This window comes from Pseudomonas boreofloridensis (assembly GCF_030580795.1).
Lineage (GTDB): Bacteria > Pseudomonadota > Gammaproteobacteria > Pseudomonadales > Pseudomonadaceae > Aquipseudomonas > Aquipseudomonas boreofloridensis.
Map to the genome: position 1 here is coordinate 171,905 of NZ_JAUQOQ010000008.1, position 46,771 is coordinate 218,675.

At 63.7% G+C, this 46,771-nt stretch carries 39 protein-coding genes, 2 tRNA genes and 2 pseudogenes (1 of these 43 only partly in view); 31 read left to right on the forward strand and 12 right to left on the reverse strand.

What is annotated here, in order from left to right; genetic code table 11:
• Positions 1-976: the 5' portion of a small ribosomal subunit biogenesis GTPase RsgA gene (gene rsgA / locus Q6A47_RS12400; protein WP_029612783.1), read on the reverse strand. The gene continues 56 nt to the left of window position 1, outside the view; only the first 976 of its 1,032 coding nucleotides appear in the window; its start codon is at positions 974-976; its stop codon lies beyond the left edge, outside the window.
• Positions 977-1,069: 93 nt separating this feature from the next.
• On the opposite strand from rsgA, the gene orn reads away from it, so the two are divergent.
• Both orn and Q6A47_RS12410 read left to right on the forward strand, forming a co-directional pair.
• The gene (orn, locus tag Q6A47_RS12405) at positions 1,070-1,612 is read left to right on the forward strand and encodes an oligoribonuclease (protein WP_029612782.1); all 543 of its coding nucleotides are present in this window, start codon (positions 1,070-1,072) and stop codon (positions 1,610-1,612) included.
• A 117-nt stretch (positions 1,613-1,729) separates the two neighbouring features.
• A complete protein-coding gene (locus Q6A47_RS12410; protein WP_205419316.1) occupies positions 1,730-2,344 on the forward strand; it encodes a trimeric intracellular cation channel family protein in 615 nt (204 codons plus the stop codon).
• A 13-nt stretch (positions 2,345-2,357) separates the two neighbouring features.
• Here Q6A47_RS12410 and queG read toward each other — a convergent pair whose 3' ends face one another.
• Positions 2,358-3,428: a tRNA epoxyqueuosine(34) reductase QueG gene (gene queG, locus Q6A47_RS12415; RefSeq protein WP_029612780.1), complete on the reverse strand. Its 1,071-nt coding sequence runs from the start codon at positions 3,426-3,428 to the stop codon at positions 2,358-2,360.
• A gap of 64 nt (positions 3,429-3,492) precedes the next feature.
• On the opposite strand from queG, the gene Q6A47_RS12420 reads away from it, so the two are divergent.
• The 13 genes and pseudogenes from Q6A47_RS12420 to Q6A47_RS23010 form a co-directional block, all read left to right on the forward strand.
• Entirely contained in the window at positions 3,493-4,353 is an 861-nt protein-coding gene (locus Q6A47_RS12420; RefSeq protein WP_304484452.1) for an NAD(P)H-hydrate dehydratase, read from the forward strand.
• On the forward strand, positions 4,350-4,814 hold the full coding sequence (gene tsaE, locus Q6A47_RS12425) for a tRNA (adenosine(37)-N6)-threonylcarbamoyltransferase complex ATPase subunit type 1 TsaE (RefSeq protein WP_369811489.1): 465 nt from the start codon (positions 4,350-4,352) through the stop codon (positions 4,812-4,814). The genes Q6A47_RS12420 and tsaE overlap by 4 nt, the downstream gene beginning before the upstream one ends.
• Complete coding sequence (locus Q6A47_RS12430; RefSeq protein WP_205419300.1) at positions 4,815-6,260, forward strand: N-acetylmuramoyl-L-alanine amidase; 1,446 nt, start codon at positions 4,815-4,817, stop codon at positions 6,258-6,260.
• Positions 6,257-8,158 (forward strand): DNA mismatch repair endonuclease MutL, encoded by a 1,902-nt coding sequence (gene mutL, locus Q6A47_RS12435; RefSeq protein WP_304484453.1) that lies wholly within the window; start codon positions 6,257-6,259, stop codon positions 8,156-8,158. Before Q6A47_RS12430 ends, mutL begins: the two co-directional genes overlap by 4 nt.
• On the forward strand, positions 8,159-9,130 hold the full coding sequence (miaA, locus tag Q6A47_RS12440) for a tRNA (adenosine(37)-N6)-dimethylallyltransferase MiaA (RefSeq protein ID WP_304484454.1): 972 nt from the start codon (positions 8,159-8,161) through the stop codon (positions 9,128-9,130).
• A gap of 92 nt (positions 9,131-9,222) precedes the next feature.
• Entirely contained in the window at positions 9,223-9,483 is a 261-nt protein-coding gene (gene hfq, locus Q6A47_RS12445) for an RNA chaperone Hfq (RefSeq protein ID WP_029612777.1), read from the forward strand.
• Between the two features lie 12 nt (positions 9,484-9,495).
• Positions 9,496-10,797, forward strand: coding sequence for a ribosome rescue GTPase HflX (hflX, locus tag Q6A47_RS12450; RefSeq protein WP_304484455.1), 1,302 nt, complete (start codon positions 9,496-9,498; stop codon positions 10,795-10,797).
• A gap of 96 nt (positions 10,798-10,893) precedes the next feature.
• Entirely contained in the window at positions 10,894-12,078 is a 1,185-nt protein-coding gene (gene hflK, locus Q6A47_RS12455) for an FtsH protease activity modulator HflK (RefSeq protein ID WP_295486833.1), read from the forward strand.
• A complete protein-coding gene (hflC, locus tag Q6A47_RS12460; RefSeq protein ID WP_039582862.1) occupies positions 12,078-12,947 on the forward strand; it encodes a protease modulator HflC in 870 nt (289 codons plus the stop codon). Before hflK ends, hflC begins: the two co-directional genes overlap by 1 nt.
• A 279-nt stretch (positions 12,948-13,226) precedes the next feature.
• The gene (locus Q6A47_RS12465; RefSeq protein ID WP_116887461.1) at positions 13,227-14,414 is read left to right on the forward strand and encodes an ATP phosphoribosyltransferase regulatory subunit; all 1,188 of its coding nucleotides are present in this window, start codon (positions 13,227-13,229) and stop codon (positions 14,412-14,414) included.
• A 56-nt stretch (positions 14,415-14,470) separates the two neighbouring features.
• Positions 14,471-15,763, forward strand: coding sequence for an adenylosuccinate synthase (locus Q6A47_RS12470; RefSeq protein ID WP_039582866.1), 1,293 nt, complete (start codon positions 14,471-14,473; stop codon positions 15,761-15,763).
• Between the two features lie 1,004 nt (positions 15,764-16,767).
• Positions 16,768-16,980: pseudogene (locus Q6A47_RS23005) on the forward strand (methyl-accepting chemotaxis protein); the annotation flags it as partial.
• A 390-nt stretch (positions 16,981-17,370) separates the two neighbouring features.
• Positions 17,371-17,886, forward strand: a pseudogene (locus tag Q6A47_RS23010) (methyl-accepting chemotaxis protein); the annotation flags it as partial.
• A gap of 3 nt (positions 17,887-17,889) precedes the next feature.
• Here the strand turns inward: Q6A47_RS23010 and Q6A47_RS12480 are convergent.
• The 4 genes from Q6A47_RS12480 to Q6A47_RS12495 all read right to left on the reverse strand — a co-directional run bounded on the left by Q6A47_RS12480 (position 17,890) and on the right by Q6A47_RS12495 (position 20,891).
• Positions 17,890-19,455: an ABC transporter permease gene (locus Q6A47_RS12480; RefSeq protein ID WP_304484456.1), complete on the reverse strand. Its 1,566-nt coding sequence runs from the start codon at positions 19,453-19,455 to the stop codon at positions 17,890-17,892.
• On the reverse strand, positions 19,455-20,468 hold the full coding sequence (locus tag Q6A47_RS12485; protein WP_304484457.1) for an extracellular solute-binding protein: 1,014 nt from the start codon (positions 20,466-20,468) through the stop codon (positions 19,455-19,457). The genes Q6A47_RS12480 and Q6A47_RS12485 overlap by 1 nt, the downstream gene beginning before the upstream one ends.
• A gap of 167 nt (positions 20,469-20,635) precedes the next feature.
• Positions 20,636-20,722 (reverse strand) — tRNA-Leu (locus Q6A47_RS12490).
• A gap of 82 nt (positions 20,723-20,804) precedes the next feature.
• A tRNA-Leu gene (locus tag Q6A47_RS12495) sits at positions 20,805-20,891 on the reverse strand.
• Between the two features lie 273 nt (positions 20,892-21,164).
• Between Q6A47_RS12495 and rnr the strand changes: the two genes are divergently transcribed.
• The 9 genes from rnr (at position 21,165) to azu (ending at position 31,654) form a co-directional block, all read left to right on the forward strand.
• Complete coding sequence (rnr, locus tag Q6A47_RS12500; RefSeq protein ID WP_039582872.1) at positions 21,165-23,798, forward strand: ribonuclease R; 2,634 nt, start codon at positions 21,165-21,167, stop codon at positions 23,796-23,798.
• Complete coding sequence (gene rlmB / locus Q6A47_RS12505) at positions 23,795-24,541, forward strand: 23S rRNA (guanosine(2251)-2'-O)-methyltransferase RlmB (protein WP_116887465.1); 747 nt, start codon at positions 23,795-23,797, stop codon at positions 24,539-24,541. The genes rnr and rlmB overlap by 4 nt, the downstream gene beginning before the upstream one ends.
• Before the next feature lie 308 nt (positions 24,542-24,849).
• Positions 24,850-25,275 carry a 30S ribosomal protein S6 gene (gene rpsF, locus Q6A47_RS12510; protein WP_029612766.1) on the forward strand — a complete coding sequence of 142 codons (426 nt, stop codon included), beginning with the start codon at positions 24,850-24,852 and terminating at the stop codon, positions 25,273-25,275.
• 28 nt (positions 25,276-25,303) lie between these two features.
• The gene (gene rpsR / locus Q6A47_RS12515) at positions 25,304-25,534 is read left to right on the forward strand and encodes a 30S ribosomal protein S18 (RefSeq protein ID WP_003249563.1); all 231 of its coding nucleotides are present in this window, start codon (positions 25,304-25,306) and stop codon (positions 25,532-25,534) included.
• A gap of 33 nt (positions 25,535-25,567) precedes the next feature.
• A complete protein-coding gene (locus tag Q6A47_RS12520) occupies positions 25,568-26,458 on the forward strand; it encodes a YybS family protein (RefSeq protein ID WP_029612765.1) in 891 nt (296 codons plus the stop codon).
• Between the two features lie 20 nt (positions 26,459-26,478).
• Positions 26,479-26,925 carry a 50S ribosomal protein L9 gene (gene rplI, locus Q6A47_RS12525; protein WP_029612764.1) on the forward strand — a complete coding sequence of 149 codons (447 nt, stop codon included), beginning with the start codon at positions 26,479-26,481 and terminating at the stop codon, positions 26,923-26,925.
• Positions 26,926-27,037: 112 nt separating this feature from the next.
• The gene (gene dnaB, locus Q6A47_RS12530) at positions 27,038-28,435 is read left to right on the forward strand and encodes a replicative DNA helicase (protein ID WP_029612763.1); all 1,398 of its coding nucleotides are present in this window, start codon (positions 27,038-27,040) and stop codon (positions 28,433-28,435) included.
• Positions 28,436-28,557: 122 nt separating this feature from the next.
• Positions 28,558-30,864, forward strand: coding sequence for a YgiQ family radical SAM protein (locus Q6A47_RS12535; protein WP_304484458.1), 2,307 nt, complete (start codon positions 28,558-28,560; stop codon positions 30,862-30,864).
• Positions 30,865-31,204: 340 nt separating this feature from the next.
• Complete coding sequence (azu, locus tag Q6A47_RS12540) at positions 31,205-31,654, forward strand: azurin (RefSeq protein WP_029612761.1); 450 nt, start codon at positions 31,205-31,207, stop codon at positions 31,652-31,654.
• A 140-nt stretch (positions 31,655-31,794) separates the two neighbouring features.
• Here the strand turns inward: azu and nadE are convergent, their stop codons facing one another.
• The gene (nadE, locus tag Q6A47_RS12545) at positions 31,795-32,622 is read right to left on the reverse strand and encodes an NAD(+) synthase (protein ID WP_029612756.1); all 828 of its coding nucleotides are present in this window, start codon (positions 32,620-32,622) and stop codon (positions 31,795-31,797) included.
• A gap of 3 nt (positions 32,623-32,625) precedes the next feature.
• Positions 32,626-33,831, reverse strand: a complete 1,206-nt coding sequence (pncB, locus tag Q6A47_RS12550) for a nicotinate phosphoribosyltransferase (RefSeq protein WP_304484459.1) — start codon at positions 33,829-33,831, stop codon at positions 32,626-32,628.
• A 415-nt stretch (positions 33,832-34,246) separates the two neighbouring features.
• Between pncB and Q6A47_RS12555 the strand changes: the two genes are divergently transcribed.
• From Q6A47_RS12555 to Q6A47_RS12580, 6 genes are all read left to right on the forward strand, one after another.
• Positions 34,247-35,383, forward strand: a complete 1,137-nt coding sequence (locus Q6A47_RS12555; protein WP_039582890.1) for a branched-chain amino acid ABC transporter substrate-binding protein — start codon at positions 34,247-34,249, stop codon at positions 35,381-35,383.
• 157 nt (positions 35,384-35,540) lie between these two features.
• Complete coding sequence (locus Q6A47_RS12560; RefSeq protein ID WP_029612753.1) at positions 35,541-36,455, forward strand: ABC transporter permease subunit; 915 nt, start codon at positions 35,541-35,543, stop codon at positions 36,453-36,455.
• Between the two features lie 2 nt (positions 36,456-36,457).
• A complete protein-coding gene (gene livM, locus Q6A47_RS12565; protein ID WP_039582891.1) occupies positions 36,458-37,759 on the forward strand; it encodes a high-affinity branched-chain amino acid ABC transporter permease LivM in 1,302 nt (433 codons plus the stop codon).
• Entirely contained in the window at positions 37,756-38,631 is an 876-nt protein-coding gene (locus Q6A47_RS12570) for an ATP-binding cassette domain-containing protein (RefSeq protein ID WP_116887470.1), read from the forward strand. Before livM ends, Q6A47_RS12570 begins: the two co-directional genes overlap by 4 nt.
• Complete coding sequence (locus Q6A47_RS12575) at positions 38,628-39,344, forward strand: ABC transporter ATP-binding protein (protein ID WP_039582895.1); 717 nt, start codon at positions 38,628-38,630, stop codon at positions 39,342-39,344. The genes Q6A47_RS12570 and Q6A47_RS12575 overlap by 4 nt, the downstream gene beginning before the upstream one ends.
• A gap of 592 nt (positions 39,345-39,936) precedes the next feature.
• On the forward strand, positions 39,937-40,704 hold the full coding sequence (locus Q6A47_RS12580) for an SDR family oxidoreductase (RefSeq protein WP_080754788.1): 768 nt from the start codon (positions 39,937-39,939) through the stop codon (positions 40,702-40,704).
• Between the two features lie 52 nt (positions 40,705-40,756).
• Here Q6A47_RS12580 and Q6A47_RS12585 read toward each other — a convergent pair whose 3' ends face one another.
• The 4 genes from Q6A47_RS12585 to Q6A47_RS12600 all read right to left on the reverse strand — a co-directional run bounded on the left by Q6A47_RS12585 (position 40,757) and on the right by Q6A47_RS12600 (position 43,564).
• Positions 40,757-41,014, reverse strand: coding sequence for a hypothetical protein (locus tag Q6A47_RS12585; protein WP_304484460.1), 258 nt, complete (start codon positions 41,012-41,014; stop codon positions 40,757-40,759).
• Positions 41,015-41,121: 107 nt separating this feature from the next.
• Positions 41,122-42,231, reverse strand: a complete 1,110-nt coding sequence (locus Q6A47_RS12590) for an AGE family epimerase/isomerase (RefSeq protein ID WP_304484461.1) — start codon at positions 42,229-42,231, stop codon at positions 41,122-41,124.
• 107 nt (positions 42,232-42,338) lie between these two features.
• The gene (locus Q6A47_RS12595; RefSeq protein WP_029612748.1) at positions 42,339-42,971 is read right to left on the reverse strand and encodes a TetR family transcriptional regulator; all 633 of its coding nucleotides are present in this window, start codon (positions 42,969-42,971) and stop codon (positions 42,339-42,341) included.
• Between the two features lie 182 nt (positions 42,972-43,153).
• Complete coding sequence (locus Q6A47_RS12600; RefSeq protein ID WP_304484462.1) at positions 43,154-43,564, reverse strand: phage infection protein; 411 nt, start codon at positions 43,562-43,564, stop codon at positions 43,154-43,156.
• A gap of 329 nt (positions 43,565-43,893) precedes the next feature.
• Here Q6A47_RS12600 and Q6A47_RS12605 point away from each other — a divergent pair, with 329 nt between their 5' ends.
• The gene (locus tag Q6A47_RS12605) at positions 43,894-45,957 is read left to right on the forward strand and encodes an AsmA family protein (RefSeq protein WP_295481533.1); all 2,064 of its coding nucleotides are present in this window, start codon (positions 43,894-43,896) and stop codon (positions 45,955-45,957) included.
• Positions 45,958-46,771: the final 814 nt, after the last annotated feature.

Consider the following 46,771-nt stretch of genomic DNA (forward strand, 5'->3'; position numbering starts at 1 on the left):
GCGCTGAAACACGACCTTCTTCCAGCGCCTTGAGCAACGCGCAGCCCGGCTCGCGGTCATGCTTGCAGTCGCGGAAGCGGCAGTTGCCCAGCAGGTCGCGAAACTCGATGAAGCCCGCTTCCACATCGTCGCGGCTGACGTGCGCCAGGCCGAATTCGCGGATGCCCGGCGAGTCGATCAAGTCGCCGCCATTGGGGAAGTGATAGAGCCGCGCCGTGGTGGTGGTGTGGGTGCCCTGGCCGGACCACTCGGACAAATCGCCCACCCGCGTCTGCGCCTGCGGCAGCAGGCTGTTGACCAGCGACGACTTGCCCACCCCCGATTGCCCGACGAACACACTGATGTGCGCGTCCAGCGTCTGTTGCAGGCGCTGCATGCCATCGCCGTGGTGGGCCGACACTTCCAGCAACGGATAGCCCAGGTCGCGGTACACCGCCAGCAGCGCGTTGAGCGTGGGGGCATTGTGCGCGTCGATCAGGTCGGCTTTGTTCAGCAGCAGCAGCGGGCGGATACCGGCGTGTTCGGCAGCGACCAGGTAGCGGTCGATGAGGTTGGCCTGGGGCTCGGGCGCCGGGGCGAAGACGATCACGATCAGGTCGACGTTGGCCGCCACCGGTTTGAGTTGGCCGTGGTTGTTGGGCCGGCACAGCTCGGTGCCGCGCGCAAGCTGCGCCACGATCACGCCGTTGCCCTGGTTGCCGGCACGCCAGACCACCTTGTCACCGGTGACCAGCGCCGGCAGGTTGGCGCGCAGGTTGCAACGGAACACCTGGCCGGCGGCCTCGCCGTCCTGGGCTTCGACCTCGACCGTGACACCGAAGTGGGCGATCACCAGGCCCAACTGCTCGGGGCCCAGGTCGCCACCTTCGAGCTCCTGCAGCGCGTGCTGCTCGCGTTTGGCAGCGCGGGCGGCGCGTTCACCCTGGATCTTTTCGATGCGCCAGTTCTGGCGGCGATTGAGCTGGCGTTTGGCCATGAAGGTTCCGTGTCGGCGGGGCAGAAAGAAAACGGCAAGCAGTTTAGCACGCTCCACTAGGCTAATATGGCGGCCTATTCGAGGAGCTCATGCATGCACAACCCACAGAACCTGATCTGGATCGATCTGGAGATGACCGGCCTGGACCCGGACACCGATGTCATCATCGAAATGGCCACCATTGTCACCGACAGCGAGCTGAACACCTTGGCCGAAGGCCCGGTGATCGCCATCCACCACAGCGATGAGGTGCTGGCGCGCATGGACGAGTGGAACACCCGCACCCACGGCGCCTCGGGCCTGACCCAGCGCGTGCGCGAGAGCCGTATCGACATGGCCCAAGCCCAGGCGCAGACCCTGGCGTTCCTCGAGCAGTGGGTGCCCAAGGGCAAGTCGCCGATCTGCGGCAACAGCATCTGCCAGGACCGGCGCTTTCTCTATCGCCACATGCCTGAGCTCGAAAGCTACTTCCACTACCGCAACCTGGATGTCTCCACGCTCAAGGAACTGGCCGCGCGTTGGGCGCCGCACGTGCGCGACAGCTTCCAGAAGGGCGGAACGCACCTGGCCCTGGACGACATCCGCGAGTCGATCGCCGAGTTGCGCCACTACCGCCAACATTTCATCAAGGTCTGACCAGCGGCGGCTTGTCGCCGCCGCTGCACGTCATTAGCGGCAAGCCACCCGTGAGAAGCCGTGCACCACACAGGCTTGTCGCTTGCCGCTTGCCATTCGAAACTGCCTATCAGGTGCATCATGCTGTTGTTGCTCTATCTGATCGCGATCACGGCCGAGGCCATGACCGGTGCGCTGTCCGCTGGGCGGCGTGGTATGGACTGGTTTGGCGTGGTGCTGATCGCCTGCATCACCGCCCTGGGCGGCGGGTCGGTGCGTGATGTGCTGCTCGGGCACTACCCGCTGACCTGGGTGAAACATCCCGAGTACCTGGTGCTCACCAGCTTCGCCGCCTTGCTGACCATTTTCATCGCGCCGTTGATGCGCCATCTGCGCACGCTGTTTCTGGTGCTCGATGCGCTGGGGTTGGTGGCGTTCACCCTGATCGGCTGCATGACGGCACTGGAAATGGGCCAGGGCATGCTGGTGGCGTCGATCAGCGGGGTGATTACCGGGGTGTTCGGTGGGATCTTGCGCGACATCTTCTGCAACGACATCCCACTGGTGTTTCGCCGTGAGTTGTACGCCAGCGTGTCGTTCGCGGCGGCCTGGTTCTATTTGGGCTGCGTGTACTTTCAGGTGCCGGCCGAGCAGGCGATGCTGTTGACGCTGTTCGGCGGTTTTCTGTTGCGGCTACTGGCGATCCGCTTTCACTGGGAAATGCCCAAGTTTCATTACAACGATGAGCGATGACGCCTGCGGGACGCTACTCCAGCGCGACCTGATGCCGCGCCAGCGCCCACTGCACATGCTCTCTGACTAATGCCGACGGGTGCTCGCGCCGTGCTTTCAAGGCTTCGATCACGGCGATCGTCGAAGGCGCATTGCCCAAGCCCACCGCTAGGTTGCGCAGCCAGCGCTCATAACCGGCGCGGCGCAGCGGCGAGCCTTCGGTGCGGCTGAGGAAGGTCTTCTCGTCCCACAGGAACAGCGCCGCCAGTTCGGCGTTGTCCAAACCGTGGCGGGGTTTGAAGTCGTCTTCACCGGTGGACTTGGCGAAGCGGTTCCAGGGGCAGACGATCTGGCAATCGTCGCAGCCGAAGACCCGGTTGCCGATCAATGGCCTGAGCTCCACCGGAATGGCGTCTCGCAGTTCGATGGTCAAGTACGAGATGCAGCGCCGGGCATCGAGTTGGTAGGGACCGACGAAGGCGGAGGTCGGGCACAGGTCCAGGCAGGCCTGGCAGCGTCCGCAGTGTTCGCTGGTCTGGGCCTCGTCCGCCGGCAGTGGCAGGTCGACGAACAGTTCGGCGAGGAAGAAATAGCTGCCGGCCTTGCGGTTGAGCAGCAGGGTGTTCTTGCCGATCCAGCCGAGCCCGGCCTGCTGGGCGATGGCCTTTTCCAGCACCGGGGCACTGTCGACGAAAGCGCGGTAGCCGAACGGGCCGATGGCTTCCTGGATGCGGTCGGCCAGGTGCTGCACGCGCTTGCGCACCAGCTTGTGGTAGTCGCGGCCCAGGGCGTAACGCGAGACATAGGCTTTTTCAGGCTGGGCAAGGCGCTGGGCCATGCGGGTGTCGCCGGGCAGATAGTCCATGCGCAGCGACACCACGCGCAAGGTGCCGGGAATCAGTTCGGCCGGGCGCGAACGTTTCGTGCCATGCGCTGCCATATAGTCCATCTCACCGTGGTGCCCGGCGTCCAGCCAGCGCTGCAGATGCTGTTCGTGTTCGCCAAGCTCGACATCGGCGATGCCCACATGGGCAAAACCGAGTGCGTGGCCCCAATCCTTGATGGACTGGGCCAATAGAGGCAGGTCTGGAAGAGAGGCGGACATGGATGGACAGGCATTACAGGCTCAGGTGCGTATAATTCTGCCAGACATCGGAGCCTTTGACCCCATGCCTCAGACCAAACACCCCGGCAACGCCCCGCTCGCGCTCAGCAGCCTGACCGTCGCGCACCTGCCCGCGCGTCCCGCCGACGCCCACAAAGGCGACTTCGGTCATGTGCTGGTGGTCGGCGGCGACCTGGGTACTGGCGGTGCGGTGCTGCTCAGTGCCGAAGCGGCACTGCGCTGTGGCGCCGGGCTGGTCAGCGTGGCGACGCGGCCCGAGCACGTGGCCGCCAGCCTGGCCCGTCTGCCGGAAACCATGTGCCTGGGCGTGAGTTCGGCCAATCAACTGATGGCGGTACTCGAGCGCGCCTCGGTGCTGGTGGTCGGGCCCGGCCTTGGCCAGGCCGCCTGGGGGCGTAGCCTGCTGTCGGCCGTGGCCAACGCGCGGTTGCCGCAAGTGTGGGACGCCGACGCACTCAACTTGCTGGCGCGTGCGCCGTTGGCGCTGCCGGCCGGTAGCATCCTCACCCCGCATCCAGGCGAGGCGGCGCGGCTTTTGGGGCTGTCGACCGAGGCGGTGCAGGCCGACCGTGCGGGGGCGGCGCGCAAGCTGGCGCGCCGTCATGGCAGCGTGTGCGTGCTCAAGGGCGCCGGCACGTTGATCGCCGATCCGCACGGCCAGTTGCGCGTATGCGAGCGCGGTCATCCGGCGATGGCTGGCGCGGGCCTGGGCGATGTGCTCAGCGGCGTGCTTGCCGCGCTGCTGGCCCAAGGCCTGGACGCTTGGCAGGCGGCGGGGCTGGGCGTGTGGCTGCACGCCTGTGCCGGCGAGCGCCTGGGCGTCCGGGGTAGAGGCTTGGCCGCCAGCGATCTGGCGCCGGTCATTCGAGAATTGTTGGAGGAGCATTCAGCGTGTCAGGCATAACCCTGTTTCTGGCCGACGAACCGGCCACCGTCGCCTTCGGTGCGACCCTGGCCCAGGTCACCGGCGGCCATGGCGTGATCTTTCTGGAGGGCGACCTGGGCGCTGGCAAGACCACCTTGTCACGCGGTCTGATCCGTGGGTTAGGCCACACCGGCGCGGTGAAAAGTCCGACCTTCACTGTGGTCGAACCCTACGAGATCGGCGATATACGCGCTTTTCATTTCGACCTGTATCGCCTGGTCGATCCAGAGGAGCTGGAGTTCATGGGCATTCGCGACTATTTCGAAGGCGATCCCCTGTGTCTTTTCGAATGGCCGCAGAAGGGCGCGGGCGTTTTGCCAAAGCCTGACCTGACCATTACCATAAGCCCCCAGGCGGGCGGCCGCTCGCTGAACCTGTCGCCGCAGGGGGCTCGCGGCGAAGCCTGGTGTGCCACTCTGGCTGCCGAATTCAAACAGTAAGTGGGGAAAGGTATGCCGCGCATCCGCGCACTGGTCGCCATCGTTGGGCTGCTGTTGACCGCAGTGACCCTCGACGCTCTGGCCGTCACGCAAGTCAAGAGCATGCGCCTGTGGCGCGCGCCGGACAACACACGGCTGGTCTTCGACCTGTCCGGACCGGTGCAGCACAGCGTCTTCACGCTCAGCGCGCCCGATCGTCTGGTCATCGACATCAATGGTGCGACGCTGGCCTCGCCGCTGAACGTCTCCACCTCGAACACGCCCATCACCAGCGTGCGTTCGGCTCAGCGCACCCCCACCGACCTGCGCGTGGTGGTCGACCTGAAGAAGGCCGTCACGCCGAAGAGCTTCACCCTCGCGCCGAACGCCCAGTATGGCAACCGTCTGGTGGTGGATCTGTACGACCAGGAGGCTGACGCCATCGCCGCCAGCAACCCGACCCCTGCGCCGGTCGCTACCGCGCCGGCGACCACGCCTGCGGTGCCGGTCACTCCGACGCAACCGGCGATCAAGCTGCCGCCGGTGCCCAACGGCAAGCGCGACATCGTGGTTGCCATCGATGCCGGTCACGGCGGCGAAGACCCCGGGGCCTCCGGCTCGCGGGGGCAGCACGAAAAAGACATCGTGTTGCAGATCGCCCGCGAACTGCAGCGCCAGATCAACACCGAAAAGGGCTATCGCGCCGAACTGACCCGCACGGGCGACTACTTCATTCCGCTGCGCAAGCGCACCGAGATCGCCCGCAAGAAGGGCGCCGACCTGTTCATCTCCATCCACGCCGACGCAGCGCCCTCCAAGGCCGCCTTCGGCGCCTCGGTGTTCGCCCTGTCCGACCGGGGCGCCACGTCCGAAACCGCGCGCTGGCTGGCCGACAGCGAAAACCGTTCCGACCTGATCGGCGGTGCTGGCAACGTCAGCCTCGACGACAAGGACCGCATGCTGGCGGGCGTACTGCTGGACCTGTCGATGACCGCCACGCTCAGCTCCAGCCTCAATGTCGGGCAGAAAGTGCTGGGCAACATGGGCCGCATCACGCCGCTGCACAAGCAGCGTGTGGAACAGGCCGGATTCATGGTGTTGAAATCGCCTGATATCCCGTCGATTCTGGTCGAGACCGGGTTCATCTCCAATGCCAACGAGGCCAACAAACTGGCCACCCGCAGCCATCAGCAGGCACTGGCACGTTCCATCCACAGCGGCGTGCGACAGTTCTTCCAGCAGAACCCACCGCCCGGCACCTACATCGCCTGGCTGCGCGACTCCGGCAAGATTGCCCAGGGGCCGCGTGAGCACAGTGTGAGGCCCGGTGAGACGCTGGCGATGATCGCCGTGCGTTATCAGGTCAGCGTGGCCAGCCTGCGCAGTGCCAACAACCTCAAGAGCGAGGAGCTCAAGGTCGGTCAGCACCTCGATATCCCGGCTACCACCCTGGCTTCGCAGCAATGAGCGACGGCGTCCGTATCCAGCTGCTCAGCCCGCGGCTGGCCAACCAGATCGCCGCAGGCGAGGTGGTCGAGCGTCCTGCTTCGGTGGTCAAGGAACTGCTGGAAAACAGCCTTGACTCCGGTGCCCGGCGCATCGATATCGAGGTGGAGCAGGGCGGGGTCAAACTGCTGCGGGTGCGTGATGACGGACGCGGCATCGCCTCGGACGACCTGCCGCTGGCCCTGGCCCGTCACGCCACCAGCAAGATCCGTGAACTGGAAGACCTCGAAGGTGTGCTGAGCCTGGGTTTTCGCGGCGAGGCGTTGGCTTCGATCAGCTCGGTGGCGCGCCTCACCCTGACCTCGCGCACCGCTGATGCCGGCGAGGCCTGGCAGGTGGAGACCGAGGGCCGCGACATGCTTCCACGGGTGCAGCCAGCGGCGCATCCGGTCGGCACGTCGGTCGAGGTGCGCGACCTGTTCTTCAACACACCGGCCCGACGTAAATTCCTCAAGGCCGAGAAGACCGAGTTCGACCACCTGCAGGAAGTGATCCGGCGCCTGGCGCTGGCGCGATTCGACGTGGGCTTTCATCTGCGCCATAACGGCAAGAGCATCCTCAGCCTGCACGAAGCGCCAGACGATGTCGCGCGGGCGCGGCGTGTCGGCGCCATCTGCGGTCCTGGCTTCCTTGAGCAGGCGTTGCCGATCGAGGTCGAGCGCAATGGCCTGCGCCTGTGGGGCTGGGTCGGGCTGCCGACCTTCTCGCGCAGTCAGGCCGACCTGCAGTACTTCTTCGTCAATGGCCGGGCGGTGCGCGACAAACTGGTCGCCCACGCGGTACGCCAGGCCTACCGTGACGTGCTGTTCAACGGTCGCCACCCCACCTTCGTGCTGTTCCTCGAACTCGACCCCACCGGCGTCGATGTCAACGTCCATCCCACCAAGCATGAAGTGCGCTTCCGTGAGGGGCGCATGGTGCACGACTTCCTGTACGGCACCTTGCACCGGGCACTGGCCGATGTGCGCCCTGAAGACCAATTGGCAGCGCCGGCCGCCAGCAGCGAGATCGTCCGTCCCACCGGTCAGCAGGCCGGCGAGTTCGGCCCGCAGGGTGAAATGCGCCTGGCTGCCTCGGTGCTCGAGCAGCCAGCGGCCGAGTCGCGCCCGACGTTCTCCAATGGCGGCGCCGGGGCGGGCTACCAGTATCAGTATTCGCCGCGCCCGGCGGCGCCCGTGCCGGCCAGCGAGGCCCAGGCGGTGTATCGAGAGTTCTTCGCCCCGCTCGACGGCGTGGCGCCTGCTCCAGCGGCATTGCCGGACAGTCAGGGCGATATTCCGCCGCTGGGCTATGCACTGGCCCAGCTCAAAGGCATCTACATCCTGGCCGAGAACGCCGTCGGCCTGGTGCTGGTGGACATGCACGCCGCCCACGAGCGAATCATGTACGAGCGCCTCAAGCTGGCGATGGCCAGCGAAGGCCTGAGCGGCCAGCCGTTGCTGGTGCCTGAGTCTCTGGCGGTGAGTCAGCGTGAGGCCGACTGCGCCGAAGAGCATGCGCAGACTTTCCAGCGCCTGGGCTTCGAACTGCAGCGCCTGGGTCCGGAAACCCTGGCGATCCGGCAGATTCCGGCGCTGCTCAAGCAGGCCGAGGCCAACCGTCTGGTTCAGGACGTGCTGTCCGACCTCATGGAGTACGGCACCAGCGACCGGGTCCAGGCGCACATCAACGAGTTGCTCGGCACCATGGCCTGCCACGGCGCCGTGCGTGCCAACCGGCGTCTGGCGATTGCCGAGATGAATGCGCTGCTGCGCGACATGGAAAACACCGAACGCAGCGGCCAGTGCAACCACGGCCGACCGACCTGGACCCAAATGGGCCTGGACGATCTGGACAAACTTTTCCTGCGCGGTCGATGAATGAGTCTTCACCCTCCTGCCATTTTTCTCATGGGCCCGACGGCCGCCGGCAAGACCGACCTGGCCATCGCGCTCACCCAGGCCTTGCCGTGCGAGCTGGTCAGCGTCGATTCGGCCATGGTCTACCGCGGCATGGACATCGGCACCGCCAAACCCTCGCCCGAGGTGCTGGCGGCGCATCCTCATCGGCTGGTGGACATTCTCGATCCCGCACAGAGCTATTCGGCGGCGCAGTTTTGCACCGATGCGCTGGCGGCCATGGCCGAGATCACCGCGCGCGGCAAGATCCCGCTGCTGGTCGGCGGCACCATGCTCTATTACAAAGCACTGGTCGACGGCCTGGCCGACATGCCGCCGGCCGATGCCGCGGTGCGCGCCGAGCTCGAGGCACAGGCCCGCGAACACGGCCTGGCCGAGCTCCATCGGCAGCTTGCCGAGGTGGATCCGGTCTCGGCCGCGCGCATTCACCCCAACGACCCGCAGCGATTGATTCGCGCGCTGGAGGTGTTCCGCGTCAGCGGCCAGAGCATGACCGTGCATCGGGCCCGTCAATCCTCCGAAAGCAGCGGTGTAGAGGCGGGCGCGGGCGGTCATTTGCCCTATACTGTGGCCCGTCTGGCGATCGCGCCGGCGGATCGTCACGTGCTGCATGAACGAATTGCATTACGATTTTCGCAGATGCTGGAACAGGGCTTCGTCGACGAGGTCCGAGAGTTGCGGGCCAGAAGTGACTTGCACGTGGGGCTGCCGTCTATACGGGCAGTGGGGTACAGGCAGGTCTGGGAATATCTGGACAGCCAACTGACAGCCGAACAGATGCGCGAACGCGGTATCATCGCCACCCGTCAGTTGGCCAAGCGGCAATTCACTTGGCTGCGCAGCTGGTCCAATGTGCACTGGCTGGACAGCCTGGCCTGCGACAATCTGTCCCGCACCTTGAAATACCTGGGATCGGCCTCCATATTGAGCTGAGTCCCTGCAATTGCCGTCTATTCTTGCAACAGACGGCGTTAATGAAAGAATTCTTCAGCTTTTTACTATTGATCCTTACAGGAGTGCGGCATATGTCAAAAGGGCATTCGCTACAAGACCCTTACTTGAACACCTTGAGAAAAGAAAAAGTCCCGGTTTCGATCTATCTGGTCAACGGGATCAAGCTGCAGGGCCAGATCGAGTCCTTCGACCAGTTCGTCGTGCTGCTGAAGAACACCGTCAGCCAGATGGTCTACAAGCACGCCATCTCCACTGTCGTACCTGCCCGCCCGGTTCGCCTGCCAAGCCCGTCCGATTCCGAACACGGCGACAGCGAGCCAGGCAACGCCTGATAGGAGCCTGCATTGTTCTTTGAGCGCCACGGTGGTGGTGAACGGGCCTTGCTCGTTCACTTGGAAGGTCAGAACCCTGAGGCGCGCGAAGACCCGCAGGAGTTTCAGGAGCTGGCACTGTCGGCCGGGGCGGACATCGTCCACCTAGCCACGGTTGCGCGGCACCAGCCCACAGCGAAGTTCCTGATCGGCAGCGGCAAGGTCGAGGAGCTGCGCGACCTGGTCAAGGCCGAAGAAGCCGACCTGGTCATCTTCAATCACACCCTCACGCCCAGTCAGGAACGCAACCTCGAGCGCGTCTTCGAGTGTCGCGTGCTCGACCGTACCGGCCTGATTCTCGACATCTTCGCCCAGCGCGCACGTACCCACGAAGGCAAGCTGCAGGTCGAACTGGCCCAGCTCGAGCACATGAGCACGCGCCTGGTGCGCGGCTGGACTCACCTGGAGCGGCAGAAAGGCGGTATCGGCCTGCGCGGTCCGGGTGAAACCCAGTTGGAAACCGACCGCCGCCTGCTGCGGGTACGCCTGCGGCAGATCAAGGCGCGCCTGGAAAAGGTCCGCAGCCAGCGCGAGCAAGCCCGGCGCGGGCGTCGTCGTGCGGATATTCCGTCGGTGTCGCTGGTGGGCTACACCAACGCCGGCAAGTCCACGCTGTTCAACGCCCTGACACGCTCCGACGTGTACGCCGCCGACCAGCTGTTCGCCACCCTCGACCCCACCTTGCGCCGGCTGGAGCTGGATGACCTGGGGCCGATCGTGCTGGCCGACACCGTGGGCTTCATCCGGCATTTGCCTCACAAGCTGGTCGAGGCGTTTCGCGCCACGCTCGAGGAATCGAGCAACTCCGACCTGCTGCTGCACGTGATCGATGCTCACGAGCCGGAGCGCATGGAACAGATCGAGCAGGTACTGGCCGTTCTAGGTGAGATCGGTGCCGAAGGCTTGCCCATCCTCGAGGTCTATAACAAACTCGACCTGCTCGAAGACGTCGAGCCGCAGATCCAGCGCAATGCCGACGGCAAGCCGGAGCGGGTCTGGGTCTCGGCGCGCGACGGGCGTGGCCTTGAGCTCGTCGGGCAGGCGATAGCCGAATTGCTGGGCAATGATCTGTTCGTCGGCACCCTGCGACTGGAGCAGCGATTGGCGCGCCTGCGTGCGCAGTTCTTCGAGTTGGGGGCCGTACAGCGCGAGGAGCACGACGACGAAGGCAGCAGCCTGCTGAGCGTGCGTTTGCCGCGGGTGGAACTTAACCGTATGGTCAGCCGCGAAGGCCTCGAGCCTGACGCGTTCATCGCGCAACACACTTTGCAATAAATGCCCGTCGAGGTCGCCGGGCAGCCGTGACAGGCATTCTGTAGCATTGGACGGCGCGCCGTGGGCGCGTCTTTGCTTTATCAGATGGAGAGCGCTATGGCTTGGAACGAGCCGGGTGGCAACTCGAACAATCAGGATCCCTGGGGCGGCCGCCGCGGTGGCGGCGGTGGTGGCGACAAGAAGGGGCCACCGGATCTCGACGAGGCCTTCCGCAAGCTGCAGGACAGCCTCAACGGCATGTTCGGCGGCAAGAAGAAACGCGGTGGCGGTGGTGGTGACCGCAACGTCGGCAAAGGCGGCGGCTTCGGCCTGCTGGGCATTGGCCTGGCGGTGCTGGCGGCTATCTGGCTGTACAGCGCCGTCTACGTGGTTGACGAGCAGGAGCAGGCCGTGGTGCTGCGCTTCGGCAAGTACTACGAAACCGTGGGCCCGGGCCTGAATATCTATTTCCCGCCTATCGACCGCAAGTACATGGAAAACGTCACGCGTGAGCGGGCGTACACCAAGCAGGGCCAGATGCTCACCGAAGACGAGAACATCGTCGAGGTGCCGCTGACCGTGCAGTACAAGATCAGCAATCTGCAGGACTTCGTGCTCAACGTCGACCAGCCTGAAGTCAGCCTGCAGCACGCCACCGACAGCGCCCTGCGCCACGTGGTGGGCTCCACCTCGATGGACCAGGTGCTGACCGAAGGCCGTGAGCAGATGGCCGTGGATATCCGCGAGCGCCTGCAGCGTTTCCTCGACACCTACCGCACCGGTATCACCGTCACCCAGGTCAACGTGCAGAGCGCGGCAGCCCCGCGTGAAGTGCAGGAAGCCTTCGACGACGTGATCCGTGCGCGCGAAGACGAGCAGCGTTCGCGCAACCAGGCCGAGTCCTATGCCAATGGCGTGGTGCCGGAAGCCCGTGGTCAAGCGCAGCGCATCATCGAGGACGCCAACGGCTACCGCGACGAAGTGATCGCCCGCGCCAAGGGTGAGGCCGACCGCTTCACCAAGCTGGTCGCCGAGTACCGCAAGGCGCCTGACGTCACCCGTCAGCGTCTGTACCTGGAGACCATGCAGGAAGTCTACAGCAACACCAGCAAGGTGCTGGTGACCGCCAAGGACGGGCAGAACAACCTGCTCTACCTGCCACTGGACAAGATGGTCGAAGGCAGCCGCAACAACGCAGCGTCGTCCAGCAGCGGGTCGCCGTCGGTCAACGACGCCGCCGCTCGCTCGACCCCCGACCTGCAACAGCAACAACAGCCGCTGCGCACTAGGGAGAGCCGCTGATGAGCAATAAATCGCTGTTCGCCCTCATCGCTGCCGTGGTGTTGGCGATCGTCGCCTGGAACTGCTTCTACATCGTCTCGCAGACCGAGCGGGCGGTATTGCTGCAGTTCGGTCGCGTGGTCCAGGCCGATGTTCAGCCGGGTCTGCACGTGAAGGTGCCGTACGTCAACCAGGTGCGCAAGTTCGACGCCCGCCTGATGACCCTGGACGCTCCCACCCAGCGCTTCCTCACGCTGGAGAAGAAAGCGGTCATGGTCGACGCCTATGCCAAGTGGCGAGTGAAAGATGCCGAGCGCTTCTACACCGCAACCTCGGGTATGAAGCAGATCGCCGACGAGCGCCTGTCGCGTCGTCTGGAAAGTGGCCTGCGCGACCAGTTCGGCAAGCGCACCCTGCATGAAGTGGTCTCCGGTGAGCGTGACGCGTTGATGGCTGACATCACCGCCTCGCTGAACCGCATGGCCAACAAGGAGCTGGGTATCGAGGTGGTGGACGTTCGCGTTAAGGCCATCGACCTGCCCAAGGAAGTCAACCGCAGCGTGTTCGATCGCATGAGCACCGAGCGTGAGCGCGAAGCCCGCGAACACCGCGCCAAAGGTAACGAGCTGGCCGAAGGTATTCGCGCCGATGCCGACCGTCAGCGCCGCGTGTTGCTGGCCGAAGCCTATCGCGAAGCGGAAGAAACCCGTGGTGATGGTGACGCTCAGTCGGCCTCCATCTACGCCAAGGCCTACGGCCAGGACGCTGATTTCTACGCGTTCTACCGCAGTCTGCAGGCCTACCGCGAGAGCTTCTCCAGCAAGAGCGACGTGCTGGTCCTGGATCCGAAGAACGAGTTCTTCCGTTTCCTCGACAAGAGCAAGCCGTAAGCGCAAGACGCCCCGCCGGGCAGCTAAAACGTCCGGTGGGGTGCATCCCGAAGAAAAAGGGGTGTATGATGAGTCAGCCGGGAAATTCCCGGCTTTTTTGCGTCTGCAAGGTTGATTGGCCCCAGGCTTTTCGACGACTTGGTCAGCTCGCAGGTATTTCGAGGGTGTTGGCACGGCGGCGGCGCTGGGATCGGTGCTGCCTGCTGTTGTGCGCCAACGCCTGCTTTACAGGTGGCTAACCCGCAGGGCGGCCGCCCGGACCAGAGGGGAAATGGCGTAATGGCAACGGTAGACCGCTGGCTGCTGCCAGATGGCATCGAGGAAGTACTGCCACCTGAAGCGGCGCGCATCGAAATCGCGCGTCGCCAGGTGTTGGACCTGTTCCAGAGTTGGGGCTACGAACTGGTCGTCACCCCGCATATCGAGTACCTGGAATCGCTGCTCACCGGCGCAGGCCAGGACCTGGACCAGCGTACCTTCAAGGTGGTCGATCCGCAGTCCGGCCGCTTGATGGGCTTCCGTGCCGACTTCACCCCCCAGGTGGCACGCATCGATGCCCACACCCTGCGCCGCGAAGGCCCGAGTCGTCTGTGCTATGCCGGCAGCGTGCTGCACGCCGAGCCGCGGGCGCTGTCCACGTCGCGCAGCCCCATCCAACTGGGCGCCGAGCTGTATGGCGATGCCAGCCCGACCAGCGATGTCGAGGTGATCAGCCTGATGCTGAGCACCCTGCAGCTCACCGATGTGGCCGACGTGCACATGGACCTGGGCCACGTCGGTATCTACCGCGGCCTGGCGCGTGCCGCCGGCCTCTGCGGCGCGGTCGAACAGCAGTTGTTCGATGCGCTGCAGCGCAAGGCCGTGGACGAGGTCCACGCCCTGACCGCGGAGTTGCCGAAGGACCTGGGCAATATGCTGCGCGCCCTGGTCGAGCTGTGCGGTGGCCGCGAGGTGCTGGCCGAAGCCCGCGTGCGCCTGGGGCGTGCGCCTGCCAGTGTGCTGGCGGCGCTGGACGATCTGCTGGCCATCGCCGATCGCCTGGCTGCACGCTATCCGCAACTGCCGCTGTACTTCGACCTGGGCGAGTTGCGCGGCTACAACTATCACACAGGCGTGGTGTTCGCCGTCTTCGTCCCCGGTGTCGGTCAATCGATCGCCCAGGGCGGGCGCTATGACGACATCGGCGCCGACTTCGGCCGGGCGCGCCCGGCTACCGGTTTCTCCACGGATTTGAAGACCCTGGTCACACTGGGGCGAGCGGAGGTCGCATTGCCGTGCGGTGGCATCTGGATGCCCGACAACGGCGACGCGGCCCTCTGGCAGCAGGTCTGCCAGTTGCGCAACGAGGGCCAGCGTGTGGTTCAGGCCCTGCCTGGGCAGCCGCTGAGTGCTGCCTTCGAAGCGGATTGTGATCGGCAATTGATTCAGCAGGACGGGCGCTGGCAGGTTCTGCCGCTGACCCATTGAGATTCTTCGCCGGCAATGGGCCGGCAACCAAGATTGCGTGAATGAGGACAAGTGTTATGGGTAAGAATGTCGTCGTCCTGGGCACCCAGTGGGGTGATGAGGGCAAAGGCAAGATCGTCGATCTGCTGACCGAACATGCTGCCGCCGTCGTGCGTTACCAAGGTGGCCACAACGCGGGCCACACCTTGGTGATCAACGGTGAGAAGACCGTTCTGCACCTGATTCCCTCGGGCATCCTGCGCGAAGGCGTGCAGTGCCTGATCGGCAATGGCGTGGTGGTCGCGCCCGATGCGTTGATGCGCGAAATCACCAAGCTGGAAGAAAAAGGCGTGCCGGTGCGCGAGCGTCTGCGCATCAGCCCGGCGGCGCCGCTGATCCTGTCCTACCACGTGGCACTGGATCAGGCCCGTGAGAAGGCCCGTGGCGAAGCCAAGATCGGCACCACCGGTCGCGGTATCGGCCCGGCCTACGAAGACAAGGTCGCGCGCCGTGGCCTGCGCGTCGGTGACCTGTTCCACCGCGAGCGCTTCGCCGCCAAGCTTGGCGAGTTGCTGGACTACCACAACTTCCAATTGGTCAATTACTACAAAGAGCCGGCCATCGACTTCCAGCAGACTCTGGACGACTGCATGGCTTACGCCGAACAGCTCAAGCCGATGATGCTCGACGTCACCGCCGAGCTGCATAACCTGCGCCGCGCCGGCAAGGACATCATGTTCGAAGGCGCCCAGGGTTCGCTGCTGGACATCGACCACGGCACCTATCCGTACGTCACCAGCTCGAACACCACCGCAGGCGGTATCTCCACCGGCTCCGGCGTCGGCCCGATGTACCTGGATTACATCCTGGGTATCACCAAGGCCTACACCACCCGCGTCGGTTCCGGTCCATTCCCGACCGAACTGTTCGACGAGACTGGCGCCACCTTGGCCAAGCGTGGCCATGAGTTCGGCTCCACCACCGGTCGCGCCCGTCGTTGCGGCTGGTTCGACGCCGTGATCCTGCGCCGCGCCATCGACGTCAACAGCATCTCGGGCATCTGCCTGACCAAGCTCGACGTGCTCGATGGCCTGGAAACCATCAACATCTGCGTCGGCTACAAGAACGAGCACGGTGCCGTCATCGACGCGCCGTCCGATGCCGACAGCTACATCGGCCTGGAGCCGGTGTACGAAGAGATGCCAGGCTGGAGCGAATCGACCCTGGGCGTGAAAGCCCTGGAGGAGCTGCCGCAGGCTGCGCGCAACTACATCAAGCGCATCGAAGAGCTGGTCGGCGCGCCGATCGACATCATCTCCACCGGCCCGGACCGCAACGAAACCATCGTGTTGCGTCACCCGTTCGCCTGATCGACCGCCAGGTCGATTCGACGCCGTAGTCCTGCAAAGGGCTGCGGCGTTTTTGTTTGTGTCGATGACAGGCCGTCGCGTTGCTCGACCTTGGCGTATATCCCCGCTGCGCCAGGCACAACCCTTGCTGTAAGAAGCGTCTGTAGCTGCCATCAAAGTAATGGCGCCAGAAACACGAGGGTTCAAACGTGTCTGCCATCCTCTCTCTGTTACGAAGCCGCCTCCTGCGGCCTGTGTTTGTTGCACTCGGTATCGCCCTGCTGGTGCAGGTGTTGGTGGCCGTGGTGCTGACTCGAAGCACCATCTCTGCACTCGAAGCGGATCTGGGCGAGCGCCTGGGCAGTGACAGCCGCAAGCTGGCCGAGGAGCTAGGCCTGGCGGGCCAGGATGTGCGCGCAGGGCTCGACAGCCTTTCTGCCAGCACTCGTCAGCGCTTGAGCGCTGGTCTATCCAGTCGTTTGCAGAGCGAACAGCAGCAATTGCGCACTACTTTGGAGCAAAGTCTCAAGGACTCGGCCAACGACATGGCCGAACTGCTGGCCTCGGTGGCACCCAGGGCGATCTGGGATAACGACGTGCCGACGCTTTCCGACTTCGCTCGACGCGCCCAGCGCAATCCCAACGTGTTGTTCGTCATCTACGACAACGCCGAGGGCGAGCACCTGACGCGCTATCTGAATCGGCAGAACCCGATCAACCAGGCGCTCATGGACAAAGGCCAGGGCGAGCGGGCGTTGGACAAGGTGCTGGATGCTGCGCGCCACGATCCTTCGGTGTACTTCGTCGAGGCGCCCATCAGCCCAAACGGCGCCACCATCGGCAAGGTCCTGATGGGGGTATCCACCGTGGCCGTGGACCAGACGCTCAGCGCGCTCGACCAGCGCTTTACCGCCCTGATCAGCAGCAGCGAGCAACTGGTCGGCGAAAGCTTGGGCGCGGCCGCCGCTGACAGTGGCAAGGCCCTGCAGGCGCGCCTGGAAACGGCTCAACACAGTGCTACCGCGATGCAGGCCAATACCGCACAGACCGTGCGCGAAGCGGCTGGGGAGCTGCGTTGGCGCATCGGCCTGGGCCTGGCGCTGGTTGGGCTGGGCGTGCTGTTGCTGGTGGCGGTGGTGCTGGGTCGGCGTGTGGTGAGCAAGTTGCGCCTGCTGATCGCCGCCCTGGACGACTTGGCGGCTGGCGAGGGCGATCTGACCAAGCGGGTGGCGCTCGACAGCCGCGATGAAATTGGCGACATGGCCTCAGCGGTCAACCGCTTCGTCGACAAGTTGCAACCCATCGTGCGGGAGGCCGGCGAGGTGGCGCAGCGAACCGGCGTCGAGATCGGCAGCATGGCGCAGCGCACGGCCGGTGCGGATGCGGCGGCGGCGTTGCAGCGTGACGAAGTGGCGGCCAGTCTGCGCGACTTGTCGAGCATGGCCGACGAAGCCCAGGCCGAGAGTCATGCCATGCAGGCGGCCTTGCAGCAGGTGGTGGACATCCGCCAGGCCACCGACGAGAACAGTCGGGCCTCCACTCAACTGGCCAAATTGATCGAGAAGTTGGCCGGCGAAGTGGACAGCGGGGCCCAGGTCATCGAGCGGCTGGCCAAGCAGAGCGAGCAGATCGAGGTGGTGCTGACGGTGATCCACGGTATCGCCGAGCAGACCAACCTGCTGGCGCTCAACGCGGCGATCGAAGCGGCCCGTGCGGGTGAGACGGGGCGTGGCTTCGCGGTGGTCGCCGATGAAGTGCGGGCACTGGCCAGCAAGACGCAGAGCTCTACCGGTGATATCCAGGCGCATATCGTCGCGCTGCAGCAGGGCGCCAAGGAGGCCGTCGCGACCATCGGCCAGGCCGGGCGGCAGGCCAGCGAGGGGCTGTTGGTGCTGCGCGACAACGAACGCCGGCAGCAGTCGGTGCAGGCGGCGGTCGAGCAGGTGCATGCGGCCATCGGTGTGGCCACGCGCGCGGCCGAACAGCAGGCCAACGGTGCTCAGGCGGTGCGGGGCCGGGTAGAGAACATCCATGCCCAGGCCGAGCGGTCGGCCGAGGTGGTCATGCAGACCACCGCCAGCAGCAAGGTGCTCGACGACCTGGCGACGCAGTTGCGTGCAAGCCTTGGCCAGTTCAGGGCGTAAGGTTCACGCCCTGTTCAGGTACATCCGCGTGGTCAGCAGATACACCGGCAATCCTGAAACCACAATCAGCAGGGCGGCGTAGGGCGCTGCCGCTGCGAACTCGACATTGGCGGTGTGGGCCCAGACCTCCGTGGCCAGGGTGGTCATGCCGGTCGGGCTGAGCAGCAGGGTGGCGGTCAGTTCCTTCATGGCGTCGAGGAACACCAGGGCAAAGGCGGCGGCCAAGGCTGGGAAGATGATCGGCAGTGTCACCCGGCAGAAGGCGGCGAGGCTGCTGGCGCCCAGGGTCCGGGCGGCTTCTTCGAGCGTCGGCGAGGCCTTGTTCAGCGCGGTGCGCACCGGTGCCTGGGCCAGTGGCAGGAACAGCAGGGCATAGGCCAGGATCAGCAGCGCGGTGGTCTGGTACAGCGCCGGCACGTAGTGCAGGGCGAAGAACACCAGGGTCAGGGCGATCACCAGGCCGGGCAGGGCATGCAGCAGGTAGGGCAAGCGTTCGGCCCAGATCGCCAGGCGCCCTTTGTAGCGCACCACCAGGAAGCTCACCGGCAGCGCCAGCGCCACGCAGAAACCGGCACCACCGAGCGAAACCGACAGGGAGGTGAGCAGCGCCTTGCCGATCGCCGCGACCGGGAAGGCTGCCGACGAGCCGACGCTCAGCCAGTAACCGAGCATGGCCAGCGGGATGCCGCTGCCGAGCACGGCCAGTCCCAGGCAGAACAGCTGCGCCGGCAGTGTCCAGCCTTTGAGCCGCAACGGTTGTGCACGTCGGGCCACGCCTTGGCCGATGCGTACATGACGGGCCTTGCCACGCACGCGCAATTCCAACCAGAGCATCGCCAGGCACAGTGCAAGCAGCACGGCCGAGAGCATCGCCGCATTGGCATTGCTGAACTCCAGCTCGAACTGCTGGTAGATCGCCGTGGTGAAGGTTTGCAGGCCGAGGATCGACAGGGCGCCGAATTCCACCAGCATGTGCAGGGCGATCAACAGACCGCCGCCGAGCATGCTCGGCCACAGCAGTGGCAGGGTGACTTTGAAGAACACGCCGCTGCGGCTACAGCCCAGCGTGCGCGCCGACTCTTCCAGCGAGGTATCGAGGTTGCGCAGGGTGGCTGCCACGGGCAGGAACACCAAGGGGTACTTGGACAGCGCCATGACCAGGACCGCCCCGCCGAGGCCTTCGAAGTCAGAGCTCAGCGACACCCAGGTGAAGCTGCTGACGAACGACGGCACGGCGAACGGCAGGCACAGCACCACGCCCCATAGACGTCGTCCGCGCAAATCGCTGCGTTCGAGCAGCCAGGCCAGCGCCACGCCGACCACCAGGCAGGCGAGGGTGACCCCGGCCATCAGCAGCAGTGTGTTGCGCAGCAGGTCCCAGACGAAAGGGCGCCAGAGCAGGCGCAGGGCTTCATGCCAGCCGGCTTCCCAGGCCTTGATGGCCACATAGGCCAGTGGCAGCAGGCTCGCCGCGACCAGGCACAGGACGGGCAACACCACCCACACGGAGGGGCGCTTGCGGCGCGGCACGAAGCGTACCAGGGCCGACTCGGGCACGGCGGCAGTCATCAGAGCAGGCCGACCTCACGTTCCAGTTCGAGTGCTTCTTCGGCATTGCCCAGATCGGCCGGGCTGATCTTCGGTGGGCGCAGGTCCTCGAATGGCTTGAGCCCACGGTCCGAGACCATGCCCTTGTGCAGGGGGTACTCGGCAGTGGTCTGGGTGATCACGCGCTGGCCTTCTTCGCTGGCCATCCAGTTGAGCAGGGCTTGAGCTTCCTTGGGATGCTTGCTGGCCTTGACGGCGGCTGCGCCGGAAATGGTCACCAGGTTGCCTGCATCGCCGTCGGCCAGGTAATACAGCTTGGAGTCGAGCTTGCCGCGCTCGCGCTCCAGGGCGTACCAGTAGTAGTTGTTCACCAACACCGCTGCCACTTCGCCTTTCTCGACGGCTTTGAGCGCGACCATGTTGTTGGTGTAGGTCTTGCCGAAGGCCTTCAGGCCCGTCAGCCATTCCTCGGTGGCTCCGCGGCCGTGCATCTTGAGGATGGCCACGGCCTGTTCCTGGAATGCGCCGCTGGTCGGGACGAAGCCGACTTTGCGGTCCCATTCGGGGTTGGCGAAGTCCATCACGGTCTTGGGCAGGTCGTTCTCGTCGATCTTCTTCGGGTTGTACACCACCACGCGGGTACGCGCAGTCACGCCCATCCAGGTCCCGTTACCGGCCACGTATTCCTTGGGCAGCATGTCCAGGGTGTTCTGGTCGATCTTGGCCAGCAGGCCCAGTTCGCCCAGGTTGTTCAGTGGCGGAGATTCTTCGGTGTAGATGATGTCGGCGGGGGAGCGCTCGCCCTCTTCGATGATCTGGCTGGCCAGCTGGTTGCTGCTGCCTTTGCGGATATCGATGTGGATGCCGGTCTTGGCCTCGTAGGCCTTGGCGATGGCTTCACCGATTTCCTTGTGCTGACCGTTGTACATCGTCAGCGTCACCGGTGCGTCTGCCTGGGCTGCCGGCGCGCCGATCACCAGGCCAAGGACGGCGGCAGTCAGGGTGCGCAGCAGCGGTGTGGGGCGAATCCTCATGCGGGTACTTCCTCGCTTACGGCTACATATTTCGAAACAATGGTAAACGAAATCGTTTCTCATGTGGCTGTGGCGGGGGAAATTCGCTGGGTGCGCGGCGGTGAGGGCGGGCGATGGAAAAAACGCAGGCAAGAAAAAACCCACTAGCAAGCTAGTGGGTTTTTATATGGTGCCCAGGAGAAGACTCGAACTTCCACGACCGTTAAGTCACTGATACCTGAAACCAGCGCGTCTACCAATTCCGCCACCTGGGCAAAGCTTTTGCATCTACAGCGATGAAACTTCAAGCGTCTTGCTGAATGACAGAAAAACCTGCTATCTATCACTCGAAATATTTGGTGCCCAGGAGAAGACTCGAACTTCCACGACCGTTAAGTCACTGATACCTGAAACCAGCGCGTCTACCAATTCCGCCACCTGGGCACACATTCTGTCGAGGTCACATGATGCTTTACATCAGGCTTCATCTCAACTACAACGTCGGCTGATCGTCGTTGTGGTGCGCACTATACGGACGGTCCCTGAGGCTGTAAAGCCCCGGATCGAAAAATTTTTCAAAATATTCAAGTCGTTGATTCCAGTGACCTATTGCCCTCAGCAGGATATCTGCCGGGGGCTGTCCAAGGCAGACATTTCCGGTTTCAATACGCACATGGCAGAATTCTTATCTATATACCCCAAGGTGAACCCCTTCTGATGGCCGATTGGCAATCCCTCGATCCCGAGGCCGCTCGCGAAGCGGAAAAATACGAAAATCCCATCCCCAGCCGTGAGCTGATCCTTCAGCGCCTCGCCGACCGTGGCGAACCTGCCGCTCGCGAGGAGCTGGCAAACGAATTCGGTCTTTACGAAGAAGACCAGATCGAAGCCCTGCGTCGCCGACTGCGCGCCATGGAGCGCGATGGCCAGCTCATCTATACCCGGCGCGGCACCTATGCCCCGGTAGACAAGCTCGACCTGATCTGCGGCCGCGTCTCCGGCCACCGCGACGGCTTCGGCTTCCTCATTCCCGACGATGGCAGCGAGGACCTGTTCCTCAGCCCGGCGCAAATGCGCCTGGTGTTCGACGGCGACCGTGCGCTGGCGCGGGTCAGTGGCGTGGACCGCCGCGGGCGCCGCGAGGGGGCGCTGGTTGAGGTCATCTCCCGCGCCCACGAAAGCGTGGTCGGCCGCTACTTCGAAGAAGGCGGCATCGGCTACGTGACCCCGGACAATCCGAAGATCCAGCAGGAAGTGCTGGTGACCGCCGGTCGTAACGGCGGGGCGAAGATCGGCCAGTTCGTGGAAATCAAGATCACCCACTGGCCCACCCCGCGCTTCCAGCCGCAGGGTGACGTGGTGGAAGTGATCGGCAACTACATGGCGCCGGGCATGGAGATCGATGTCGCCCTGCGCAGCTACGACATTCCCCACGTCTGGCCGCAGGACGTGATCAAGGAAGCGCGCAAGTTCCGCTCCGAAGTCGAAGAGAAGGACAAGGAAAAGCGCATCGACCTGCGCCATCTGCCGTTCGTCACCATCGACGGCGAAGACGCCCGCGACTTCGACGATGCCGTGTTCTGCGAGCCGCTGGGCAAGCTGCGCCTGTTCTCCGGAGGCTGGCGCCTGTATGTGGCCATCGCCGACGTCTCGAGTTACGTGCGCCTGGGCTCGGCCCTGGACGTCGAGGCTCAGCAGCGCGGTAACTCGGTGTACTTCCCCGAGCGCGTGGTGCCGATGCTCCCCGAGGAGCTGTCCAACGGCCTGTGCTCGCTGAACCCGCATGTCGATCGCCTGGCCATGGTCTGCGAGATGACCATCAACAAGGCCGGCCAAATGGTCGACTACCAGTTCTACGAAGGCGTCATCCATTCCCATGCGCGCCTGACCTACAACAAGGTCAGCAGCATGCTCGAGCATGCCCGCACCCGTGAAGGCAAGGCCCTGCGCGAGGAGTACAGCGCGGTGCTGCCGGACCTCAAGCACCTCTACGCGTTGTACAAGGTGCTGGTCGATGCCCGTCATACCCGTGGCGCCATCGACTTCGAAACCCAGGAAACCCGGATCATCTTCGGTGAAGACCGCAAGATCGACGAAATTCGTCCGACCGTGCGCAACGACGCCCACAAGCTGATCGAAGAATGCATGCTGGCGGCCAACGTCGCCACCGCCCAGTTCATGCAGAAGCACAACGTGCCGTCGCTGTACCGCGTGCACGACGGCCCGCCGCCGGAGCGTCTGGAAAAACTGCGTGCCTTCCTGGGCGAACTGGGCCTGTCGCTGCACAAGGGCAAGGAACCGTCGCCCAAGGATTACCAGGCGTTGCTGGCGAGCATCGCCGGTCGTCCGGACTTCCACCTGATCCAGACCGTCATGCTGCGCTCGCTCAGCCAGGCGGTGTACAGCGTCGAGAACAACGGCCACTTCGGCCTGAATTACGAGGCGTACACCCACTTCACCTCGCCGATCCGGCGCTACCCTGATCTGCTCGTGCACCGCGCCATCCGCAGCGTGATCCGCTCGAAGATGGATACCCCGCACGTCAAGCGTGCCGGTGCCATGAGCATTCCCAAGGCGCGCATCTATCCGTACGACGAGACGGCCCTGGAGCAGATGGGCGAACAATGCTCGATGACCGAGCGGCGCGCCGACGAGGCCACCCGCGACGTGGTCAACTGGCTCAAGTGCGAGTACATGCGCGACCGCGTGGGCGAGACCTTCCCGGGCGTGATCACGGCGGTGACCGGTTTCGGCCTGTTCATCGAGCTGACCGACATCTACGTCGAAGGCCTGGTCCACGTCAGCGCGCTGCCGGGTGACTACTACCACTTCGACGCCGTGCATCATCGCCTGGCCGGTGAGCGCACCGGGCGTAGTTTCCGTCTCGGCGACAGCATCGAAGTGAAGGTCATGCGCGTCGACCTCGAACAGCGCAAGATCGATTTCGAGCTGTCCGAGGCGACGATCAAGGCGCCGGTCGGTCGCAAAGGTCGTGGCGAGTCTGGCGAGCCTGACAAAGCCAAGGCCAATGTCACGGCCAAGGGCGCGAGCGGTGCCAAGGCCAGTGGGCCTGCTCAGGCCGAGGCCGCACCGGCCAGCGAGGCACGGATTTCGCCCAAGCCACGCAGTCGCAAGAGCGAAAGTGCCGAGGCCTACTTCCCCAAGGATGCCGTGCAGCGCAACGCCGAAGTGCGCAAGAGCCGTGAAATGAAGAAGGCGCTGATGGGCGACGCCCGCAACCAGGCCTCGCACAAGTCCGAGAAGGGCGACAAGGCTTCGGGCAAGACCAAGCATCGCAAGGGGCCGTCGAAGTCCGGCGCGCCACGCAAGGGCAAGAGCAGCAAGTCATGAGTCAGTTGGAAAAGATCTACGGCGTGCACGCGGTGCAGGCCTTGCTGCAGCACCATCCCAAGCGGGTCAAGCAGATCTGGTTGTCCGAAGGCCGCAGTGAGCCGCGTCTGCAGGCGCTGCTGGCCCTGGCCGCCGAGAACCGTGTTGCGGTAGGGCAGGCCGAGCGGCGTGAGCTCGATGCCTGGGTCGAAGGCGTGCACCAAGGCGTGGTCGCCGAGGTCAGCCCGAGCCAGGTATGGGGCGAGGCGATGCTCGAGGAATTGCTCGAACGTAGCGAGACCGCGCCGTTGATCCTGGTGCTCGACGGCGTCACCGATCCGCACAACCTCGGCGCCTGCCTGCGCACCGCCGATGCCGCAGGGGCCACCGCCGTGGTGATTCCCAAGGACAAGTCGGCGACCCTCACGGCCGTGGTGCGCAAAGTGGCCTGCGGCGCCGCCGAGGTGATTCCGCTGGTGGCGGTCACCAACCTCGCGCGTACCCTGGAGAAACTCCAGCAGCGGGGTCTGTGGGTGGTCGGCACGGCGGGCGAGGCCGAGCAGGAGATCTACCAGCAAGACCTGACCGGCCCGTTGGTGATGATCATGGGCGCCGAGGGCAAGGGCATGCGTCGCCTCACCCGCGAGCACTGCGACTTCCTGGTCAAGCTGCCCATGGCCGGTAGCGTCAGCAGCCTGAACGTCTCGGTGGCCACCGGGGTTTGCCTGTTCGAGGCCGTGCGCCAGCGTCAGGCCAAGCGTTGAATCCATGGGCTGCCCGGCAGCCCGTCGCGACACACGGCCGCGCCACAGGTTTTCGGATACTGTGGGCGCGGCTTTGTACCGCATAAGGGGCGCATCGCGCCCCGGATCTTGAGGGTTCGAGAAGTCTGTTGGCGATTGTTCAAATAATCGCCAATCGCCTTGCTTGTCCGATCGGCCTTCTCTACAATTGCGCCCCTTGCCACGCTGGCAGGTGCGCATGCGCCTCCCCTCAGGGCGAGACACACAGTGTCATTCACTCCTTGTCTGACCAGATTCGCTGGCAGACTACTAACCCGTAAGGAGCATTCATGCGTCATTACGAAATCATCTTCCTGGTTCACCCGGACCAGAGCGAGCAAGTCGGCGGCATGGTCGAGCGTTACACCAAGCTGATCGAAGAAGATGGTGGCAAGATCCACCGCCTGGAAGACTGGGGCCGTCGTCAACTGGCCTACGCAATCAACAATGTTCACAAGGCTCACTACGTGATGCTGAACGTTGAGTGCACCGGCAAGGCCCTGGCCGAGCTGGAAGACAACTTCCGCTACAACGATGCCGTGATCCGTAACCTGGTCATCCGTCGCGACGAAGCCGTTACCGGCCAGTCCGAGATGCTGAAGGCTGAAGAGAACCGCAGCGAGCGCCGTGAGCGTCGCGAGCGTCCTGAGCATGCTGACTCCGCCGACGGCGACGACAGCAATGACAGCGACTCCAGCGATAACGCTGACGAGTAATCCACGGACCTTTAGAGGAGCCTATTAAATGGCACGTTTCTTCCGTCGTCGTAAATTCTGCCGCTTCACTGCTGAAGACGTGAAAGAGATCGACTTCAAAGATCTCAACACCCTGAAAGCTTACGTATCCGAAACCGGCAAGATCGTTCCAAGCCGTATCACTGGTACCAAAGCTCGTTATCAGCGTCAGCTGGCTACCGCTATCAAGCGCGCCCGCTTCCTGGCCCTGCTGCCTTACACCGACAGCCACGGCCGCTGAGACCGGGTCGTCGACAAGCAGTAAGGGATAGGCATGCGAGCGTTGGCTGATTTCATCATGCGCGGTCGCGTGCAGGCCACTGTCGTGGTGGCTGGTTGTGCGGCAATGCCGCTGTTGTTCTGGTTGAGTGCCGCCGCCGGGAGCCTGGTGTTCCTGCGGCGTGGTTTCAAGGACGCATCCTCGGTCATCGTGTGGGGCATTTTGCCCGCACTGGCCTGGTGGATCTTCGGCGAGCCGCGCACCTTGATGGTGCTGCTGGGGACGTTGGGGCTGGCCGCGCTGTTGCGCGCCGGGCATTCCTGGAACCGGGTGCTGTTGTCCAGCATCGCCCTGGGCCTGTTGTACGGTGTCATCCTCGGTTCAGTGTTCCGCGAACCGATCGAAGCTCTGGCGCGAGCGCTTGAAAAAGCCCTGCCGCAGATGCTCGACGGTCTCTACCAGCAGTTGTCGGTGGAGGAGCAGGCACACCTTGGAGCACTCATCGTACCGGTGCTCAATGGCCTGATTGCAGCGTTGCTGCAGGTCGTCAGCGTACTGGCCCTGATGTTGGGGCGGTACTGGCAGGCCGCGTTGTACAACCCTGGAGGGTTCGGCCGCGAATTTCACGCGGTGCGCATACCTCGGGTGCCGGCACTGGTGCTGCTGGCGTGCATGGTGTTCGGGCCGAACTTCGGTTCCGCCGTCGCCCTGCTCACGCCACTGTGCAGTGTGCCGCTCATGTTCGCGGGCATCGCCCTGCTGCATGGGCTGGTGGCCCAGAAACGCCTGGCCAAGTTCTGGCTGGTGGGGTTGTACGTCACGCTGGTGCTGTTCATGCAGCTGACCTATCCGTTGCTCGTGGTCCTGGCCATTGTCGACAGCCTGATTGATTTTCGCGGTCGCCACTCCCCGAAGGGGAATGATCCCGCGAACGGTGAAGGTTAAAAGTTAAGAGGTTTTACCAAATGGAACTGATCCTGCTGGAAAAAGTCGCCAACCTGGGCAACCTGGGCGACAAAGTAAATGTTAAGGCTGGCTACGGCCGCAACTTCCTGCTGCCATTCGGCAAGGCTACCGCTGCGACCGCCGCCAACCTGGCTGCATTCGAAGAGCGTCGTGCCGAGCTGGAAAAAGCCGCTGCCGACAAGAAAGCTTCGGCTGAAAGCCGTGCTGCCCAACTGGCCGAGCTGGAAGTGACCATCACTGCCACCGCTGGCGACGAAGGCAAGCTGTTCGGTTCGATCGGCACCCACGACATCGCTGATGCCCTGACCGCCTCCGGCGTTGAAGTGGCCAAAGCTGAAGTGCGTCTGCCGAACGGCACCATCCGTCAGGTTGGCGAATACGATGTAGCCGTGCACCTGCACAGCGACGTCGAAGCCACCGTACGTGTGGTCGTCGTAGCGGCCTAAGCTGCGCTGATCGGCTGGCCCCTCGCGGGCCAGGCGGTTAACATCGGGCACGGTCCTGTCTGACAGGCCGTGCCCTTTGTCTTTTTAAATTCCTCAGAATTCTTGCGTGGCCATGAACGAGATTACCCATCCCGAACAGCTCGACCTGCAGACTGCTTCCCTGAAGGTGCCGCCGCACTCCATCGAGGCCGAACAGGCCGTGCTCGGTGGTCTGATGCTGGACAACAACGCCTGGGAGCGGGTGCTGGATCAAGTGTCCGATGGCGATTTCTATCGACATGATCACCGCCTGATCTTCCGCGCCGTGCACAAGTTGGCCGATGCCAACCAGCCGTTCGACGTGGTCACCCTGCACGAACAGTTGGACAAGGAAGGCCTGTCCACCCAGGTCGGCGGCCTGGCCTACCTGGCGGAGTTGGCCAAGAACACGCCGTCGGTGGCCAACATCAAGGCCTACGCGGCGATCATCCGCGAACGTGCCACGCTGCGCCAACTGATCAGCATCAGCACCGACATCGCCGACAACGCCTTCAACCCTCAGGGGCGCAACGCCGAAGAGATCCTCGACGATGCCGAACGGCAAATCTTCCAGATCGCCGAAGCGCGGCCCAAGACCGGTGGTCCGGTCGGCGTCAACGAGCTGTTGACCAAGGCCATCGACCGTATCGACACCCTGTTCAACTCCGACAGCGACATTACCGGTGTATCCACCGGCTTCACCGACCTGGATGAAAAGACCAGCGGCCTGCAGCCGGCCGACCTGGTGATCGTCGCGGGCCGTCCGTCGATGGGCAAGACCACCTTCGCCATGAACCTGGTGGAGAACGCCGTGCTGCGCAGCGACAAGGCGGTGCTGGTGTTCTCCCTGGAGATGCCCGGTGAATCGTTGATCATGCGTATGCTTTCCTCGCTCGGTCGCATCGACCAGACCAAGGTGCGCTCCGGCCAACTGGACGACGATGACTGGCCGCGCCTCACCTCGGCGGTCAACCTGCTCAACGACCGCAAGCTGTTCATCGACGACACCGCCGGTATCAGCCCTTCGGAAATGCGTGCGCGCACCCGCCGCCTGGCCCGCGAGCACGGCGAGATCGCGCTGATCATGGTCGACTACCTGCAGCTCATGCAGATCCCGGGCTCGGCCGGCGACAACCGCACCAACGAGATCTCCGAGATCTCCCGCTCGCTCAAGGCCCTGGCCAAGGAATTCAACTGCCCGGTCATCGCCCTGTCGCAGCTCAACCGCTCCCTCGAGCAGCGCCCGAACAAGCGCCCGGTCAACTCCGACTTGCGTGAATCCGGAGCGATCGAGCAGGACGCCGACGTGATCATGTTCGTCTACCGCGACGAGGTTTATCACCCCGAGACCGAGCACAAGGGGGTCGCCGAGATCATCATCGGCAAGCAGCGTAACGGCCCCATCGGCTTCGTGCGCCTGGCCTTCATCGGCAAATACACCCGCTTCGAGAACCTCGCCCCGGGCATGTACAACTTCGACGACGACGAGTAACCCGCGCCGGCGGGTGGTGTTTCGCCATCGCCATGAATCCGACCGCTATCGTCGGATTTGATCAAAATTTGTGCTATATTCCGCGCCCGCGATTTCCCTGCACATTAGAACCGGTCACTGACATGCAAGCAGCCAAACCACTCTACGACTATCCCAAGTACTGGGCCGAATGCTTCGGGCCAGCGCCGTTCCTGCCCATGAGCAGGGAGGAGATGGATCAGCTCGGCTGGGATTCCTGCGACATCATCATCGTGACCGGCGACGCCTACGTCGACCATCCGTCGTTCGGCATGGCCATCATTGGTCGCCTGCTGGAAGCCCAAGGCTTTCGCGTCGGCATCATCGCCCAGCCGAACTGGCAGTCCAAAGACGACTTCATGAAGCTCGGCGAGCCGAACCTGTTCTTCGGTGTCGCGGCCGGCAACATGGATTCGATGATCAACCGCTACACCGCCGACAAGAAGGTGCGCTCCGACGACGCCTACACCCCAGGCGGTCTGGCCGGCAGCCGTCCCGATCGCGCCAGCCTGGTCTACAGCCAGCGCTGCAAGGAGGCCTACAAGCATGTGCCGATCGTGCTCGGTGGCATCGAGGCCTCGCTGCGCCGTATCGCCCACTACGATTACTGGCAGGACAAGGTCCGCCACTCGATCCTGATCGACGCCTGTGCCGACATCCTGCTGTTCGGCAACGCCGAGCGCGCCGTGGTGGAAGTGGCCCAGCGCCTGTCCGGTGGCGAGAGCATCGAGTCGATCACCGATGTGCGCGGCACCGCCTTCGTGCGCCGCGACACGCCGGAGGGCTGGTACGAAATCGATTCTACGCGTATCGACCGTCCGGGTCGGGTCGACAAGATCATCAACCCCTACGTCAACACCCAGGACACCCAGGCCTGTGCCATCGAGCAGGCAAAGGGCGAGGTGGAAGACCCGAACGAAGCCAAGGTGGTGCAGATTCTCGACAGCCCGCGGGTGACCCGCGAGAAGTCGGTGATCCGCCTGCCGTCGTTCGAGAAGGTGCGCAACGACCCGGTGCTCTACGCCCACGCCAACCGTGTGCTGCACCTGGAAACCAACCCCGGTAACGCCCGCGCCCTGGTGCAGAAGCATGGCGATGCGGATGTCTGGTTCAACCCGCCGCCCATTCCCATGAGCACCGAGGAAATGGACTACGTGTTCGGCATGCCCTACGCCCGTGTGCCGCATCCGGCCTACGGCAAGGAGCGCATCCCGGCCTACGAGATGATCCGTTTCTCGGTCAACATCATGCGCGGCTGCTTCGGCGGCTGCACCTTCTGCTCGATCACCGAGCACGAAGGCCGCATCATTCAGAACCGCTCCCACGAGTCGATCCTGCACGAGATCGAGGAGATGCGTGACAAGGTACCGGGCTTCACCGGCGTGGTCTCCGACCTCGGCGGCCCGACCGCCAACATGTACCGCATCGCCTGCAAGAGCCACGAGATCGAGAAGCACTGCCGCAAGCCGTCTTGCGTGTTCCCCGGCATCTGCGAGAACCTCAACACCGACCACAGCTCGCTGATTTCGCTGTACCGCAAGGCGCGGGCGTTGCCAGGGGTGAAGAAGATTCTGATCGCCTCGGGCCTGCGTTACGACCTGGCGGTGGAGTCGCCTGAGTACGTGAAGGAACTGGTGACCCACCATGTCGGCGGCTACCTGAAGATCGCTCCGGAGCACACCGAGCGCGGTCCGTTGGACAAGATGATGAAGCCGGGCATCGGCACCTATGACCGCTTCAAGCGCATGTTCGAGAAGTTCTCCAAGGAGGCGGGCAAGGAGCAGTACCTGATCCCGTACTTCATCGCGGCCCACCCGGGTACCACCGACGAAGACATGATGAACCTGGCCCTGTGGCTCAAGGGCAACGGCTTCCGTGCCGACCAGGTGCAGGCTTTCTATCCATCGCCCATGGCCTCGGCCACGGCCATGTACCACTCGGGCAAGAACCCGCTGCGCAAAGTGACCTACAAGAGCGAAGGCGTGGAGATCGTCAAGAGCGACGAGCAGCGCCGGCTGCACAAGGCGTTCCTGCGTTATCACGACCCCAAGGGCTGGCCGATGTTGCGCGAAGCGCTGACGCGCATGGGCCGCGCCGATCTGATCGGTCCGGGCAAGCATCAGCTGATCCCGCTGCACCAGCCGCAAAGCGACAGTTACCAGAGCGCGCGACGCAAGAACTCCACGCCTGCCGGCAGTCACAAGGTGGCCAAGGAACAGAAGATCCTGACCCAGCACAGCGGCCTGCCGCCGCGCGCCAGCGATGGCAGCAAGCCGTGGGACAAGCGTGAGAAAGCCAAGGCCGAAGCGTTCGCCCGTAATCAACAGGCGGCCAAAGAGCGCAAGGAAGCGGCCAAAGGCGGCAAGGGCGGCAAAGGCAAGAAGCCGCGTCAGCCAGTGATTCCGCGCTGATCCACCTGCCAAGGGCTGCCTCGCAGCCCTTTTTCATTCCCGTGAAGGCGTCGCATCACTCCGGCCGGGCAAACTCGTAAAGCGCCGCGCCTGTAGCCCCGCATGCATAGGCGGCCAACAGGCCGCGCATGAAATTTCCTAAATTCATCGCACTCGCTCCTAAATGATGGGTTGTCCCATCGTCTATCAAGCAGGCATGATGTGCTCTTAGAAATTTTGTATACAATCCATTGAACAATGCTACTGGCTGGCCTATTGATAGCCCTTGACCCATGTCAGCAAGGGCCTGGTCGGTTTCAGGCAGTCTGGCAATGGATAACCCTCGCCAAGGAGATTCACGATGTTTGCGAAAGCTGTAGCGGTATCCCTGCTGACCCTCGCCAGTGCCTCTGTCTTCGCCGCCGAGTGCTCGGTCACCGTCGATTCCACCGACCAGATGAGCTACAACACCAAGGAATTCACGGTCGACAAGAGCTGCAAGGAGTTCACCGTCAAGCTGACCCACTCCGGCAACCTGCCGAAGAACGTCATGGGTCACAACCTGGTGATCAGCAAGACGGCCGACATGCAGGCCATCGCCACCGAAGGCATGAGCCAAGGCCTGGACAAGGACTACATCAAGGCCGACAACGCCGCGATCATCGCCCACACCAAGCTGATCGGCGCGCCGGAAAAAGAGACCGAGGTGAAGTTCGACACCTCCAAGCTGGAAGCGGGCGGTGACTACAGCTTCTTCTGCACCTTCCCAGGCCACGTGACCATGATGAAGGGCAAGGTGGTGGTGAAGTAAGCCACGCGCTGTACCGTTGAAATCGTCGGGGCCGCTATGCGGCCCCGCTGTTTTACGGGGTTGTGCACAACGGCCTGGACCTATTGAGTGGCCAGTCGGCTCACGGCAAGCGCCACGAACAGGCTGGCCAGTCGCGCGCCTCAGGGTGCGTAGGGCTGCTCGCGCTTGTGCTGGGTCTTGCGGTAGGTGGCGACGATGATGTCGAACGCCTCCTGTCGCACCGGCTGGCCCTGCAGGAAGGCATCGATCTCTTGATAGGTGACGCCGTGAGCCGCTTCGTCGGGCTTGCCCGGCTCCAGGTCTTCGAGGTCAGCCGTCGGCACCTTCTCCACCAGCGACTCCGGCGCGCCAAAGTGGCGAGCGATCGCCCGCACCTGGTTTTTCACGAGTCCCGCCAGCGGGGTGAGGTCGCAGGCGCCATCGCCGAACTTGGTGAAGAAGCCCATCACCGCTTCGGCCGCGTGGTCAGTACCGATCACCAGGCCCGCGCGAGCGCCGGCGAGGGTGTACTGGGCGACCATGCGGGTGCGCGCCTTGACGTTGCCGACCACGAAGTCCACCAGGGTGGGCGAGCCGTGCTTCAGTTCTTCCACTTCGGCGGCCAGGGCCTTCACCGCCGGGGCGATATCGACGGTATGCACTTCGTCGGGCTTGATCACCGCAAGGCAAGCCTGGGCGTCGTGTTCGTCATGCTGCACCTGGTAGGGCAGGCGCACGGCGATGAAGGTGTAGGCCTTGTCACCGGTTTCACTGCGCAGCTCGGTGATGGCGCGCTGGGCGAGCAGGGCGGCGGTCAGCGAATCGACGCCGCCGCTGATGCCCAGCACCAGTGTCTTGAGCCGGGCGTTGGCCAGGCAGTCCTTGATGAAGGCCACGCGCCGGGCCACTTCCTGCTCGAGCGCGGCGGCGTCGGCGAAAGGCGGCTGCACCTTGAGCGCCTGGGCAATTTCCTGCTGGACGGCTTGCATGGGTTACTCCTTGCTGGGGACTTTGAATACGTGACGCAGGTAAGCGACGAAATTGTCGTCGCGGCATTGGGTCTTGGCCGCCTCGTCGGAGATCTTCGCCACCGGCGAGCCGTTGCAGTCGGTCATTTTAAGCACGATGCTCATCGGCGCCACGCCCGGTATGTCGCAGGTCAGGTTGGTGCCGATGCCGAAGCTGACGTTGATCCGACCGCGCAGGGCGCGGAAGATGCCCAGGGCGCGGGGCAGGTCCAGGCCGTCGGAGAACACCAGGGTCTTGGTCATCGGATCGATGCCCAGCTTGCGGTAGTGGGCGATGGCTTTTTCCGCCCAGGCCACCGGCTCGCCGGAATCGTGGCGCAGGCCGTCGAAGAGCTTGGCGAAATACAGGTCGAAGTCGCCGAGAAACGCATCCATGGTGATGCAATCGGTCAGGGCGATGCCCAGCAGCCCGCGGTACTCGCGAACCCCGCAGTCCAGCGCGGCGATCTGGCTGTCGATCAGCCGTGGACCGAGCTGCTGGTGGGCCATGATCCACTCATGGGCCATGGTGCCCAGCGGCTTGATGTCCAGCTTCCAGGCCAGATCGACGTTGCTGGTGCCAACGAAACGCCCTGGGAAGTCGTCGCGCATCATGCGCACCACCTGCTCCTGCACGCGGCTGGAGAAGCGCCGACGGGTGCCGAAGTCGGCGACCTGCAACTGGCTCAATTCCTCCTCGCTGGCATTGCTACGCAGCCAGTCGAACTTGCGCTGCAACTGCTCGCTCGCCGCACTCAGTGGCATTTGCGGGTGCAGGTGACGGTTGCGCATCTCGCTGATGATCGCCAGCAGCGGCACTTCGAACAGGATCACATGCAGCCAGGGGCCACGCAGGCGCAGGAACAGTTGGTCATGCTCGATGCCCAGGTGCAGGTAGCGCAGGTTGAAGCGGAACAGGCGCAGGAAGCGCAGGAAGTCGGGCTTGAGAAAGCTGATGCGTTCCAGGAACTGCATCTGGCCGTCATCGAGGGTCAGGTCGGCCAACTGTTCGATCTGCTGGCGGATTTCGCTCAAGTAAGGCCGCAGGTCCTCGCCGTTGCGGCAGCGGAATTCCCATTCCACGTCGGCGTCCGGGTAGTTGTGCAACACGGCCTGCATCATGGTGAGCTTGTAGAAATCGGTGTCGAGCAGGTTGTGCACGATGCGCTCAGCGAATGCGCTCTCGCTCATTGAATGGCTCCAGGGCGGCGATTGGCGCTCATTGTGCCAGGGTTCGGCGACTGCGCGGGAATGGAAGCAGAGGTTGCGGGGTTGGTCACAGCCTTGAAACGGTGCCTGTCTGTAGCACTCGTGCACCAGCGGTGTGCACTTCGGTGACGTCGCACCGTTACGCGCAGGTTGCACATGGCTGCCTGTGCTGGTTGCAATGATGGCACCCATGGGTTGCGCCTGTCTGGCGAGGGAGGTGGCGCTTCGCCGGTGCTAGACGGTTGCACGGTCAATAAAGAAACGTCCTACAGGGCGTGGGGCGTTGTCTGAGGCAGCTCTCGTTCCGTCAGATAAAACCGATGGCACGGCCCTTGCTCGGAGCATCGTGTTGATGAAGTTGTAGTGCCAACTAAAAAAACTCTAGGAGCACCACCTCATGTCGCAGACGTTTTACAAGAAAGGTTTCCTGGCACTGGCCGTGGCAACGGCACTGGGTGTTTCTTCGTATGCACAAGCCGACGTGAAGATCGGCGTGGCGGGCCCGATGACCGGGGCCAACGCAGCGTTTGGCGAGCAATACATGAAAGGTGCGCAAGCGGCGGCCGATGTGATCAACAAGGCCGGCGGCATCAATGGCGAGCAGATCGTGCTGGTCAAGGGCGACGATGCCTGCGAGCCGAAGCAGGCCGTGGCCGTAGCCAACCGTCTGGTCGATCAGGACAAGGTGATCGGTGTGGTCGGGCATTTCTGCTCCTCCAATACCATTCCTGCCTCCGAGGTGTACGACGAAGCCGGGGTGATCGCCATCACGCCAGGTTCGACCAACCCGCAGGTCACCGAGCGCGGCCTGTCGGCCATGTTCCGCATGTGCGGTCGTGACGACCAGCAGGGCATCGTCGCCGGCAACTACATCGTCGATGTGCTCAAGGGCAAGAAGGTCGCCGTGCTGCACGACAAGGACACCTATGGCCAGGGCCTGGCGGACGCGACCAAGGCGCAACTGGAGAAGCGCGGCATCAAGCCGGTGCTCTACGAGGGCCTGACCCGTGGCGAGAAGGACTTCAGCGCCGTGGTGACCAAGATTCGCGCGGCCGGTGCCGATGTGGTGTATTTCGGCGGCCTGCACCCGGAAGCCGGCCCTCTGGTGCGCCAACTGCGCGAGCAGGGCCTGAAGGACGTGGCGTTCATGTCCGACGACGGCATCGTCACCGACGAGCTGGTCTCCACCGCCGGCGGCGCCCAGTACACCAACGGCGTGTACATGACTTTCGGCGCCGACCCGCGCCTGCTGCCCGACAGCAAGGCCGTGGTCGAGGAGTTCCGCAAGGCCGGCACCGAGCCTGAAGGCTACACCCTCTACGCCTACGCTTCGCTGCAGGCCCTGGCTGCGGCCTTCAACGGCGCCAAGTCGAACAAAGGCGAAGACGCTGCCAAGTGGCTCAAGGCCAACCCGGTCAAGACCGTCATGGGCGAGAAGAAGTGGGATGCCAAGGGTGACCTGACCGTCTCCGACTACGTGGTCTACCAGTGGGATGCCAACGGCAAGTACCACCAGCTCGAAAAACAACAATAACAACGGCCGCGGCCCGGTCGCCGGAAGGCGCCGGGCCTGGCTGCGCGGTGTCCGTACTTTATCCGTAGATCTGCACAGTCCTGCGCGGCGAGGGTCGTGTCACCCTTGCCCCCGCCGTGGTCGGCGCTCGTGCAATCTCGACAGGTGAGATTGCGTTATGGATGGGATTTTCCTGCAGCAACTGATCAACGGCCTGACCCTCGGGTCGGTCTATGGTCTGATCGCCATCGGCTACACAATGGTCTATGGCATCATCGGCATGATCAACTTCGCGCACGGCGAGGTGTACATGATCTCCGCGTACCTCGCGGCGATCAGCCTGGCATTGCTGGCCTACTTCGGCATCGAGTCCTTCCCGCTGCTCATGCTCGGCACGCTGTTGTTCACCATCGTCGTCACCGGCGTCTATGGCTTCACCATCGAGCGCATCGCCTACAAGCCGCTGCGCAACTCCACCCGCCTGGCGCCGCTGATCAGCGCCATCGGCATTTCGCTGATCCTGCAGAACTACGCGCAGATCAGCCAGGGCGCCCGCCAGCAAGGCGTGCCGACCCTGCTCGAAGGCGCCTGGCGCGTCGACATCGGCAGTGGCTTCGTCCAGCTCACCTACACCAAGGTGTTCATCCTGGTCGCTGCGTTCGCGGGCATGGCCCTGCTCACCTACATCATCAAGTACACCAAGCTCGGGCGCATGTGCCGGGCCACCCAGCAGGACCGCAAGATGGCCTCGATCCTGGGTATCAACACCGACCGGGTGATCTCCTATGTGTTCGTCATCGGCGCGGTCATGGCCGCGTTGGCCGGTGTGCTGATCACCTTGAACTACGGCACCTTCGATTTCTACGCCGGCTTCATCATCGGCATCAAGGCCTTTACCGCCGCGGTGCTTGGTGGCATCGGCTCGCTGCCGGGGGCCATGCTCGGCGGGATCATCCTGGGCATCTCCGAGTCGCTGTTCTCGGGGCTGATCAACTCCGACTACAAGGATGTGTTCAGCTTCTCGCTGCTGGTGCTGATCCTCATCTTCCGTCCACAAGGCCTGTTGGGCCGCCCACTCGTGGCCAAGGTGTGAACATGTCCATTGCCCATACTGCCCCTGTCTCCACCCGCAACGGCTTCGACATCAAGCGCAGCCTCGTGGAAACCCTCGTCGCCGGTCTGCTGGCGCTCATCGTCTTCGGCCCGGTGGTCGGCGTGGTCCTCGACGGCTACAGCTTCAACGCCGAGCCTAGGCGCGTGGCCTGGTTGGTCGGCACCGTGATGATCGGCCGCCTGTTACTCAGCCTGTTCCTGCAAAGCGCCGCCGGCCAGCGCTTGCAGCAGGGCTTCGACAACGGCGGCTCCGGCGTGCACGTGCTGGCGCCCAACTACAAATCGCGCCTGCGCTACATCATTCCGGCGCTGATCGTGATCGCCATCGTCTTTCCGATCTTCGCCAACAAGTACCTGCTGACCGTGGTCATCCTCGGGCTGATCTACGTGCTGCTGGGCTTGGGCCTGAACATCGTGGTCGGCCTGGCCGGGTTGCTCGACCTGGGCTACGTGGCGTTCTACGCCATCGGTGCCTATGGCCTGGCGCTGGGCTACCAGTACCTGGGGCTGGGCTTCTGGAGCGTGCTGCCGCTGGCGGCCATCGCCGCCGCCCTGGCCGGCTGCATCCTCGGTTTCCCGGTGTTGCGCATGCATGGCGACTACCTGGCCATCGTGACCCTGGGCTTCGGCGAGATCATCCGTCTGGTGCTGAACAACTGGCTGTCCTTCACTGGTGGTCCGAATGGCATGCCGGCACCGTCGCCGACCTTCTTCGGCCTGGAGTTCGGCCGCCGGGCCAAGGACGGCGGGGTGCCGTTCCACGAGTTCTTCGGCCTGGAATACAACGCCAACTACAAGTTCCTGTTCATCTACATCGTGCTGTTCCTGGTGGTGCTGGCGGTGCTGTACATCAAGCACCGGCTGACCCGCATGCCGGTGGGGCGCGCCTGGGAGGCGCTGCGCGAGGATGAGATCGCCTGCCGCTCGATGGGCCTGAACCATGTCCTGGTCAAGCTCTCGGCCTTCACCTTAGGGGCGTCCACCGCGGGCCTGGCCGGGGTGTTCTTCGCCACCTACCAGGGCTTCGTCAACCCGTCTTCGTTCACCTTCTTCGAGTCGGCGCTGATCCTGGCCATCGTCGTGCTCGGCGGCATGGGCTCGACCGTGGGCGTGGTGATCGCCGCGTTCGTACTGACCGTAGCGCCGGAGCTGTTGCGCAGCTTCTCCGAATACCGCGTGCTGCTATTCGGCGTGCTGATGGTGCTGATGATGATCTGGCGACCGCGCGGGCTGATCCGCATCAGCCGCACCGGCGTGGTTCCGCGTAAAGGAGTGGCGCCATGAGCGACGACATCATTCTCTCGGTGGACAACCTGATGATGCAGTTCGGCGGCATCAAGGCGCTCAGCGATGTGAGCCTCAAGGTGCGCCGCAACCAGATCTTCGCCCTGATCGGCCCCAATGGTGCCGGCAAGACCACCGTCTTCAACTGCCTGACCGGCTTCTACAAGGCCAGTGGCGGACGCATCGAGCTCCACGCGCGCGGTACCCGCACCAATGTCATCGAGCTGCTGGGCGAGCGCTTCGAAGCGGCGGACTTCTTCTCCCTGCCGCGCTTCGCCAGTCGCGTGTACTACAAGATGTTCGGCGGCACCCACTTGGTGAACCGTGCTGGCCTGGCGCGGACCTTCCAGAACATTCGCCTGTTCAAAGAGATGTCGGTGGTGGAAAACCTGTTGGTGGCCCAGCACATGTGGGTCAACCGCAACTTGCTGGCCGGTGTGCTCAACACCAAGGCCTACCGCCAGGCCGAAAGCGATGCCCTGGACCATGCGTTCTACTGGCTGGAAGTGGTCGATCTGGTCGATTGCGCCAACCGCCTGGCCGGCGAGCTGTCGTACGGTCAGCAGCGCCGCCTGGAAATCGCCCGCGCCATGTGCACACGGCCCAAGATCATCTGTCTGGACGAGCCGGCTGCCGGCCTCAACCCGCAGGAGACCGAGGCCCTGAGCCGCATGATTCGTGTACTGCGCGACGAGCACGACATCACCGTGGTGCTGATCGAGCACGACATGGGCATGGTCATGAGCATTTCCGACCACATCGTCGTCCTCGACCACGGCAACGTCATCGCCGAAGGGGCGCCGCAGGATATCCGCAACAACCCGACGGTGATCGCCGCCTACCTGGGTGCCGACGAAGAGGAACTGGTATGAGTGCACCCATTCTCGAACTCAAGGACCTGGACGTGTTCTACGGCCCGATCCAGGCGTTGAAGCAGGTCTCGATGCACATCGAGGAGGGCGAGACGGTCAGCCTGATCGGTGCCAACGGTGCGGGCAAGTCCACGCTGCTGATGTCGATCTTCGGTCAACCGCGCGCCAGCGCCGGGCAAATTCTCTATCGCGGCACCGACATCACCCGCAAGTCGTCGCACTACATCGCCTCCAATGGCATTGCCCAGTCGCCGGAGGGGCGGCGGGTGTTTCCCGACATGACGGTCGAGGAAAACCTGATGATGGGGACCATCCCCATCGGCGACAAGCACGCCGACGAGGACATGCAGCGCATGTACGCGCTGTTCCCGCGTTTGAAGGAGCGGCGCAACCAGCGGGCGATGACCATGTCCGGTGGAGAGCAGCAGATGCTGGCCATCGCCCGGGCGCTGATGAGCCGGCCCAAGCTGCTGCTGCTGGATGAGCCGTCGCTGGGGCTGGCACCGATCGTGGTCAAGCAGATCTTTTCGACCCTGCGCGAGCTGGCGCAGACCGGCATGACCATCTTTCTGGTGGAACAGAACGCCAACCATGCGCTGAAGTTGTCGGATCGCGCCTACGTGATGGTCAACGGGCAAATTCGCATGACTGGTACGGGGCAGGAGTTGTTGGTAAACGATGAGGTGCGCAGCGCGTATCTGGGCGGCCATTGAACAGGATCCCGCCCTGCTGCGTGGGGCGGGCATCGATGTGGACAACTTGTCGCACGTGCGTTTTCGAGGGCCTTGAGTGCGCCCCGTATACCCAGCGTTACGCGGGTGGGATCTTTTCCACGATTAATGTTGATCTGCCTGTGGAAAACGTGGTGGCACCTCGCTAGACGCCCTATGGATAAAGGGTTTGCGGCAAGTGTTCATTAATTGACCAATTAGATCTTATTCACAGAGCGGTGCTGCTGCAGGCCGTCGTCAGCCGTTCGGAATCCATTCGTCCAGGCTGTGGGTAACTCTGTGGGCAACCACTGGACAGACAGCTGCATCCAGCGTGGTGTGAGCCTCGAACCTCCATGTCAGCGCGCATTGTGGCTGCTCAGGCGGACCGAGAGGCGAGCGTGACCTCGACAATTGCCCCCAATCCGTGGGGAAAGCCCTGTGGATAACATGCGCATAGCCTGAGCCAGCCCTTGCGCCATAAGGCATGCAGGCTGTTGAACATATTTTGACCAGTGACGCTGTGGCTTGTCGCCAGCCCACGCTGAGGGCATGCTGCCACTCCCGTGACGACCCATCTGCAAAGGAGATCAGCATGACGTCCACCGTATTCATCACCGGGGCTACTTCCGGTTTCGGCGAAGCCACCGCCCGCCGCTTTGCCGAGGCCGGCTGGAAACTGGTGCTCACCGGACGGCGCAAGGAGCGCCTGGATGCCCTGTGCGCCGAGCTATCGGCCAAGACCGAGGTGCTGGGGCTGGTGGTCGATGTGCGCGATCGCCAGGCCATGGAGGCGGCAATCGCCAGCCTGCCGCCAAGCTTCGACACGCTTCAGGCCCTGGTCAACAACGCCGGTCTGGCCCTCGGCGCCGACCCTGCGCCGCAGTGCGACCTGGATGACTGGGACACCATGGTCGACACCAACATCAAAGGCCTGATGTACACCACCCGACTGCTGCTGCCCCGCCTGATCGCCCATGGCCGTGGCGCCAGCATCCTCAATGTCGGCTCCGTCGCCGGCAATTATCCGTATCCGGGCAGCCATGTGTATGGCGGCACCAAGGCGTTCGTCGGCCAGTTCTCTCTGAGCCTGCGTTGCGACCTGCGCGGCACCGGGGTGCGGGTCACCACCATCGAGCCTGGATTGTGCGAAAGCGAGTTCTCGCTGGTGCGCTTCGGTGGCGATCAGGCGCGCTACGACGCGACCTACGCCGGTGCCGAGCCGATCCAGCCGCAGGACATTGCCGAGACCGTCTTCTGGGTGCTCAACCAGCCCGCCCACGTCAACATCAACACCCTCGAACTGATGCCGGTGAGCCAGGACTGGGCCGGTTTCGCCATCGACCGCAGCGTCAAGGGCTAGCCACCCCAGGGCGCGGTGCAGACTCCGTGATCTCCTGCGATTCCCGGCGACGCTAAGAAGCCGGCTTGAGGTCGCGGAAGGTCTGGTTGCTGGCCAGTACGCCCTGGCTTTGCAGCATATCGTTGAGAACATCGGCCAAGGCAGCGTCCTCCCGTGTTGCGGCGCCTTTGATGTAGCGCTGCAGGCTCTCCAGGTAGCTCAGCTTGAGCGCATGGAGCGCCTTGTTTTTCTCCATCTTGGCGCCGTCGTGCTGCTTCCTGGTGGCGTCAATTTCATCTTGCAGGTGTTGTTCTAGCGTCTGCTTAGCCATGATCGTTTCTCCATTGGAGAGATGACCCTAGCACCCGCTTGCACAGGCGGAAACTGGTAGAAATGTCAGGTCCAAGCCAGGACTGGGACGCAGGGGTTCATTGCCATTCACCCAATGTGCAGTAGCCCGTGCAAGGCGGTGGCCAGGTGATAGGGCGTGGTCGAGGGCATGTCGTGACGGCTCACCGCGCCGCTGGCGTCGCGGCACTCGTGCCAACCGGCCGGGTACAGGAAGTCGTCCTGCAGGGCTGTCAATTGCTTCACCAGGCGGCGTTCGGCGTTCGACCGCAACGTCAGCGCGCGCAGGTACTCGGCCTTGGCCCAGATGCGCTGCGTGGCGTCGAGCACGCGGCCGTCGATGTCGAGCATCGCCACCACCGCATTGCCTTGCACGCCATGCTGTTCGGCGTAGCTGAAAGCGCGCTCGATGGCCGTGTGCAAGGCACTGTCGCGCAGTAGCGGTGAGGTCTCGAGCAAGAACAACCATTCGAACTGATGGCCGGGCTCGAACCAGTTATCCACAGCCGCCAGCGGCTTCTCCATCATCACGCCATGCGCCGGATCGATGAAGTCACGGTGCAGGGCTGTGCATAACTGCACCAGGGCCTGCTCGACCGCCGTGTCCTCGCGCACTGCCAGGGTTTGAAGAAAGGCTTCGGCCAGGTGCATTTGCGGATTCTGCAGCGGCCCACTTGAGAGATCCGACCAGTCCTCACCCAGCAGCGCCTCGTAGAGTCCATCGTCGCGGGCGAAGCGTTCTGCGATCACCGCCAGGGCAGCGTTGAGGGTCGACTCGACCAGTCCCTCGCGCACCTGCCCCCAGTAATGCGCGCAGGCAAAGGCGATGAAGGCATGCGTGTACAGGTCTTTGCGCCGGTCCAGCGGCGTGCCGTCGGCGGCGATGCTGTAGAACCAGCCACCGTGCTCGGCATCGTGGAAGTGCCGCTGCAGCGAGCGGAACAACGCCGCTGCACGCTCGGCCGCCCCCGGTTGCTCGATGCGGCTGCTGAACAGGTACAACTGCCTCGCGCACGCCATGGCCCGATAGCGCTGCACGGGCAGAGGACGGTGGTCGGCATCGAGCGCCTCGAAGGGCAGGGCCATGTCAGCGTTCCAGCCCGGCCCTTGCCACAGCGGCACGATGCGCGAGTCGAAATGCTCACGGACCTGGGCCAGGCGGTTGGTCAGCTCGGACGGTTCAGGAAGGGACTTGGACATGGCAACGCTCGTGACAATCGGGCAGGTCGCCATGTTAACAGCTAGCGGCAAGCGGCAAGTTGCGAGCGACAAGAAAAAGCCGGGCACTCACTGGCTTGCCGCTTGCCCTATCCCCGATTGCCCAGGCCTTGCCAGTGGCGTGCGCCGACGAAGATGAAGCGCAACTGCTGGGTGATCTTTTCCTGGGGCGTCAACGACTGTGGGCAGGTCGGATCGGGGGTGTCGATCAGCTCGGGCAGGGTCGCGAACACGGTCTTGACCACCAGGTCGGCCATCACCGTCAAGGCGGCGCTGTCCAGGTGTTGCCAGCGTTTCATGCGTGCCAGGTCCGTGGCCAGGTCCGAGCTGATGTCCTCGCGCAGGCGGGCGATGGCTTGGCGTACTGGCTGCGAGCCGCCGTACTGCTCCCGGGCCAGGAACAGGAACTGGGCGTGATGCGCCGCGACGACGTCGAGGAAGATGCGCACCGAAGCGTCGGTGATACCGCCCAGTTCGAATTCGTTGTGCCGCACCAGGCGGATCGTGTGGCGGAAGGTGGCGTCGACCTCGGCCACCAGGGCCAGGCCCAAGGCGTCCATGTCGGGGAAGTGTCGGTAGAAGCCGGTGGGTACGATGCCGGCGGCCTTGGCCACTTCGCGCAGGCTGATGCTGCTGAAGCCACGACCACTTTCCATGAGCTGACAGACCGCATCGAGCAGGGCCAGGCGGGTCTGTTGCTTCTGTTCGGCGCGCGGCAGCATGGGCGGTGAATTCTGAGGCTGTACGGCAGGGCACTCTAGTGAATAAAACGAAGAGCGGTCAATGGCCTGGGATGTCGTCTAGAGAAGGGAGTCGGGGCTGCGTGGCAACCCCGGCATGCTGGCGTGAATAACGTGGGTAGGCTCAAAGCCGTGGGACTGCGTCGCTTCGGCAGCCAACCGCATCAGCTCACCCGGCGGCTGTCGATCAGACGATCCGAGCCACCTTCGGCCACGCGGTCGTTGCGTTCGATCAAGCGATCCGAGCCGCCTTCGGCTACGCGGTCGTTGCGTTCGATCAAGCGATCCGAGCCGCCTTCGGCCACGCGGTCGTTGCGTTCGATCAAGCGATCCGAGCCACCTTCGGCCACGCGGTCGTTGCGTTCGATCAAGCGATCCGAGCCGCCTTCGGCCACGCGGTTGTTACGTTCGATCAAGCGATCCGAGCCGCCCTCTGCAAGGGGGGTCAAGGGTTGCGCGATCACCGTCGAGGTGGGGCGAGCTTCGCCGCTCAAGTGTTGTTCGGCGGCCGGCAGGGCAAAGGCATTGGCGGCCAGAAGGGAAAGACCAAGGCTCAGCAACAGTGGGCGTTTCATGATTCAGTGCTCCTCGTGGGATGCGAAAAGTGGGTACGAGGGCAATGCTACGCTCGGTAACTCAGCAGAGAAGTTCATACGGTCGATGGTAACAATCAACGCCAATGATGTTCGTCGCGGGAGGCTCTAGCGCAGGCTTTTCAGGACGTCGTTCAGCGCGCCGATCAGGTGGCGGGTGGCGTGCATCTGTCCCTGGAACTGGGCAGTGGGTCAGAAAAACTTCGCTATCATGACCGTCATCGATAAAACCCTGCCGGCTTTCGTCAGTCCCAGCTAATGAACGCCAAACGCCGCACCGCTTCAGGTCATGCAGTCAGGAGAGCCCCGCAATGACGCGCCCCACCAGAATCTTCACCTGGATCCTCGCCAGCCTCCTAGCCTTGCTGGTGATACTGGTGGTGGTGATCGCCACCTTCGACTGGAACCGCATCAAGCCGCTGCTCAACGAAAAAGTCTCTGAAGCCTTGCACCGTCCCTTCGCCATCAATGGCAACCTGGCCGTGCACTGGCAGCGCGAGCGCGACGAGGGCGGGTGGCGCGCCTGGGTGCCGTGGCCGCGTTTCGTCGCCGAAGACCTGACGCTGGGCAACCCGGACTGGCTCAAGGCGCCGCAGATGGTCGGTCTGGAGCGGGTCGAGTTCCGCCTCTCGCCCTTGCCGTTGCTGGTTCAGACGATTTCCATTCCGCGCATCGACCTTACCCATCCCACGGCCAGCCTGACCCGCCTGGCCGATGGCCGTGCCAACTGGAACTTCGATTTCGGGCCCAAGGACGAGAACGCCGAACCGTCGAAGTGGGTGCTGGACATCGGCGCCATCGGTTTCGACCAAGGCAATGTTAGCTTCGACGACCAGACCCTCAAGACCCAGATGAAGGTGCAGATCGACCCACTGGGCAAGCCGATTCCGTTCAGCGAGATCGTCGGCAAGGCCAAGGCCGACGAGACCGGCGGCGCGCAGGACTACGCCTTCGGCCTCAAGGCCCAAGGTCGCTACAAAGGTCAGGCGGTGAACGCCACCGGCAAGATCGGTGGCCTGTTGGCGCTGCAGGACAGCCGCCAGCCGTTCCCGCTGCAAGTCGATGCGCGCGTGGGCGATACCCGCGCTGCCGTCGCCGGCACCCTGACCGACCCGCGCAACCTCGGCGCCCTGGACCTGCGCCTGAAACTCTCCGGCAGCAGCCTGGGCAACCTCTATCCACTGACCGGCGTGACCTTGCCCGACACCCCGGCCTATTCCACCGACGGTCACCTCACCGCCAACCTGCACGACGCCGGCGGCGCGCGTTTCCGCTACGAAGATTTCAACGGCAAGATCGGCGACAGCGACATCCACGGCGACCTGGCCTTCGTTGCCAGCCAGCCACGGCCCAAGCTGTCCGGCAAGCTGGTTTCCAACCAGTTGCTGTTCAAGGACCTGGCGCCGCTGATCGGTGCCGATTCCAACGCCGAACAGAAAGCCCGCGGCGGTGCCAGCAAGCAACCCGGCGACAAGGTGTTGCCGGTCGAGGAATTTCGCACCGACCGCTGGCGCGCCATGGACGCCGACGTCACCTTCGCCGGCAAGCGCATCGTCCATAGCGAGCAATTGCCGTTCAAGGACCTGTCTGCCCACGTAGTGCTGGAAGACGGTCTGCTGCGCCTGACTCCGCTACGCTTCGGCGTGGCCGGTGGCAACCTCGATGCCAACATCCGTCTGGATGGCCGCTCGGTGCCGATGCAGGGCCGCGCCCGCCTGACCGCGCGCGGCTTCAAGCTCAAGGAGCTGTTCCCCACCTTCGCACCCATGCAGACCAGTTTCGGCGAGCTCAATGGCGATGCCGACATCAGCGGGCGCGGCAACTCGGTGGCGGCGCTGCTTGGCACCTCCAATGGCGACCTGCGGCTGTTGATCAACGATGGCGCGATCAGCCGCAGCCTGATGGAAATCGCCGGGCTCAACGTCGGCAACTATGTGGTGGACAAGCTGTTCGGCGACGAGGACGTGAAGATCAACTGCGCGGCGGCCGACGTCGGCATCAAGGATGGCTTGGCCAGTACCCGGCTGTTCGTCTTCGATACCGAGAACGCGATCATCTACATCAACGGTACCGCCAACTTCGCTACCGAACGCCTGGATTTGAAAGTCACCCCCGAATCCAAGGGCCTGCGCCTGTTCTCGCTGCGGTCGCCGTTGTACGTGCGCGGCGCGTTCGCCAAGCCCAGTGCCGGTGTGCAAGCGGTGCCCCTGGCCTTGCGCGGGGCAGGCATGGTGGCGTTGGGCGTTGCGGTGGGACCGGCGGCGGGGCTGCTGGCGTTGATCGCACCCAGCGGTGGTGAGCCTAACCAGTGCACGCCGCTGCTAGAGCGCATGAAGGCTGGCAAGGCGCCGGCTGCGGTGAAGTCGAAGAAGTGATGCGCTTGAAGAAGGCTGCAGTGCTAACGCTGTTCACTTGAGATCTGTATTGCGGGCATTGGGGCTGCTGCGCAGCCCATCGCGGCACAAGGCCGCTCCCACAAAAATCCGTGCAAGGCCCTGTTTTCAGGCGTTACGCGGACGTTGTGGGAGTCCAATCCATGCATACCGCTGCTAGAGCGCATGAAGACTGGCAAGGCGCCGGCTGCGGTGAAGTCGAAGAAGTGATGCGCTTGAAGAAGGCTGCAGTGCTAACGCTGTTCACTTGAGATCTGTCGTGCTGGCATTGGGGCTGCTGCGCAGCCCATCGCGGCACAAGGCCGCTCCCACAAAAATCCGTGCAAGGCCCTGTTTTCAGGGGGTACGCGGACGTTGTGGGAGTCCAATCCATGCATACCGCTGCTAGAGCGCATGAAGGCTGGCAAGGCGCCGGCTGCGGTGAAGTCGAAGAAGTGATGCGCTTGAAGAAGGCTGCAGTGCTAACTCTGTTCACTTGAGATCTGTCGTGCTGGCATTGGGGCTGCTGCGCAGCCCATCGCGGCACAAGGCCGCTCCCACAAAATCCGTGCAAGGCTCTGTTTTCAGGCGTTACGCGGACGTTGTGGGAGTCCAATCCATGCATACCGCTGCTAGAGCGCATGAAGACTGGCAAGGCGCCGGCTGCGGTGAAGTCGAAGAAGTGATGCGCTTGAAGAAGGCTGCAGTGCTAACGCTGTTCACTTGAGATCTGTCGTGCTGGCATTGGGGCTGCTGCGCAGCCCATCGCGGCACAAGGCCGCTCCCACAAAAATCCGTGCAAGGCCCTGTTTTCAGG

Bases quoted from the DNA above. Each gene is read 5' to 3' on its own strand.
- orn (WP_029612782.1), top strand. From the start codon at position 1,070: ATGCACAACCCACAGAACCTGATCTGGATCGATCTGGAGATGACCGGC.
- queG (WP_029612780.1), bottom strand. From the start codon at position 3,428: ATGTCCGCCTCTCTTCCAGACCTGCCTCTATTGGCCCAGTCCATCAAG.
- Q6A47_RS12420 (WP_304484452.1), top strand. From the start codon at position 3,493: ATGCCTCAGACCAAACACCCCGGCAACGCCCCGCTCGCGCTCAGCAGC.
- mutL (WP_304484453.1), top strand. From the start codon at position 6,257: ATGAGCGACGGCGTCCGTATCCAGCTGCTCAGCCCGCGGCTGGCCAAC.
- miaA (WP_304484454.1), top strand. From the start codon at position 8,159: ATGAGTCTTCACCCTCCTGCCATTTTTCTCATGGGCCCGACGGCCGCC.
- hfq (WP_029612777.1), top strand. From the start codon at position 9,223: ATGTCAAAAGGGCATTCGCTACAAGACCCTTACTTGAACACCTTGAGA.
- hflK (WP_295486833.1), top strand. From the start codon at position 10,894: ATGGCTTGGAACGAGCCGGGTGGCAACTCGAACAATCAGGATCCCTGG.
- hflC (WP_039582862.1), top strand. From the start codon at position 12,078: ATGAGCAATAAATCGCTGTTCGCCCTCATCGCTGCCGTGGTGTTGGCG.
- Q6A47_RS12465 (WP_116887461.1), top strand. From the start codon at position 13,227: ATGGCAACGGTAGACCGCTGGCTGCTGCCAGATGGCATCGAGGAAGTA.
- Q6A47_RS12470 (WP_039582866.1), top strand. From the start codon at position 14,471: ATGGGTAAGAATGTCGTCGTCCTGGGCACCCAGTGGGGTGATGAGGGC.
- Q6A47_RS12480 (WP_304484456.1), bottom strand. From the start codon at position 19,455: ATGACTGCCGCCGTGCCCGAGTCGGCCCTGGTACGCTTCGTGCCGCGC.
- Q6A47_RS12485 (WP_304484457.1), bottom strand. From the start codon at position 20,468: ATGAGGATTCGCCCCACACCGCTGCTGCGCACCCTGACTGCCGCCGTC.
- rnr (WP_039582872.1), top strand. From the start codon at position 21,165: ATGGCCGATTGGCAATCCCTCGATCCCGAGGCCGCTCGCGAAGCGGAA.
- rlmB (WP_116887465.1), top strand. From the start codon at position 23,795: ATGAGTCAGTTGGAAAAGATCTACGGCGTGCACGCGGTGCAGGCCTTG.
- rpsF (WP_029612766.1), top strand. From the start codon at position 24,850: ATGCGTCATTACGAAATCATCTTCCTGGTTCACCCGGACCAGAGCGAG.
- rpsR (WP_003249563.1), top strand. From the start codon at position 25,304: ATGGCACGTTTCTTCCGTCGTCGTAAATTCTGCCGCTTCACTGCTGAA.
- Q6A47_RS12520 (WP_029612765.1), top strand. From the start codon at position 25,568: ATGCGAGCGTTGGCTGATTTCATCATGCGCGGTCGCGTGCAGGCCACT.
- rplI (WP_029612764.1), top strand. From the start codon at position 26,479: ATGGAACTGATCCTGCTGGAAAAAGTCGCCAACCTGGGCAACCTGGGC.
- dnaB (WP_029612763.1), top strand. From the start codon at position 27,038: ATGAACGAGATTACCCATCCCGAACAGCTCGACCTGCAGACTGCTTCC.
- Q6A47_RS12535 (WP_304484458.1), top strand. From the start codon at position 28,558: ATGCAAGCAGCCAAACCACTCTACGACTATCCCAAGTACTGGGCCGAA.
- azu (WP_029612761.1), top strand. From the start codon at position 31,205: ATGTTTGCGAAAGCTGTAGCGGTATCCCTGCTGACCCTCGCCAGTGCC.
- nadE (WP_029612756.1), bottom strand. From the start codon at position 32,622: ATGCAAGCCGTCCAGCAGGAAATTGCCCAGGCGCTCAAGGTGCAGCCG.
- pncB (WP_304484459.1), bottom strand. From the start codon at position 33,831: ATGAGCGAGAGCGCATTCGCTGAGCGCATCGTGCACAACCTGCTCGAC.
- Q6A47_RS12555 (WP_039582890.1), top strand. From the start codon at position 34,247: ATGTCGCAGACGTTTTACAAGAAAGGTTTCCTGGCACTGGCCGTGGCA.
- Q6A47_RS12560 (WP_029612753.1), top strand. From the start codon at position 35,541: ATGGATGGGATTTTCCTGCAGCAACTGATCAACGGCCTGACCCTCGGG.
- livM (WP_039582891.1), top strand. From the start codon at position 36,458: ATGTCCATTGCCCATACTGCCCCTGTCTCCACCCGCAACGGCTTCGAC.
- Q6A47_RS12570 (WP_116887470.1), top strand. From the start codon at position 37,756: ATGAGCGACGACATCATTCTCTCGGTGGACAACCTGATGATGCAGTTC.
- Q6A47_RS12575 (WP_039582895.1), top strand. From the start codon at position 38,628: ATGAGTGCACCCATTCTCGAACTCAAGGACCTGGACGTGTTCTACGGC.
- Q6A47_RS12580 (WP_080754788.1), top strand. From the start codon at position 39,937: ATGACGTCCACCGTATTCATCACCGGGGCTACTTCCGGTTTCGGCGAA.
- Q6A47_RS12585 (WP_304484460.1), bottom strand. From the start codon at position 41,014: ATGGCTAAGCAGACGCTAGAACAACACCTGCAAGATGAAATTGACGCC.
- Q6A47_RS12590 (WP_304484461.1), bottom strand. From the start codon at position 42,231: ATGTCCAAGTCCCTTCCTGAACCGTCCGAGCTGACCAACCGCCTGGCC.
- Q6A47_RS12595 (WP_029612748.1), bottom strand. From the start codon at position 42,971: ATGCTGCCGCGCGCCGAACAGAAGCAACAGACCCGCCTGGCCCTGCTC.
- Q6A47_RS12600 (WP_304484462.1), bottom strand. From the start codon at position 43,564: ATGAAACGCCCACTGTTGCTGAGCCTTGGTCTTTCCCTTCTGGCCGCC.
- Q6A47_RS12605 (WP_295481533.1), top strand. From the start codon at position 43,894: ATGACGCGCCCCACCAGAATCTTCACCTGGATCCTCGCCAGCCTCCTA.